The organism is Dyella sp. AtDHG13, assembly GCF_003201105.1.
Lineage (GTDB): Bacteria > Pseudomonadota > Gammaproteobacteria > Xanthomonadales > Rhodanobacteraceae > Dyella > Dyella jiangningensis_B.
Window position 1 is genome coordinate 401,917 of the sequence record NZ_QICJ01000001.1, and the last position, 56,153, is coordinate 458,069.

54 protein-coding genes and 1 tRNA gene (2 of these 55 only partly in view) are annotated in these 56,153 nt (G+C 66.1%); 26 read left to right on the forward strand and 29 right to left on the reverse strand.

From position 1 onward, the window contains the following. The 4 genes in view from BDW41_RS01750 to prmB are tightly spaced (at most 59 nt apart) and all read right to left on the reverse strand, a layout consistent with a single transcriptional unit that may run on beyond the window. Positions 1-565, reverse strand: the 5' portion of a protein-coding gene (locus BDW41_RS01750) for a D-glycerate dehydrogenase (RefSeq protein ID WP_074547184.1). Its footprint begins 455 nt before the window's first position; the window shows 565 of its 1,020 coding nt (coding positions 1-565); its start codon is at positions 563-565; its stop codon lies off the left edge, out of view. A gap of 59 nt (positions 566-624) precedes the next feature. Beyond that, on the reverse strand, positions 625-1,713 hold the full coding sequence (aroC, locus tag BDW41_RS01755) for a chorismate synthase (protein WP_074547183.1): 1,089 nt from the start codon (positions 1,711-1,713) through the stop codon (positions 625-627). Between the two features lie 35 nt (positions 1,714-1,748). Then, positions 1,749-2,315 (reverse strand): GNAT family protein, encoded by a 567-nt coding sequence (locus tag BDW41_RS01760; protein ID WP_074547182.1) that lies wholly within the window; start codon positions 2,313-2,315, stop codon positions 1,749-1,751. A gap of 13 nt (positions 2,316-2,328) precedes the next feature. After that, complete coding sequence (gene prmB, locus BDW41_RS01765) at positions 2,329-3,255, reverse strand: 50S ribosomal protein L3 N(5)-glutamine methyltransferase (protein WP_074547181.1); 927 nt, start codon at positions 3,253-3,255, stop codon at positions 2,329-2,331. Positions 3,256-3,473: 218 nt separating this feature from the next. Here prmB and BDW41_RS01770 point away from each other — a divergent pair, with 218 nt between their 5' ends. The 3 genes from BDW41_RS01770 (at position 3,474) to BDW41_RS01780 (ending at position 6,121) form a co-directional block, all read left to right on the forward strand. After that, positions 3,474-4,595, forward strand: coding sequence for a VCBS repeat-containing protein (locus BDW41_RS01770; protein ID WP_110301508.1), 1,122 nt, complete (start codon positions 3,474-3,476; stop codon positions 4,593-4,595). Positions 4,596-4,689: 94 nt separating this feature from the next. Then, positions 4,690-5,535, forward strand: a complete 846-nt coding sequence (gene asd, locus BDW41_RS01775; RefSeq protein WP_074547179.1) for an archaetidylserine decarboxylase — start codon at positions 4,690-4,692, stop codon at positions 5,533-5,535. A 151-nt stretch (positions 5,536-5,686) separates the two neighbouring features. Further along, entirely contained in the window at positions 5,687-6,121 is a 435-nt protein-coding gene (locus BDW41_RS01780) for a hypothetical protein (RefSeq protein ID WP_074547178.1), read from the forward strand. Positions 6,122-6,204: 83 nt separating this feature from the next. Here BDW41_RS01780 and BDW41_RS01785 read toward each other — a convergent pair whose 3' ends face one another. After that, a complete protein-coding gene (locus BDW41_RS01785; RefSeq protein WP_074547177.1) occupies positions 6,205-7,713 on the reverse strand; it encodes a transglycosylase SLT domain-containing protein in 1,509 nt (502 codons plus the stop codon). 165 nt (positions 7,714-7,878) lie between these two features. Between BDW41_RS01785 and BDW41_RS01790 the strand changes: the two genes are divergently transcribed. From BDW41_RS01790 to greB, 3 genes are all read left to right on the forward strand, one after another. Further along, complete coding sequence (locus BDW41_RS01790; RefSeq protein WP_074547176.1) at positions 7,879-9,384, forward strand: helicase HerA-like domain-containing protein; 1,506 nt, start codon at positions 7,879-7,881, stop codon at positions 9,382-9,384. A gap of 40 nt (positions 9,385-9,424) precedes the next feature. After that, positions 9,425-10,687: a hypothetical protein gene (locus BDW41_RS01795; protein ID WP_074547175.1), complete on the forward strand. Its 1,263-nt coding sequence runs from the start codon at positions 9,425-9,427 to the stop codon at positions 10,685-10,687. A gap of 61 nt (positions 10,688-10,748) precedes the next feature. Beyond that, positions 10,749-11,246: a transcription elongation factor GreB gene (gene greB / locus BDW41_RS01800; protein ID WP_074547174.1), complete on the forward strand. Its 498-nt coding sequence runs from the start codon at positions 10,749-10,751 to the stop codon at positions 11,244-11,246. On the opposite strand, the gene BDW41_RS01805 is transcribed toward greB, so the two are convergent. The 4 genes from BDW41_RS01805 to rimO all read right to left on the reverse strand — a co-directional run bounded on the left by BDW41_RS01805 (position 11,247) and on the right by rimO (position 15,090). Then, positions 11,247-11,765, reverse strand: a complete 519-nt coding sequence (locus BDW41_RS01805) for a hypothetical protein (RefSeq protein ID WP_146217284.1) — start codon at positions 11,763-11,765, stop codon at positions 11,247-11,249. Positions 11,766-11,821: 56 nt separating this feature from the next. Beyond that, positions 11,822-12,865, reverse strand: coding sequence for a phosphate/phosphite/phosphonate ABC transporter substrate-binding protein (gene phnD / locus BDW41_RS01810; protein WP_233496735.1), 1,044 nt, complete (start codon positions 12,863-12,865; stop codon positions 11,822-11,824). Between the two features lie 86 nt (positions 12,866-12,951). Then, a complete protein-coding gene (locus tag BDW41_RS01815) occupies positions 12,952-13,755 on the reverse strand; it encodes a DUF3025 domain-containing protein (protein WP_074547171.1) in 804 nt (267 codons plus the stop codon). A 15-nt stretch (positions 13,756-13,770) separates the two neighbouring features. Further along, complete coding sequence (rimO, locus tag BDW41_RS01820) at positions 13,771-15,090, reverse strand: 30S ribosomal protein S12 methylthiotransferase RimO (protein ID WP_074547336.1); 1,320 nt, start codon at positions 15,088-15,090, stop codon at positions 13,771-13,773. Positions 15,091-15,196: 106 nt separating this feature from the next. On the opposite strand from rimO, the gene BDW41_RS01825 reads away from it, so the two are divergent. Together BDW41_RS01825 and BDW41_RS01830 are read left to right on the forward strand one after the other, a co-directional pair. Then, positions 15,197-15,868 (forward strand): dienelactone hydrolase family protein, encoded by a 672-nt coding sequence (locus BDW41_RS01825; RefSeq protein ID WP_074547170.1) that lies wholly within the window; start codon positions 15,197-15,199, stop codon positions 15,866-15,868. After that, complete coding sequence (locus BDW41_RS01830; RefSeq protein ID WP_074547169.1) at positions 15,865-16,278, forward strand: HIT family protein; 414 nt, start codon at positions 15,865-15,867, stop codon at positions 16,276-16,278. The genes BDW41_RS01825 and BDW41_RS01830 overlap by 4 nt, the downstream gene beginning before the upstream one ends. Positions 16,279-16,339: 61 nt before the next feature. Here the strand turns inward: BDW41_RS01830 and BDW41_RS01835 are convergent, their stop codons facing one another. From BDW41_RS01835 to apbC, 3 genes are all read right to left on the reverse strand, one after another. Next, the gene (locus tag BDW41_RS01835; RefSeq protein WP_074547168.1) at positions 16,340-16,801 is read right to left on the reverse strand and encodes a hypothetical protein; all 462 of its coding nucleotides are present in this window, start codon (positions 16,799-16,801) and stop codon (positions 16,340-16,342) included. A 113-nt stretch (positions 16,802-16,914) separates the two neighbouring features. Next, complete coding sequence (gene dcd, locus BDW41_RS01840) at positions 16,915-17,481, reverse strand: dCTP deaminase (RefSeq protein WP_074547167.1); 567 nt, start codon at positions 17,479-17,481, stop codon at positions 16,915-16,917. A 203-nt stretch (positions 17,482-17,684) separates the two neighbouring features. Further along, a complete protein-coding gene (gene apbC, locus BDW41_RS01845; RefSeq protein ID WP_074547166.1) occupies positions 17,685-18,773 on the reverse strand; it encodes an iron-sulfur cluster carrier protein ApbC in 1,089 nt (362 codons plus the stop codon). Between the two features lie 147 nt (positions 18,774-18,920). Between apbC and BDW41_RS01850 the strand changes: the two genes are divergently transcribed. Further along, a complete protein-coding gene (locus BDW41_RS01850) occupies positions 18,921-19,370 on the forward strand; it encodes a DUF2147 domain-containing protein (RefSeq protein WP_074547165.1) in 450 nt (149 codons plus the stop codon). 233 nt (positions 19,371-19,603) lie between these two features. Here BDW41_RS01850 and BDW41_RS01855 read toward each other — a convergent pair whose 3' ends face one another. The 3 genes from BDW41_RS01855 to BDW41_RS01865 are packed head-to-tail and all read right to left on the reverse strand — an operon-like array spanning position 19,604 to position 22,207. Beyond that, positions 19,604-20,404, reverse strand: a complete 801-nt coding sequence (locus BDW41_RS01855; protein ID WP_074547164.1) for a DeoR/GlpR family DNA-binding transcription regulator — start codon at positions 20,402-20,404, stop codon at positions 19,604-19,606. Then, the gene (locus BDW41_RS01860; RefSeq protein ID WP_074547163.1) at positions 20,397-21,038 is read right to left on the reverse strand and encodes an HAD family phosphatase; all 642 of its coding nucleotides are present in this window, start codon (positions 21,036-21,038) and stop codon (positions 20,397-20,399) included. The genes BDW41_RS01855 and BDW41_RS01860 overlap by 8 nt, the downstream gene beginning before the upstream one ends. After that, entirely contained in the window at positions 21,035-22,207 is a 1,173-nt protein-coding gene (locus tag BDW41_RS01865) for an MFS transporter (protein ID WP_233496736.1), read from the reverse strand. Before BDW41_RS01865 ends, BDW41_RS01860 begins: the two co-directional genes overlap by 4 nt. 152 nt (positions 22,208-22,359) lie before the next feature. Between BDW41_RS01865 and BDW41_RS01870 the strand changes: the two genes are divergently transcribed. The 10 genes from BDW41_RS01870 to BDW41_RS01915 all read left to right on the forward strand — a co-directional run bounded on the left by BDW41_RS01870 (position 22,360) and on the right by BDW41_RS01915 (position 35,519). Next, positions 22,360-22,890: a metal-dependent hydrolase gene (locus BDW41_RS01870; RefSeq protein ID WP_074547162.1), complete on the forward strand. Its 531-nt coding sequence runs from the start codon at positions 22,360-22,362 to the stop codon at positions 22,888-22,890. 64 nt (positions 22,891-22,954) lie between these two features. Next, on the forward strand, positions 22,955-25,048 hold the full coding sequence (gene metG, locus BDW41_RS01875; protein WP_074547161.1) for a methionine--tRNA ligase: 2,094 nt from the start codon (positions 22,955-22,957) through the stop codon (positions 25,046-25,048). A gap of 13 nt (positions 25,049-25,061) precedes the next feature. Continuing rightward, positions 25,062-25,670, forward strand: coding sequence for an RnfABCDGE type electron transport complex subunit B (locus tag BDW41_RS01880; protein WP_074547160.1), 609 nt, complete (start codon positions 25,062-25,064; stop codon positions 25,668-25,670). Beyond that, positions 25,667-26,302 carry an endonuclease III gene (gene nth, locus BDW41_RS01885; protein WP_074547159.1) on the forward strand — a complete coding sequence of 212 codons (636 nt, stop codon included), beginning with the start codon at positions 25,667-25,669 and terminating at the stop codon, positions 26,300-26,302. Before BDW41_RS01880 ends, nth begins: the two co-directional genes overlap by 4 nt. 455 nt (positions 26,303-26,757) lie before the next feature. Beyond that, entirely contained in the window at positions 26,758-27,066 is a 309-nt protein-coding gene (locus BDW41_RS01890) for a hypothetical protein (protein WP_074547158.1), read from the forward strand. 236 nt (positions 27,067-27,302) lie between these two features. Then, positions 27,303-27,968, forward strand: a complete 666-nt coding sequence (locus BDW41_RS01895; protein ID WP_074547157.1) for a response regulator — start codon at positions 27,303-27,305, stop codon at positions 27,966-27,968. Next, the gene (locus BDW41_RS01900) at positions 27,968-29,368 is read left to right on the forward strand and encodes an ATP-binding protein (RefSeq protein ID WP_233496737.1); all 1,401 of its coding nucleotides are present in this window, start codon (positions 27,968-27,970) and stop codon (positions 29,366-29,368) included. Before BDW41_RS01895 ends, BDW41_RS01900 begins: the two co-directional genes overlap by 1 nt. Positions 29,369-29,619: 251 nt before the next feature. Then, the gene (locus tag BDW41_RS01905; protein WP_074547156.1) at positions 29,620-32,859 is read left to right on the forward strand and encodes an efflux RND transporter permease subunit; all 3,240 of its coding nucleotides are present in this window, start codon (positions 29,620-29,622) and stop codon (positions 32,857-32,859) included. Continuing rightward, positions 32,849-34,030, forward strand: coding sequence for an efflux RND transporter periplasmic adaptor subunit (locus tag BDW41_RS01910; RefSeq protein WP_074547155.1), 1,182 nt, complete (start codon positions 32,849-32,851; stop codon positions 34,028-34,030). Before BDW41_RS01905 ends, BDW41_RS01910 begins: the two co-directional genes overlap by 11 nt. Before the next feature lie 4 nt (positions 34,031-34,034). Beyond that, positions 34,035-35,519, forward strand: coding sequence for an efflux transporter outer membrane subunit (locus BDW41_RS01915; RefSeq protein WP_074547154.1), 1,485 nt, complete (start codon positions 34,035-34,037; stop codon positions 35,517-35,519). Positions 35,520-35,622: 103 nt separating this feature from the next. Here the strand turns inward: BDW41_RS01915 and BDW41_RS01920 are convergent, their stop codons facing one another. From BDW41_RS01920 to BDW41_RS23630, 4 genes are all read right to left on the reverse strand, one after another. After that, positions 35,623-37,134 carry a SulP family inorganic anion transporter gene (locus BDW41_RS01920; RefSeq protein ID WP_110301510.1) on the reverse strand — a complete coding sequence of 504 codons (1,512 nt, stop codon included), beginning with the start codon at positions 37,132-37,134 and terminating at the stop codon, positions 35,623-35,625. A gap of 14 nt (positions 37,135-37,148) precedes the next feature. Next, entirely contained in the window at positions 37,149-37,832 is a 684-nt protein-coding gene (locus BDW41_RS01925; protein ID WP_074547152.1) for a carbonic anhydrase, read from the reverse strand. A 218-nt stretch (positions 37,833-38,050) separates the two neighbouring features. Then, positions 38,051-38,401 carry a hypothetical protein gene (locus BDW41_RS01930; protein ID WP_074547151.1) on the reverse strand — a complete coding sequence of 117 codons (351 nt, stop codon included), beginning with the start codon at positions 38,399-38,401 and terminating at the stop codon, positions 38,051-38,053. A 210-nt stretch (positions 38,402-38,611) separates the two neighbouring features. Further along, a complete protein-coding gene (locus BDW41_RS23630) occupies positions 38,612-40,252 on the reverse strand; it encodes a hypothetical protein (RefSeq protein WP_083337535.1) in 1,641 nt (546 codons plus the stop codon). A gap of 224 nt (positions 40,253-40,476) precedes the next feature. Here BDW41_RS23630 and rnt point away from each other — a divergent pair, with 224 nt between their 5' ends. From rnt to phoU, 6 genes are all read left to right on the forward strand, one after another. Continuing rightward, positions 40,477-41,136 carry a ribonuclease T gene (gene rnt / locus BDW41_RS01940; protein WP_074547150.1) on the forward strand — a complete coding sequence of 220 codons (660 nt, stop codon included), beginning with the start codon at positions 40,477-40,479 and terminating at the stop codon, positions 41,134-41,136. 238 nt (positions 41,137-41,374) lie between these two features. Continuing rightward, positions 41,375-42,388, forward strand: a complete 1,014-nt coding sequence (gene pstS, locus BDW41_RS01945) for a phosphate ABC transporter substrate-binding protein PstS (RefSeq protein ID WP_074547149.1) — start codon at positions 41,375-41,377, stop codon at positions 42,386-42,388. A gap of 188 nt (positions 42,389-42,576) precedes the next feature. Then, a complete protein-coding gene (gene pstC / locus BDW41_RS01950; RefSeq protein WP_074547148.1) occupies positions 42,577-43,596 on the forward strand; it encodes a phosphate ABC transporter permease subunit PstC in 1,020 nt (339 codons plus the stop codon). Further along, positions 43,596-44,471 carry a phosphate ABC transporter permease PstA gene (gene pstA / locus BDW41_RS01955; RefSeq protein ID WP_074547147.1) on the forward strand — a complete coding sequence of 292 codons (876 nt, stop codon included), beginning with the start codon at positions 43,596-43,598 and terminating at the stop codon, positions 44,469-44,471. Before pstC ends, pstA begins: the two co-directional genes overlap by 1 nt. Then, positions 44,464-45,279, forward strand: a complete 816-nt coding sequence (gene pstB, locus BDW41_RS01960; protein ID WP_019464987.1) for a phosphate ABC transporter ATP-binding protein PstB — start codon at positions 44,464-44,466, stop codon at positions 45,277-45,279. Before pstA ends, pstB begins: the two co-directional genes overlap by 8 nt. A gap of 84 nt (positions 45,280-45,363) precedes the next feature. Continuing rightward, positions 45,364-46,095 carry a phosphate signaling complex protein PhoU gene (gene phoU, locus BDW41_RS01965; RefSeq protein ID WP_074547146.1) on the forward strand — a complete coding sequence of 244 codons (732 nt, stop codon included), beginning with the start codon at positions 45,364-45,366 and terminating at the stop codon, positions 46,093-46,095. Between the two features lie 69 nt (positions 46,096-46,164). On the opposite strand, the gene BDW41_RS01970 is transcribed toward phoU, so the two are convergent. The 5 genes from BDW41_RS01970 to rnr all read right to left on the reverse strand — a co-directional run bounded on the left by BDW41_RS01970 (position 46,165) and on the right by rnr (position 51,706). Continuing rightward, positions 46,165-47,316 carry a lipocalin-like domain-containing protein gene (locus tag BDW41_RS01970; protein WP_083337534.1) on the reverse strand — a complete coding sequence of 384 codons (1,152 nt, stop codon included), beginning with the start codon at positions 47,314-47,316 and terminating at the stop codon, positions 46,165-46,167. 408 nt (positions 47,317-47,724) lie between these two features. After that, positions 47,725-48,048, reverse strand: a complete 324-nt coding sequence (sugE, locus tag BDW41_RS01975; RefSeq protein WP_074547144.1) for a quaternary ammonium compound efflux SMR transporter SugE — start codon at positions 48,046-48,048, stop codon at positions 47,725-47,727. A gap of 129 nt (positions 48,049-48,177) precedes the next feature. Then, positions 48,178-48,465, reverse strand: a complete 288-nt coding sequence (locus BDW41_RS01980) for a hypothetical protein (protein ID WP_074547143.1) — start codon at positions 48,463-48,465, stop codon at positions 48,178-48,180. Beyond that, entirely contained in the window at positions 48,462-49,208 is a 747-nt protein-coding gene (gene rlmB / locus BDW41_RS01985) for a 23S rRNA (guanosine(2251)-2'-O)-methyltransferase RlmB (protein WP_074547142.1), read from the reverse strand. Before rlmB ends, BDW41_RS01980 begins: the two co-directional genes overlap by 4 nt. Beyond that, positions 49,205-51,706, reverse strand: coding sequence for a ribonuclease R (gene rnr, locus BDW41_RS01990; RefSeq protein WP_110301517.1), 2,502 nt, complete (start codon positions 51,704-51,706; stop codon positions 49,205-49,207). Before rnr ends, rlmB begins: the two co-directional genes overlap by 4 nt. Positions 51,707-51,983: 277 nt before the next feature. Between rnr and BDW41_RS01995 the strand changes: the two genes are divergently transcribed. Continuing rightward, positions 51,984-52,068 (forward strand) — tRNA-Leu (locus BDW41_RS01995). Positions 52,069-52,138: 70 nt separating this feature from the next. On the opposite strand, the gene BDW41_RS02000 is transcribed toward BDW41_RS01995, so the two are convergent. From BDW41_RS02000 to moaA, 5 genes are all read right to left on the reverse strand, one after another. Beyond that, on the reverse strand, positions 52,139-53,695 hold the full coding sequence (locus tag BDW41_RS02000) for a ThiF family adenylyltransferase (RefSeq protein WP_074547140.1): 1,557 nt from the start codon (positions 53,693-53,695) through the stop codon (positions 52,139-52,141). Next, positions 53,692-53,934: a MoaD/ThiS family protein gene (locus tag BDW41_RS02005; RefSeq protein ID WP_074547139.1), complete on the reverse strand. Its 243-nt coding sequence runs from the start codon at positions 53,932-53,934 to the stop codon at positions 53,692-53,694. Before BDW41_RS02005 ends, BDW41_RS02000 begins: the two co-directional genes overlap by 4 nt. Beyond that, the gene (locus tag BDW41_RS02010; RefSeq protein WP_074547138.1) at positions 53,931-54,530 is read right to left on the reverse strand and encodes an NTP transferase domain-containing protein; all 600 of its coding nucleotides are present in this window, start codon (positions 54,528-54,530) and stop codon (positions 53,931-53,933) included. The genes BDW41_RS02005 and BDW41_RS02010 overlap by 4 nt, the downstream gene beginning before the upstream one ends. Then, on the reverse strand, positions 54,527-55,012 hold the full coding sequence (moaC, locus tag BDW41_RS02015; RefSeq protein WP_110301518.1) for a cyclic pyranopterin monophosphate synthase MoaC: 486 nt from the start codon (positions 55,010-55,012) through the stop codon (positions 54,527-54,529). The genes BDW41_RS02010 and moaC overlap by 4 nt, the downstream gene beginning before the upstream one ends. A 111-nt stretch (positions 55,013-55,123) precedes the next feature. Beyond that, positions 55,124-56,153, reverse strand: the 3' portion of a protein-coding gene (gene moaA, locus BDW41_RS02020; RefSeq protein WP_074547137.1) for a GTP 3',8-cyclase MoaA. Its footprint extends 17 nt past the window's final position; the window shows 1,030 of its 1,047 coding nt (coding positions 18-1,047); its start codon lies beyond the right edge, outside the window — the gene reads right to left on this strand; its stop codon occupies positions 55,124-55,126.

Sequence of the window (56,153 nt, forward strand, 5' to 3'; positions counted from 1 at the left end):
CCACCATCTCCGGCAGGCGCGAGCGATTGTGGTACAGCACGTTCATGTCGAAGCCGGCCGCGCGACGGGCGATGCCCTGCCCGATGCGTCCCATGCCCAGGATGCCAAGAGTGCGGCCATGCACGTCCAGGCCCATCCAGTCGTCGAAGCGCATGTTGCTGCCGGGCCACTGCCCTGCCCGCAGCCAGCGCTCCGCCGCGCCAACACGGCGCGCCGCCGCCAGCATCAGCGCCCAGGCGAAATCGGCCACGCTCTCGGTCAGCACGTCGGGCGTGTTGCTGGCGAGAATGCCGTGGCGGGTCAGCGCGTCCAGATCGAGGTTGTTGTGGCCCACGCCGAGGTTGGCGACCACCTTCAGGCGCGTGTTGCCATCGAGCACGGCGGCGTCGATGCGGTCGGCCAGCCCCACCACGGCGGCATCCACGCCGGCCAGCTTGCGCTTGAGTTCGTCCGCCGAGTGGCGATGCTCCACGGCTTCCGCGTCAACCTCAAAATGTTCCGCTAGGCGGGCCAGTACATCTGGAAACAAGGGGCGGGAGACCCAGACTTTCGGTTTGGCTGTCATCAACCTGCTCTTCTTCAGCACGTGCTTGCTGCGCCAGCCCGCGAGCGGACCGGCGCGTTTCAGGGAATGCGGGGAGCAACCTCGCCGACATCGCCGCACTGGGCGCGGTGGCGCAGCGCGTGGTCCATCAGCACCAGCGCCATCATGGCCTCGGCGATCGGCGTGGCGCGGATGCCCACGCAAGGGTCGTGACGCCCCTTGGTGACCACGTCCACCGGCTCGCCGGCGAGATTCACGCTATGGCCCGGAATGAGGATGCTCGAGGTCGGCTTCAGCGCCATGGAGGCCAGCACCGCCTGCCCCGTGCTGATGCCGCCGAGAATGCCGCCGGCGTGATTGGACGCAAAGCCGTCCATCGCGATCTCGTCGCGATGCTGGCTGCCGTGCTGCGCGACGACGCCGAAACCATCGCCGATTTCCACGCCTTTCACGGCATTGATCGACATCAGCGCCGCGGCGAGGTCGCCATCGAGCTTGCCGTAGATTGGCTCGCCCCAGCCCGGCGGCACGCCATCGGCCACCACGTTGACGCGCGCACCCACCGAATCGCCCGATTTGCGCAAGGCGTCCATGTAGGACTCCAGCGTGGGCACCTCATGCGCGTCGGGCCAGAAGAACGGGTTCTGCTCCACTGCCGTCCAATCGAACGAGCCGGGCGTGATGTCGCCGATCTGCGCGAGGTATCCGCGCACGCGCACGCCGTGACGCTCGGCCAGCCACTTCTTGGCGACCACGCCGGCCGCCACGCGCATGGTCGTCTCGCGCGCCGAGGAACGGCCGCCACCGCGCGGATCGCGGATGCCGTACTTCTGCCAGTAGGTGTAGTCCGCGTGTCCGGGGCGGAAGGTCTGAGCGATGTCGCCATAGTCCTTGCTGCGCTGGTCCGTGTTGCGGATCAGCAGCGCGATCGGCGTGCCGGTGGTCTTGCCTTCGTAGACGCCGGAGAGGATCTCCACCTCATCGGCCTCGCGCCGCTGCGAGGTGTGGCGGCTCCTGCCGGTGGCGCGGCGCTCGAGGTCGGCGCGGAACTCTTCCACGGCGATGGACAGCCCCGGCGGGCAGCCGTCGATCACGCAGCCGATGGCAGGACCGTGGCTCTCGCCGAAGGTGGTGACGGTAAAGAGTTTGCCGAAGGAATTGCTGGACACGGGGCGCGGGTCGTCCGAGGGATAACCCTCACAGCTTACCGCGATGCAGCAAATCCTGCGCCCTTTGCGTGAGCCTCGCGCCATTCGCGCGCCAGCAGGGCAAAAATCACGTCGTCGACCCATTCGCCACGAAAGCGCAGGCTCTCGTGGAAATGCGCCTCCTGGCGCATGCCCACCGCCTTCAGCAAGGCCATGCTGGGCAGGTTGCGCGGGTCGACCGAGGCATGCACGCGATGGACGTCCAGCCTGCCGAACAAGGCCTGGAACAGGCCGCCGAGAGCCTCGCGGGCAAAGCCCTGGCCCTGCGCCGAGGGCGCCAGCGTGATGCCGAATTCGGCCTGCCTGTCGTCGGAGAGGCAAAGCCCGAGATCACCGATCAGGCTGCCATCATCGATACGGCGAATGGCGCGCTGGAACCACTGGCCCGGCGACGGCGCTGCAAGACCGGCCTGGTTGCGGATGAAACCCTTGGCTTCGGCCAGCGATTCCGGCCGCCACCCCTGGTAACGCGACACGTCCGGATCCGAGCGATAGGCGAACAGCGCCGCGGCGTCGCTCTCGCGCAAGCCGTCGAACCACAAACGATCCGTCGCCAGTTCCATAAAAAGCCGGTTCTCAGCGGCCCTTGCGGGCCTGGGCCGCGGCGCGGATCGCGGCGGCGTGCTCGACCAGGTCGCGGCGCTCCAGCGCGAACACGCCCATCGCACCGACCTTGAACTCGATCCACACGAACGGCACTTCCGGCAGCAGTTCCACCAGCTGGCGCTCGCTTTCGCCCACTTCCACGATGAGCAGGCCATCCTCGGTGAGATAGTCCGCCGCTTCGTCGAGCATGCGCACGCAGATGTCCAGACCGTCCTCGCCCGAGGTCAGGCCCAGCTTCGGCTCGTGGCTGTACTCGCCCGGCAACGCGGCGTACTCGTCCTCGGTGACGTACGGCGGGTTCGACACGATGAGGTCGTAGCGACGGCCCTTCAGGCCATTGAACAGATCCGACTTGATCGCCTCGACGCGGCCTTCCACGTGCTGGAAGGCGATGTTCTCGCGCGCCAGCGACAGCGCATCGTCGCTGATGTCGACAATGTCCACCTGCCACTCGGGGTTGTACTCGGCCATGGCGATGCCGATGCAGCCCGAGCCGGTGCACAGGTCCAGCGCGCGCTCGACATGGCGATGGTCCAGCCACGGCTGGAAGCCCGACTCGATCAGTTCGGCGATGGGCGAGCGCGGCACCAGGGCGCGGCGGTCGCTCTTGAACTTCATGCCCGCGAACCAGGTCTCACCCACCAGGTACGCCACCGGTAGCCGCTCGTTGACGCGGCGCTCGATCAGCGCCAGCACGCGCTCGCGCTCCTCCGTGGTCAGGCGGCCCGCGCCATAGGCCGGCGGAATGTCCGGCGGCAGATGCAGGCTGGCCAGCACCAGATGAGTGGCTTCATCGATGGGATTGTCGTGGCTGTGCCCGAAGGTGAGGCCCGCCGCCGAGAAACGGCTCGCGCCATAGCGGATGAAGTCGATGATGGAGGCGAGTTCGTGGGTCACGGCGATATCTGGGCCTAGAGGGATCAGACAGTATAGCCGCAGTGACGGTCACGGCCGTCCGATCCCTCCCCAAGCCCAAACAGCGACTGGCGTCGCAAGCCGGCGCCATTAGCGCTTCCGGCTGATTGTCGGCCACGGTGGCGCCACACAGAATCGTCGCGCGCCCGGTACGGAGGGGATAGTCCCGCCCGGCGCACTCACGTCACCAAGGGGAAAACATGAAGATAGGGAAGCTGGTCTGCGCAGCCGCGATGGCTGCGTGTTTTTCAGTGCCTGCCGTCGCGCAGGAAAGCGTTGACGACGCCGGCCTTACAGTCACCGAACACCCGTTCCTGCAGGAGGCCAACGAGGTCTTCCATGCGGACTACAGCTATACCGCGCCAAACGATGTGGACGGCGACGGACTGAGCGACCTCCTTTGGGCCAATGCCGACCGTGGCCTGGTGGGCTATTGGCTGTCCACCTGGGACTATTCGTCCACGCCCACTTACGTCCGTGGCCCGACCAAGGTCTTCCACGTAAAGCCCGGCTACCACGTCGGCGCTGTCGGTGACCTCAACGGTGACCGCAAGGCGGATCTGGTGTTCACCAACGCCCATCGCGATCTGGAGCTATGGACGTCCAACGGCACCACCTTCGATGTCTCGCATATCGGGCATTACCCCGAAGACTGGCGACTCCTGGGCGCGGGCGACGTGGATGGCGACAACAACGCCGACCTGCTCTGGTGGAATGAAAAGAAGTGCCTGTTCGGCTACTGGCGGATGCAAGGCGCCGCCGTGGTGGAGAAGCAGACCGTCAAGGCTCCCTGCGGCTATCACGTCGCCGCGATCGGCCATTTCATGCAGACATTCAACCTGGACCTCATCTGGACCAGCGACGCGCACGACGTGCTTCTGTGGGCTGGCTCGCCGACCGGTTTCACGTCCACCTTCCTCGGCAACTATGACCCACAGGGGCATATCGTGGGCGCGGCGATTGCAGGCGACTTCGGCGGTATCAATGTCTACGTGAAGAACGACACGCAGCCGCAGTTCACCCAGTATGAGTGGATCCGGTACTACGACAACCAGGGCAATGTGGGGCAAACCACGTTCAACGCCGTCCGCAGCTTGCCGCTGAATCCGGGCGACTACCTCGGAGCAACCGGAAACTTCGACGGCTACGACGAAGCCGTGCTGGTATGGGCGAACGACAAGGCGGCGACCGCTCCCCCGTCCACTCCGGGACAGCTGACCTGGTACGTCAATACCGTTACCTGGCCAAGCCAGGTCGGTTGGCAGTCAGCGACCATCGCCAATTACCGATCGGGCTGGAGGCTGCTCGGGTCACGCCACTGACCAAGGCAGCGACCGGCGGCCCCGCCGCCGGTCGCGACTTGCCCATATCATCGGCACCGGCGAAATCACGGCGGTCATCCTTCATACTTGGCGGATGACCTTCAACGTACTCCTGCAATACATCCTTCCCCACCGTGCCCTGTCGCGGGTGGTGTACTGGGCCACGCGCTGGACCTTCAAGCCGTGGAAGAACTTCCTGATCCGCACCATCGTGCAGAAATATCAGGTGAACATGGCCGAGGCGGCGCAGCCCGATCCGCTGGCCTACCAGCACTTCAACGCGTTCTTTACCCGCAAGCTGCGGCCGGATGCGCGCCATGCGGACGCCAACCCGCAGGCCGTGCTCTCGCCGGCGGACGGCAGGATCAGCCAGCTGGGCAGGATCGTCGATGGCCGCATCTTCCAGGCCAAGGGTCAGGAGTACACCGCTGCCGAGCTGCTCGGCGACGAGGCCAGCGCGGCGCCGTACCGCAACGGCCGTTTCGCCACCATCTACCTGTCGCCGCGCGACTATCACCGCGTGCACATGCCCCTCAAGGGCACGCTGAAGGAAACCGTGCACGTGCCCGGCCGCATCTTCAGCGTGGCGCCGTTCGCGGTGGAGGCGATTCCGCGGCTGTTCGCGCGCAACGAGCGGCTGGTCTGCCATTTCGAAGGCGAGCACGGCCCGTTCGTGGTGGTGATGGTCGGCGCCATCCTGGTGTCCAGCGTGGCCACCGTGTGGGACGGCCTGGTCATTCCGCCTTACGCGCCGTCGATCCGCCGCAAATCCTTCGCCGGACAGAACATCGCGCTGGAGCGCTTCGCCGAGATGGCGCGCTTCAACATGGGCTCCACCGTGATCCTGCTGTTCCCCGAAGGCATGGCGGAACTGGACGGCCTGGCGCCGCAGCAGGTCGTGAAAGTCGGCGAACGGCTGGGCGTGCAGCTCAAAGGCTGATCCAACCGCCGCGTCAATTTTTTGACGCGGCGAGTGACGCGTTTCGTCGTTTTGTGACCTTTTTGGCGCACCAACCTGAACGGCGCCAGTATGCTTCCGGCCCGGCGCCGCCTTGTGCGAGCGCCGCCCCAAGGCCAGATCGAGGAAGCCCATGCGCATCGTCACCCGACTCATCGCCATGAACCGTGGACGCCAGCTCGGCAAGCAATTCCGCGAGATCGAGCGCCAGATCCGCGCACTGCCCAAGCGCAGCCGCGCACGCCTGGGCACCATGGCCTTGCGTGAGATCGGCCAGGCCTCGCGCAGCGATTTCCCGCACCTCTACGGCACGCCGCCGGAAGAGCGCTACCTGCCCTGGGGCCAGGGCACCGACATCGGGCTGGCCCGCGCCCGCTCGGACAACGCCGAGGTCGCCATGCGCGGCATCGCCCTGTGGCTGGCCGTGGCCTATCACGAGACCAAGAACACCCCGCATCCGAGCATCAAGCCGCACCACCGCGACCTGATGCGCCTGCTGCGCGAACTCAAGGAAGACCATCGCGCGGACCCGATCCGCGAATGGACCCAGGCCGCCGCTGCCGCCTGAGTGCCCTGCCTTTCCACGAAAAAAAGCCGCCCCCGAAAGGGCGGCTTTTTCGTTGCGCGGTACTGGAGCGTGCCGCGATGGCGTCAGCGGCAAGTCGGCAGCTTGAGCACCTGTCCCGGCTTGATCTGGTGGTGTTTGAGGTCGTTCATCTCCGACACCTCCTGCACGGACGAGCAGTTCACCTTGCTGACGATGCTGGTCAGCGTGTCGCCGCGCTTCACCACGTAGCTGCGCGTACGCGAGGTGCTGCTGGAACTGCGCGAGGACGTGGCCGGCGGCGGAGCCGATGACGGCGGCACCACCGGCAGCACGGCCGTGTGCAGGTCGTTGGCCAGGATCGGCCAGGGGCCATCGGTGCAGCGGGCCTCGTATGGCTTCTCCAGCACCTTGGGCACCATGATGCGCACGCCGGCAGGCTGCGTCGCCTGCGGGTCCAGGCGCGGATTGAGGTTGCGCAGCGTGCGGAACCAGCCGTCCTGCATGCCCGCCGCCGAACCCAGGCACACGGTGAGCTCGGTGAGCGAGGCCGGCCGCTTCAGCACCACGCTGCCCTGCGCGCCATCCACGCGCGGGAAGCGCAGGTTGTAGCTTTCCGGATGCAGGAACAGCCAGGCCGCTGCCAGCACGGAGGGCACATAGTCGCGCGTCTCCTGCGAGAGCTGGTTGTAGATGGTGGGGTCGTACAGGCTCACCGAGGTGTTGTCGCCCACCAGGCGCCGCATGCGTCCCTCGCCACCGTTGTAGGCGGCCAAGGTGAGTTCGAGGTTGTTGTTGAACGCCTTGAGCTGTTCGTCCATGTACTCCGCATTGGCGCGGGCGGACTCGGCGGGATCGAAGCGCGAGTCGAAGCCGTCCTCCGTATTCAGGCCAAAACGCAGGCCGGTGGCATACATGAATTGCAGCGGGCCCGCGGCGCCCGAGCGCGACACCGCATGCACCTTGCCGCCCGACTCCTTGGCCATGATGCCGAACAGCAAGGCCTCCGGCAGATCCTGCTTCTGGTATTCCGGCCACATCTGATAACGCAGGAACTGATAGTTGACGTAGGCGTCCATCAGGTTGCCGCGCCACTGCGTCAGCCACATCTCCAGCGCGGCCTTCACCGGGCCATTCATGGCGATCAGCTGCGACAGCTGCTGGCCGCGCAGCAGGGTCACGCTGCGCTGCGCCTCGGGCAGGCTGGCGGCGCCGGTCTTGCCGGCGTCGCTGCCTTCCGGCAGATCGTTGCCCATGGCGCTCAGGTCATCGCCGAGATCGAAGTTGCCGTCCTTCAGGCGCAGCAGGCGATCGAACACGGAGAAAAAGCGCTGCGGATCGCAACCCGGCGTCGAAGGGCAATGCGCCGAGGCGTTCTTCAGCTGATCCAGCGCGGCGCTGAGGGTCTGCTGCGAAGCCTGCGTATTGCCGGCACGCGCCTGCGCAAGCGCCGTCTCGTAACCCTTGCTGGCCTGATCCAGCTGGGCATAAAGCTGATTGGCCTGAGGCGTGGCCGCGGGCTTCGTGCCTCCGCCACTCGAACAGCCCACCAGCAACAACAGCGCGCCGGCCAGCAGTGCCAGGCGCAACGAACGGGAAAAAGCAGGGAAAACCATGGACGACTTCACTGTCGGACCGAAAGGGCGACCTTACTGCGCGAAGCGGCATGGACTCAACCGAAAAAACCCTGAAGGTTCGCCAGCGTTCGCCTTCGCGTGGCGCGCAGGCGCAAGAACATGTCGGCTCGCTACAATCGCCGGGCATCCTACGGACGGAACGCCATGACTGACATTCTTATCGGCCGCAACGACAACACCAGCGTCAGCCTCGACCCGCGCTACGGCAACCGGCACGGCATGATCGCGGGCGCTACGGGCACGGGCAAATCCGTGTCGCTGATGGTGCTGGCCGAAGGCTTCTCCAAGCTGGGCGTGCCCTGCTTCCTCGCCGACGCCAAGGGCGACCTGGCGGGCCTGTCGATGCCCGCCGGCGAACCGGGCGACAAGCTCAAGGCACGCCTGGACAAGCTCCGTCTCAGCGACTGGAGGCCGCAGGCCAATCCGGTGATCTTCTGGGACATCTACGGCAAGCTCGGCCACCCGGTGCGCGCCACCATCAGCGAAATGGGCCCCACCCTACTCGGCCGCATCATGGAACTCAACGACACGCAGGAAGGCGTGCTCGAGGTGATCTTCAAGGTGGCCGACGACCAGGGCTGGCTGCTTCTCGACCTGCCCGACCTGCGCGCCATGCTCGGCTTCGCCAGCGAAAACGCCAAGGACATCTCGGCGCATTACGGCCTGATCAGCACGCAGAGCATCGCCGCGATCCAGCGCGCCCTGCTCAAGCTGGAGCAGGACGGCGCCGACCAGTTCTTCGGCGAGCCGGCGCTGGAGCTTTCCGACCTGATGCGCCAGGACATGAGCGGCCGCGGCGTGATCAACGTGCTGGCCGCCGACCAGTTGATCCTCAAGCCGCGCCTGTATTCCACCTTCCTACTGTGGCTGCTGTCGGAGCTGTTCGAGCAGTTGCCCGAAGTCGGCGACCTGGACCAGCCCAAGCTGGTGTTCTTCTTCGACGAGGCGCACCTCTTGTTCGACGATGCGCCGCCGGCGCTGCAGCAGCGCGTGGAACAGGTGGTGCGGCTGATCCGCTCCAAGGGCGTGGGCGTGTACTTCTGCTCGCAGAACCCGGACGACGTGCCCGGCAACATCCTCGGACAGCTCGGCAACCGCGTGCAGCACGCGCTGCGCGCGTTCACGCCGCGCGACCAGAAGGCGGTCAAGGCGGCGGCGGAAACCTTCGTGGCCAATCCGAAGATCGACGTGAGCGAGGCGATCACCCAGCTCGGCGTGGGCGAAGCGCTGGCATCCACGCTGCGCGACGGCGGCGTGCCCTCGCCGGTGGAACGCGTGATGGTGACCACGCCCACCGCGCGCATCGGCGCCATTACCGACGCCGAACGCTCCATGGTGCGGCAGCGTTCGCCGGTGGGTGGCAAGTACGACACGCCGGTGAACCGTGAATCGGCGGCGGAGATCCTCGCCCAGCGCGCCGCCACGAAAGCGGCGGACCCGCAGACCATCACCCGGCCCGCGCCCGGTGGCGCTCCGGCGAAGCAGGATCCCGGCTGGACCGATGCCGTGCGCGATGCACTGCTCGGCACCAGCCGTCGCCAGGGCATGATCGAGGCGATGGCCAAATCGGCCAGCCGCGCGGTGGGCTCCAAGCTGGGCCAACAGATCGTGCGCGGCGTGTTGGGCGGCATCTTCGGCGGCAAGCGCTGATCCTCACGCCATCCCTGCACGGGATGGCAAGACAACCCGCATGCCACGCATCCATACCGTATCGCCCGACACGCCACTGGCCGAGCGCTTCGTCGCCGGCCTGGGCTACCCGTTGCACGGCGGCGGGCTCGCCGCCTGCGTCGTGCTTGCGCTGGGCCAATGCCTGGTGATGATCCCGGCGTACATCGGCATCGTCGCCGCCTTCGCGCTGTGGACGGCCACATGGCGTTACGGCGCCGCCTGCCTGCTGCATACGGCGAACGGCTACGCCGATCCGCCCGATGTGGGCGTCGAGGAAAACCCTTCGGCAGGCCACTGGCTCACCGTCGTGCACATGGGCGTGGTGATCGCCTGCGCCGCGAGCACGGCGTTCTATCCCGCCATGTTCTGGCCGCTGGTGTTGTGCTTCGCGCTCACCTTGCCGGCCATCGACATGTCGCTGGCCTTCGACGGGCATCCGCTGGACGCGTTCCATCCGCGCCAATGGCAGGCGGTGATAGGGCGGCTGGGCGTGGGCTATTTCATTCCCGTGCTCGTCAACCTGCTGATCGGCGGCCTGATCGTGCTGCCGTCGCGCACGCTGTCGTGGATGCCGCTGTGGGCGTCGCTGCCGCTGTTCGCCTTTGCGTACACGTACCTGATCATCTTCAACCTGCACCTGATGGGCGCCATGATCCATCGGCACCACGCGCAGTTCGACCTGGAACCCGAAGCGGAAACGCTGCTGCGCGACAGCGGACAGGACGAAGACGAACGCCTGCTCGCCGACGTGCGCGAGATGGCCGTGATCGACCGCCGCGCCGCCATCGGCATGCTGGTGGAACGCATGCAGGGCCGCAGCGCGCCAGCCACGCTGCATCAGGCTTATCGCGAACTGCTGCGCAAGGAAGGCCCGCACGAAGGCCTGATCGAGCACGGGCATCTGTGGATCGCGGCGCTCATGTCGCAAGGCGAGACACGCCGCGCGCTGGCGTTGACGCAGGAATGCGTGGATATCGATGCCAGCTTTCTTCCGGATGATCCGGCAAGCGCGGCCACCCTGGCCGACCATGCCTGCAGTTCGGGCATGACGCAGCTGTCACTGAAGCTGTGCCGCGGCTATCTGAGCCGTTGGCCCCGCTCGCCCGAATGCCCTCGCATCGGCCTGCTTGCCGCCAACCAGCTCACCGACCGTCTGGGCCAACACGCCGAGGCCGCGGTATTGCTGGGCAAGCTCGCGGCCGCATGGCCGGAGCATCCGCTGTGCCCTGCCCTGACGGCGCTTGCTACACGCATGCAGCAGTCGACCGCCCACGCTCCATGAGCATCGGCGCGCAGGCCGGTTAAAATCGACTGCACGCTTCAAGCAATGGATCAGTCCGCACATGAGCCGCTGGCGCCCACCTTCGCCGTCTTCCACCGCCATCATCACGCGCGAGGGCTTCGAGAAGCTCAAGGCCGAGCTGGATCACCTCTGGCACACGCTGCGCCCCGAAGTGGTGAAAGCGCTGGCCGCGGCGGCGGCGGAAGGCGATCGCTCGGAGAACGCCGAATACACCTACCGCAAGAAACAGCTGGGCGAGATCGACCGGCGCGTGCGCTACCTGAGCAAGCGCATCCCGTCGCTCAAGGTGGCCGAGGGCACGCCGGCGGATCGTGACGCCGTGTTCTTCGGCGCGAGCATCGAGCTGGAAAACGTCGAATCGGGCGAGAGCGTGCTCTATCGCATCGTCGGCCCGGACGAAACCGATGCGCGGCAAGGCTGGATCAGCATCGATTCGCCGCTTGCCCGCGCCGTGCTGAAAAAGCGCGTGGACGACGAATTCGAGGCCGAGTTGCCCGGCGGCCGCACGCGCTTCGTGATCGTGGCGGTCAACTATTGATCACTGGCCGTGCAGCAATGCCTGCACCTCGGCCTGGTGGCCTTCGACGAAACGGATGTTGTCCGCGTTGACCCAGGTCTGGTTGAGGTTCTTGGACAGCGATGGATCACTGCGCGCCTGCACCGCCATGATCGCGTTCATCAGCGCGATGTTGGCGAGCATGAATTCCCGCGGCGTGAAGCCGTACTTCTTCACCAGCACGGGAATGCGCGGATCGGCCGCCATGGCCTGATTGGCGAGGTCGTCCAGGCTGCGCACCTTGCTGGCGTCGGGCGCCGCCTGCGGCGGAATGCCGGTGGCCTTCGCCTCGCGCGTGGCCGCGGCGAGGCGTCCGAAATTGTCATCGGTGAGCTTGTACTGCTTGATCTGCTGCTTGTCCGCCTGCGGCAGGCTGGGCGGCGAAGCCTGAGCCGGGGCCACCGGAGCCGGCGCCGACTGGGCCTGCGCCAGCGGCGCCGCGCCGAGCGCCAGCATCATCACGGCAACACGGGCGACAGAAACACGAACAAAGGCGGCCATCAGGCATCTCCGGTAAATAAAGGCATCACCCTAGCATCGGGTGCCTAAATGACAGTTCAGTCGCGCAGAAGTTGCTTCAGGTCCGCCTGATAGGACGCATCGATCTGCGTGAGCCGCGCCTTCCTGGCCTGATCGTTGACCCAGCGGCCGTGCTGGGCCTGCTCGCGCATCAGGCGATATTCCATGTCGACGAACGGACGCAGCACGCTGTTGTCGGCCGCAGCGAAGCCTGCGAGATCGGGAATGCGCGCTAGGTTCGCGCGTTCGCGCTCGCCCGCGGCCCCCGGTGCGTGCCCGTAACCGCGCATGAAGTCGATCAGCTGGTGGCGCAACGGCTCGGGCATGCCTTCGCGCACGACCAGCACGCCGGAAGGGATCAGCGTGGAACGCCAGATCACGCGCAGCTGCGTGGCTTCGGAGGGAAAGTTGCGCTGGAACAGGTCGAGGTCGGGGTTGTTGCAGGTCGCCACGTCCACTTCGCCGTTGCTCACCGCGAGCGCGTTGTTCTGGTGATTGCCCACGCGCACGCTGGCGAAGAACGTGTCGGAGTTGAGGCCGTTGGGTGCGAACACTTCGGCTTCCGGGGCCACATAACCGGTGACGGAAAGTGTTTCTCCCCGTGCATAGCGCCAGCGACCGGGCTTGGCGAGCAGGTCTTTGAGCGAACGGATGGGACCATCGGCGCGCACGATCAGCATGGCGACGTTGCCCTTGGCGCCGTCGCTGCGCACGAACTGCGCAACCACGCGCATGTGCTGATGCTCCACCGCCTCGATGGCCAGGCGGCCCGACAGGAAGGCCATGTCCACGCGTTGCTCGCCGATGGCGCCCGACAGCCCGGCGTAACTGCTCACCGATACGGTGGTGACGGGATGGCCCAGCCGGCGCTCCAGGTCTTCCAGCAGCGGACGCCATTGCTCGCGTGATTCCGCCGCGCTGCCGATGGGCAGAATGCCGAAGCGGATGGGGAAACCGCCCGGCGCCTGCACCACCTCATCGGCGCGGATGGAAACGAAAGGCAGCAGCAGGCACGCCAGCCAGATCGCCCGGATCCATGCGCCACACATGCGCCTACAAAGCACCCGCCAAGCCGTTTCCATGCCCGCTCCCAGCGCTCCGCCGTGCTCCTTGTAGCGCGATTGGCAGGCCTCCGCAATTTGTCACACGGGCAGAAGGCGGTAAAAGTTCAGCGCAAAATCGGCAAAGGATACGCGCGCCCTTCGCGGCGCGGCTGGTAACACGGGGCATGGCGATGGAAGGCTTCCGTGTGGCTGTCGGGGTGCCAGCCCGGCAGGCCGGAGAGCGGCAAGGGCCGCAAATCCAGGGGATCGCGCAGCAAGCGCCCCGCCTCGATACCTTGCGCGCAGATGGCGACGGCATCGACGTCGCCCTCGGTCGCCAAGCAGGCCAGCGCCTTCCCTACGAGCAGCTTGCCCGGCGTCAACGCGTGTTCCAGCAAGGCATGGCCGAACAGCTGGACGCTTGCGCGCCCGTCCTGCCAGGCGGCTCTTTCGCGCCAGAACAGGCCATGCCAGTCGTGTTCGTCCCACAAGTCGAGCAAGCGGCGATCGCGCAGGGTCACGATGACGCCGGCCTCGTCGAAGTGCGTCAGCGCGTACTGCGCGCGCGAACGTTCGCGCGTGCCCATTACCGCGATATCGGCCATCTGCCGCGCGTTCAACGCGCGCTTGAGCGCGGGATAGCGCAACCACACCATGGCGTTGAACAGGTCGTGCCAGTTCGCTTCGCGCGTGGCGATCTCGCCTTGCTCGGCGATGCGCTGCTCATAGTGCAAGCCATCGTCCAGCAGCGCCTTCGTCTGCGCGACGAAGCGCTCGCGCTGGCCAGCAGGCCACGCGGCGTTCAAGTCATCGATGGATGGCCAGTGCGCGCCCTCCATCCACGCGGCGTATTCGCGCCAGCCGCACAGCGGCCAGCGCGCGAATACCCGAGGATCAACGCTCTCGCGAGATGGCGCGATGTAGCGCATCACGCCACCGAGTGATCAACCCGCCAGGCGCGCGTGCAGGTCGTGGTCGTCGGCGTCTTCGATCACGACGTCCACGAACTGGCCCGGCTTGAGCAGCTGGCCGTTGGCGATGTGCACCACGCCGTCGATTTCCGGCGCGTCGGCGGCCGAGCGCGCGACGGCGCCGTTGGCGCCGGCCTCATCCACCAGTACCTGCATGGTGCGGCCGATCTTGCGCTGCAGCTTGGCGGCGGAGATTTCCGCCTGCACGGCCATGAACTGCTCCAGGCGATCTTCCTTCAGTTCTTCCGACACCGCGCCCGGCAGCTCGTTGGCCTTGGCGCCATCGACCGGCGAGTAGGCGAAGGCGCCCACGCGGTCGAGCTCGGCTTCACGCAGAAAATCCAGCAGTTCCTCGAACTCGGCATCCGTCTCGCCGGGGAAGCCGACGATGAAAGTGCTGCGGATGGTGAGGTCTGGCACCACTTTGCGCCAGTTGCGGATGCGCTCCAGCGTCTTGTCGATGTTGCCCGGCCGCTTCATCAGCTTGAGGATGCGCGGGCTGGCGTGCTGGAACGGAATGTCGAGGTAAGGAAGGAGCTTGCCCTCCGCCATCAGCGGCATCACTTCGTCCACGTGCGGGTACGGGTAGACGTAGTGCAGGCGCGTCCACACGCCGAGTTCGGACAGGCCTTCGCACAGTTCGGTCATGCGCGTGCGGTAGCTCTTGTCGCGCCACTGGCGTTCGGCGTACTTCACGTCCACGCCGTAGGCGCTGGTGTCCTGCGAGATCACCAGCAGCTCCTTCACGCCGCCCTTCACCAAGCGCTCGGCCTCCAGCAGCACTTCGTCGACCGGACGCGACACCAGGTCGCCGCGCATCGACGGGATGATGCAGAAGCTGCAGCGGTGGTTGCAGCCTTCGGAAATCTTCAGGTACGCGTAGTGCTTGGGCGTGAGCTTCACGCCCGTATCGGGAATGATGTCCAGCAGGGGATTGCGCTTGGGCGGCAACGCGGAATGCACGGCGTTCATCACGCTGGCGTAGTCCTGCGGGCCGGTGATGGCGAGCACGTCCGGATAGGCTTCGCGGATCAGCTCCGAGCGCTTGCCCAGGCAACCGGTGACGATCACCTTGCCGTTCTCGTGCAGCGCCTCGCCGATGGCGTCCAGCGACTCCTGCACGGCGGCATCGATGAAGCCGCAGGTGTTCACCACCACCGCGTCGGCCGCGCCGTAGCTGGGCACGATCTCGTAACCCTCGACCTTCAGCTGGGTAAGGATGCGCTCCGAATCGACGAGTGCCTTGGGGCAACCCAGGCTGACGAAACCGACTTTGGGCGAGACCTGCGACATGGCGTGGAGACCGTAAGCGTGCGGAAAACGGACCATTATATCCCAGCGCAGGGCCAATCCCTGAATGGCTAGAATTTGGCGTCATTACCGCCGCCGAGGACGAGCCATGGGCCAGACCATCAATCTCAACACCACGCGGATGCAGTGCATCAGCGCCTATCTGGCCCAGCCCAAGGGCACGCCCAAGGGTGGCATCGTGGTGATCCAGGAAATTTTCGGCGTGAACGAGCACATCCGCCATGTGGTCGACGGCTTTGCCGAAGCCGGCTATACCGCCATCGCTCCCAGCTTCTTCGATCACCTGGAGACGGGCGTGGAGCTAGGCTACAACGAAGAAGGCTACCAGCGGGGACGCGAGCTGATCACCGAACTGGGCCTGGACCGCGCGGTGGAGGACGTCGCCAGCGCGGCCGAATCGATCTCGTCCGCCGGCCGCATCGGCACCGTGGGCTACTGCTGGGGCGGCACCGTCGCCCTGCTCGCCGCGCTGCGCCTGGGCATGCCTTCGGTGAGCTACTACGGTGCGCGCAACCTGCCTTTTCTTGGCGAAAAACCAAGGGCGCCCGTGATGTTCCATTTCGGCGAGAAGGACAAATCCATTCCGCCGGAGATGGTGCAGAAGCACCGCGAGCTGCTGCCGCAGATGGAGGTATTCACCTATCCCGCCGATCACGCCTTCAATCGCGACGTCGGGCCGCAGTACGACGAAGCGAGCGCCAAGCTGGCCTACAAGCGCACGCTGGCGTTCTTCGACAAGCATCTGGCCGGCGGCGCATGAGCCACGCGGGCTTCGCACTCGACCCGCGCCTCGCGAACGACACGCGCCACGTCGTTTCGCTGGAGCTGTGCGACGTGCTGCTGATGAACGACGCACGCTTTCCCTGGCTGGTGCTCGTACCGCGGCGCGCCGGCATGGCCGAGATCTGCGACCTGTCGCCGGACGAACAGACCATGCTCTGGCGCGAAGTGACGCTGGCATCGCAGGCGCTGCGCGCACAGGGCGACTTCGACAAGCTCAACCTCGGCGCGCTGGGCAATATCGTGCGCCAGTTGCACGTGCACGTGGTCGGCCGGCGCGAAGGCGATGCGGCGTGGCCCGGCCCGGTATGGGGCAACGGCACCGCCCTGCCCTATGGCGAAGACGCGCTGGCGTCGCTGCTGCAAGGCCTGCGCGACGCGCTTGGCTAAGTGGCTTCCCCCAAAAAAAAAGCCCGCGGAATCCGCGGGCCTTTTCGTGTTGCCGGATGGCTTACATGTGCTGCTGCGGCGGCGGCGCATCGGCCTTCACCGGCGCCTTGTAGTCTTCCAGCTCACGCGCCTTGGTATCGACCACGCTGATCTTCTTCAGCGTGCCGCCATCGTCGTAGTACACGGTGAAGCCGTAGTCCAGCTGCAGGCGCGCCATGTACTGCAGATGCTGCTTGCGGATCTTGGAGTCGTCGCTGGGCTCCAGCAGCACCGTCTTGGGCAGCTTGCCCTGGTCCTTGAGGTAGGCGAAGTGGCTGCCGGTATCCAGCGCCGACAGCACGGCGCCATCCACGACGAACTGGCCGCTCTTGTAGGCCTGGATCACCGCGTCGAACTGGCTCTTCATGTCCGCGGTGCGCACTTCGTCCTTGGCGCTGCCGCGGTGGCAACCGGCCAGCACCAGCATGCTGCCCAGCAGGATGGCTGCGCCCGCGCGGGTCAGCAGCGTGGAAAAACGGGTCATGCGGTGTCTCCTGCAATGCATCGAAGTGAACATGGTGAGTTTAGCGCCAGCCCGGCTCCGCGCAGGGAGCCCGGAAGGCAACCGTTCAGGTGAGCCCGACGGACGTGAAGGGTTCAGGTGCGGGGCAGCGTCACGCCCTGCTGGCCCTGGTACTTGCCGCCGCGATCCTTGTAGCTGGTCTCGCATTCCTCGTCGGATTCGAGGAAGAGCATCTGCGCCACGCCCTCGTTGGCGTAGATTTTCGCGGGCAGCGGCGTGGTGTTGGAGAACTCCAGCGTCACGTGGCCTTCCCACTCCGGCTCCAGCGGCGTCACATTGACGATGATGCCGCAGCGCGCGTAGGTGCTCTTGCCCAGGCAGATGGTGAGCACCTTGCGCGGAATGCGGAAGTACTCGACCGTGCGCGCCAGCGCGAAGGAATTGGGCGGAATGATGCACACATCCGCCTCCACGTCGACGAAGCTGGTCGGATCGAACGCCTTCGGGTCGACGATGGTGGAGTTGATGTTGGTGAAGATCTTGAACTCGCGCGCGCAACGCACGTCGTAGCCGTAGCTGGAGGTGCCGTACGACACCAGCTTGGTGTTGTCGCGCGTCTTGATCTGGCCCGGCTCGAACGGCTCGATCATGCCGTGCTGCTCGGCCATGCGGCGGATCCACTTGTCGGATTTGATGCTCACTCGGGCTCCCGAAGGGCTGGTCTGTCGCGCCGGACGGCGTAAAGACCGGGAAAATAGCGGAAAGGGAGGGTGGGCCGCCAGTCGGGGGCGCGCCGGGAACAGGAGGTGGGCGGTTTTCGGGCGGACCTTGAAACCTGGGGCGAGCGCCCGCCCCTTACCCCGGCCCGCTCCCCCGAAGGAGAGAGGCAGAAGCCGTCGCCCCCTCAGGGCGCGCCCTGCACCATGATCTTGCCCAGCCCCAGCGACTTGTTGCGGGGCATCCGCGACAACCGTCCCGCGGCGTTGCGGGCGATCTCCCGATAGCGCGCCGCCAGGTCCGAATCCGGCATGGCCGCCACGGTCGGCGTGCCGCCGTCGGCCTGCTCGCGGATGCAGATATCCAGCGGCAGCGAACCCAGGTAGGCCACGTTGTACTGCTCGGCCATGCGCGCGCCGCCGCCCTCGCCGAAGATGTGTTCCTCGTGGCCGCACTGGGAACACACGTGCGTGGCCATGTTCTCCACCACGCCGAGCACCGGCACCTCGACCTTCTCGAACATCTTGAGCGCCTTGCGGGCATCGAGCAGGGCGATGTCCTGCGGCGTGGTGACGATCACCGCGCCAGATACCGGCACTTTCTGCGAGAGCGTGAGCTGGATGTCGCCCGTGCCCGGCGGCAGGTCGACGATCAGGTAATCAAGCTGCTCCCAGCGGCTGTCGTTCAACAGCTGCATCATGGCCTGCGTGACCATGGGGCCGCGCCAGATCATCGGCGTCTCCTCCTCGATGAGGAAACCGATGGACATGGCCTGCAGGCCGTGCGCTTCCAGCGGAATGATGGTCTTGCCGTCCGGCGACTGCGGCCTGCCGCTGATGCCGAGCATGCGCGGCTGGCTGGGGCCGTAGATGTCGGCGTCCAGCACGCCGACCTTGGCGCCTTCGGCGGCCAGCGCCAGCGCCAGGTTGGCGGACACCGTGGACTTGCCCACGCCGCCCTTGCCCGAAGCCACCACGATGACGTTCTTCACGCCCGGCTGCGGCGCCAGCGTGCCCTGCACCTTGTGCGCGTGGACGCGCGTGCCGACGGACACCGAGGCCGTGGCGATGGCCGGGTCGGCTTCCAGGGCGCGCTTGATGGTGGCGGCCACCGCATCGGCCACGCTCCGTGCCGGATAGCCGAGCTGGATGTCCACCGAGACGCGGTCGCCATCCACGCCCACGGCGCGCACGGCATCGGCGAAAGGAGCACCGGTATGGGAATCAACGAGTTCGCCGAGAATGCGGCGGACCAGGGCTTCGCTCGCCTGCGTCATATCGGAATCTGGGGCCTGTCAGGGGAAGGGCCTATTATGCCAGCCCTGCCCCGCAGGCCGCCTGCGCTGCTTTCGCATTGCAGCTTGACGGGCTCGCGCGAGGTCGGTCAGGCTCCGAACATACGCTTTCGTACGGGAGGATCATCCATGAAGTCACTGCTCCGCGCCGCCGTCGTCGCCGGTCTCCTGCTGGGCGCCAGCGCCGCCTTTGCGGCCGAGGTCACTCCGGTCGGCACCTGGAAAACCATCGACGATGAGACGGGCAAGCCCAAGTCCATCGTGAAGATCACCGACGAAGGCGGCGAGCTGAAGGCCACCGTGCTGGAAGTGCTGCAATCCGACGAGGGCCCGCACCCGATCTGCAAGAACTGCGACGGCGAGCGCAAGGACAAGCCGATCGAGGGCATGAACATCATGTGGGGCGTGCACAAGGACGGCGACGCCGTCTGGGACGGCGGCAAGATCCTCGACCCCAAGACCGGCAAGATCTACAAGGTGAAGCTGCAGCCCAGCGAAGACGGCAGCAAGCTCACCGTGCGCGGCTACATCGGCTTCTCGCTGCTGGGCCGCAGCCAGGAGTGGCAGCGTCAGCCGTAAGCGCTCGCTCCATATCGACCACACGTACCATTTTCCCTCACCGTCATTCCGGCGAAAGCCGGAATCCAGTGCCTTTAGGCCTACTCGCGACACATAACGTCAAAGTCGCTGGATTCCGGCTTTCGCCGGAATGACGGTGAGGGGAATATGCCCTTGCGGCAAACATGGAGATTGCTGCAAGCAACACTGTGCAGAAGCGCGCTTGGGCGCCCCTGCAAACAAGCGCAAGGCTTTCAGCCCGCCGTCGCCTCGGCGCGATGCACCGCCACGCCCCTTGCCGTGAAGGCCGCACGCGTGGCCTTGTCCGCCGAATGCTCCACCACCAGGTGCTGCACGCGCGCCAGTTCGGCCACCTGATGCGCCGCGACGGCGCCCAGCTTGTCGTCGGTGGCCACAACCACGGTTTCGTCGCTGGCCTCGATCATCGCGCGCTTGAACAGCGACTCCTCGCTGTCGAATCCCCACAGGCCATGCGCGGCATCGACCGCGCAGGCACCCGGAAAACACAGGTCGGCGCGCACCCGGCGCACCTGATCCACCGCCTGCGCGCCCGTCGCGCCGCCGATGGCCACATCGATGCGGCCGCCAATCAGCAACACGTCGAAGCCTTCGCGGTCCAGTAGTACCTGGGCGATGTGCGGCGCGTTGGTGATCACGGTAAGCCGCGCATCGCGCGGCAAGGCCGCGGCAATCGCTGCGTTGGTGCTGCCGGCGTCGATCAACAGCGTCTGCCCGGCCTGCACCAGGCTCGCGGCCTTGCGCGCCAGCGCCTCCTTGCGTGCGGAGTGCTCGTGGCGGCGCTGTTTCAGCGGCGTGAGCGTGACCGCCGGCAGCAGCGCGCCGCCATAGACGCGCTTGCACAGTCCCAGCGCGGCCAGCTCGCGCAGGTCGCGGCGGATGGAGTCCTCCGACACCTCGAACGCCACCGCCAGTTCCGCCGCCACCACGCGCCCTTCCGCGCGCAGGCGTTCGAGGATGCGCTGCTGTCGTTCTTCCGGCAACGCATTGCTGTCCACTGCGGACGACTTAACCATGGGAAGCCTCGTTGACGGATGCGTCCAGCAGTTGCAGTTCGATCAGCCGCCGGCGCAGGCCCTCGGCGTCGCGGAACCACCAGCCTTGCATGCCCAGCGCTTCGGCGGCGGCCACGTTGCGCGCCGAATCGTCGATGTACAACGCCCTGGCGGGATCCACCGCATAGCGCTCCAGCAAGCGCTGGTAGATGCGCGGATCGGGCTTGATCAGCTTTTCCTCGCCAGATACGACGATGCCTTCGAACCATTGCAGGAACGCAAACCGCTGCCGGGCAATGGGAAAGGTTTCCTGCGACCAGTTGGTCAGCGCCAGCAGGCGCACGCCGCGGTCACGCAGGGCCGCGAGCAGCGCGACGCTTTCTTCCAGCGCGCCGACCAGGGTTTCTTCCCAGCGCAGGTGATAGGCGTCGATCAGGTCGGCGTGCTCGGGGAAACGCTCGCGCAGCAGCGCCGTCGCTTCCGCCCAGGGGCGGCCCGCGTCCTGCTGCTCGTTCCATTCGCTGCTGCAGACCTCGCGCAGGAACCACTCCATCTGCGCTTCGTCCGCGATCAGTTGCCGGTAGAGCCTGCGCGGATCCCAGCCGATCAGGACATTGCCCAGGTCGAAGATCACGGTGTCGACTTGCTTGCTCATCGCTTCACGATCCTTGCCGAAAGTCCCACCAGCACCAGCAGGCCCGCCACGCCGGCGAAGGCGACCGGCAAACTGCTCGCATGCGCCACAAAACCGATCAATGCCGGGCCGCTCAACAGACCCGCGTAGCCGAGCGTGGTGGCCGTGGCAATGGCGATGGCCGGCGGCGTGCCCGGCAGGCGCCCTGCCGCACTGAACATCACCGGCACGATGTTGGACGCGCCCAGACCAATGAGTACGAAACCCGCCAGCGATGCCGGCGCACCGGAAACGCAGGCCACCAGCAGAAAGCCCGCGGCGGCCAGCGCCGCGCCGATGCGCACGGCCCACTCCGGACCGTAGCGGCCCACGATGCGATCGCCCGTCAGTCGGCCCGTGGCCATCGCCACGGAGAAGCACGCATAGCCGAAGCCGGCGGATGCCGGCGACACGCCGCGGAAATCGCGCAGGAACACGGCGCTCCAGTCGAGCATCGCGCCCTCCGCGAGAAAACTGACGAAACACAGCAGCCCAAGCAACCACGCCAGCGCATGCGGCATGCCCAGAGGTTCCTTGGGCACGTCGTGCGCGGCTGGCGCGTCATCGAGCAGATCGCCGCGCAGCCACAGCACGATCATCACCAGCAGCGCGGCGATGGCGCTGGCGGCAAACCCGAGCGGCATGCCCAGCGCGAGCAATCCGCTCATCACCGCCGCGCCAGTCAGGCCACCCACGCTGAACAGGCCGTGGAAGCCGGACATCAACCGTCCGCCATCGTGACGCTCCACGTCCACCGCGTGTGCGTTCATCGCCACGTCGACCGCGCCGAGCATCACGCCGAAATACAGCAAGGCGGCGATCAGGCCCGCGATGCTCGGCACCACGGCCAGCACCGGCAGCGCGGCGCACATGAGCAGGCCCGAGGCGACGATCACCATGCGATTGCCCAGCTTGTGCGCCAGCCAGCCCACGAACGGCATGGAAAGCATCGAGCCGCCCCCGAACGCGAGCAGCGCCAGGCCAAGCTGGGCATCGTCCAGTCCCAGGCGCGCCTTGGCGTACGGCACCATCGGCGCCCAGGCGGACATGCCGATGCCCGACACCAGAAAGATCAGCCGCGTCGCCCGCTTGGCGCCCGAAATCACCGGGCCGGCGGCGGGTGCGCGTAAAGTGTCGCTGGACGCTTCCACGGGGCTTCCTTCAAAAGAACGGACACAAATGTATTAAATCGTGCACAAACGTGCAACACCCGCTGCGCATCCCGACGTCGGCCGCGGATCGACAGCGCACGCCGGCCACCATGGCATGCATGCGGGCAACGACACGACAAGGACTGTTTCGCATGACCACGGTTTTCACCCACGCCGTTGTGCCCCTCATGCTTGGCGCGGCAATGGGGCGTCGACGCATCAGCAGTCGCCTGCGGGTCGCCGGCGCGGTAGCGGCGATGCTGCCCGATGCGGATGTGCTCGCCTTCCACCTGCATATTCCCTACGCCGATGCGTTCGGCCATCGCGGCGCCACGCACTCCCTCGCCTTCGCCGCCATGCTCGGCCTGCTGGCGGCGTGGGCGTACCGCTGGCTGGACAGCACGCCACGGCGCGCGGGATGGTTCGTCGGCCTCGCCACGCTTTCCCATCCGCTGCTCGACGCCTGCACGGACGGCGGCCTTGGCGTCGCGCTTTGGTGGCCTTTCAGCGATGCACGCTGGTTTGCGCCGTTTCACCCCATCGCGGTGTCGCCCATCGGCGCGCGCTTCTTCAGCGAGCGCGGCGCGCAGGTGATCGCCTCAGAGCTGTGCTGGGTGTGGCTGCCGGTGGGCGTGCTCGCCGTCTGCATCCTGCTGGCGCGACGGGCGTCCAAACGGGCGTGATGCGGCCCGCGCGGCAACGCATGCCATAATGGACAACCCCGTCCATCAAGACCGTTGCCGCCCCATGAGCCGACGCCTTCTCGTCACCAATGCGCTGCCCTATGCCAATGGCCCGCTACACCTGGGCCATCTGCTGGGCTACATCCAGGCCGATATCTGGGTGCGCGCGCAGCGGATGCAGGGCAACGAGGCCGTCTACGTCTGCGCGGACGACGCCCACGGCACGCCGATCATGCTGGCCGCGGAAAAGGCCGGCCTGTCGCCGGAGACATACATCGAGGAGATCCGCATCGGCCACGAGGCGGATTTCGCGGCCTTCGGCGTGGCGTTCGACCATTACCACTCCACGCATTCGGAAGAGAACCGCGAGCTGGCCTCGCTGATCTACACGCGCCTGCGCGACGGCGGCTTCATCGCGCGCCGCGACATCCAGCAGTTGTTCGACCCGGAAAAGGACATGTTCCTGCCGGACCGCTACATCAAGGGCACCTGCCCCAACTGCAAGACGCCCGACCAGTACGGCGACAACTGCGAGAACTGTGGCGCGACCTACGCGCCCACCGACCTGATCAACCCCTACTCGGTGATGTCCGGCGCCACTCCCGTGCTGCGCGATTCGGAGCATTACTTCTTCGAGCTGGGCAAGTTCGAGCCGCTGCTGCGCGACTGGTTCGCCGGCAAGTTCACCGATGGCCAGCCGGTGGCGAACAGCGGCGTGGTGGCCAAGCTGCGCGAATGGCTGGATGGCGGTTTGAAGGACTGGGACATCTCCCGCGATGCGCCCTACTTCGGCTTTCCCATCCCCGATGCGCCGGGCAAGTATTTCTATGTGTGGCTGGATGCGCCGGTCGGCTACCTCGCCAGCTTCAAGGCGCTGTGCGACCGCACCGACCTGAAGTTCGAGGATTTCCTCAGCGTCGACAGCCGCGCCGAGATGCACCACTTCATCGGCAAGGACATCATCAACTTCCACGGCCTGTTCTGGCCGGCCATGCTGCATGGCGCGAATTTCCGCACGCCGACGGCGCTGCACGTCAACGGCTACCTGACCGTCAACGGCGCGAAGATGTCCAAGTCGCGCGGCACCTTCATCAAGGCGCGCACCTACCTGGACGCCGGCCTGCATCCGGAATTCCTGCGCTACTACTTCAGCACCATGCTGAGCGACACGCCGGTGGACGTGGACCTGGACCTCAAGACCTTCGAGGAACGCGTCAACTCGCACCTGGTCGGCAAATGGGTGAACATCGCCAGCCGCACGGCGGGCTTCGTGCACAAGTTCTTCGACGGCCGCCTGGCGCCCGCGTTCAGCGCGCAGGAGCAGGAGCTGTGGCGCGAACTGCTTTCGCTCTATGGCGACGTGCCCGCGCTCTACAACGCCAAGGACTTCGCCGAAGTGGCGCGCCGCTTCGTGACCATGGCCGACATGGTCAACGGCTACATCGCCGCCCAGGCGCCGTGGGCCATGGCCAAGGACGAATCGCGCCGCGAGGAACTGCACCAGGTGTGCTCGTTCGCACTGGCCGCGTTCCGCCTGCTGGCCGGCCTGCTCAAGCCCGTGGTGCCCGCCACGGTGGAAGCCGCCGAGCGCTTCCTCGCCGCGCCGATCAACGGCTTCGACGATGCGCGCGCCGAACTGCACAACCACACCATCAACACGTTCGAGCCCCTGCTCGGCCGCATCGATCCCAAGCACGTCGAGGCCATGGTGGAGGCGTCCAAGGATTCCCTTGCCCCTGCCGAAGCCAAGCCCGCGCCGAAGAAAGCCAGAGAAGAAAAAGCCAAGCCCATGACCGAAGCCACCGCCACGCCCACCGCTGAAACCGCCGTCATCGGCATCGACGATTTCGCCAAGCTCGACCTGCGCATCGGCAAGGTCACCACCTGCGAATTCGTGGACGGTTCGGACAAGCTGCTGCGCTTCGAACTGGATGCCGGCCCGCTGGGCACGCGCCAGATCTTCTCCGGTATCCGCGCCGCCTATGGCGAGCCGGAAAAACTGGTCGGCCGCAACGTGGTGTTCATCGCCAACCTCGCGCCGCGCAAGATGCGCTTCGGCCTGTCCGAGGGCATGATCCTGTCCGCCGGCGACGGCGGCAGCGACCTGTTCCTGCTCGACGCGGACCAGGGCGCGAAGCCGGGCGCCACCGTCCGCTGAGTCTCGCGCCGCCATGTCGCTGGCCGACCGCATCGACGCCCTGCTGCCGCAGACGCAATGCGAACAATGCGGCTACCACGGCTGCCGCCCCTACGCGGAGGCGATCGCGCGTGGCGAGGCGAAGATCAACCAGTGCCCGCCGGGCGGCGCGGCGGGCATTGCGAAGCTGGCGCAGTTGCTCGACGTGCCGGTGTTGCCGCTCGATCCCGAACACGGCATCGAAAAGCCGCGCACGCTCGCACGCATCATCGAGGCCGATTGCATCGGCTGCACCAAGTGCATCCAGGCCTGCCCGGTGGACGCCATCGTCGGCGCATCCAAGCTGATGCATACGGTGATGCGCGAGGACTGCACCGGTTGCGAGCTGTGCGTGCCCGCCTGCCCGGTGGATTGCATCGTGGTCGAACCCATGCCGCAGTCGCAGGTGCACGACCTTGCCCATGCCGATGCCGCGCGCCTGCATTTCCAGCGCCGCGAGGCGCGGCTGGCGCGCGAGCAGGCACAACGGGAGGCCGAACTCGCGGCGCGCAAGGCGCAGGTCTCGGCAACGCAGACACCGGCCAATCCCGTGCTTGCCGCGCTGGCGCGGGCCAAGGCGAAACAACAAGGAAAACCGTCGTGAAGAAAGCCGACGTCGTCGAGCTGTTCACCCGCCTGCGCGAACTCGATCCCCACCCCACCACGGAACTGCACTACAGCACGCCGTTCGAGCTGCTGGTGGCGGTGGCGCTGTCGGCGCAGGCCACCGACGTGGGCGTGAACAAGGCGACGAAGAAACTGTTTCCCGTGGCCAACACGCCTCAGGCGATGCTCAAGCTGGGCGAGGAAAAGCTCAAGCAGTACATCTCCACCATCGGCCTGTTCAATGGCAAGGCCAAGAATGTCATCGCCATGAGCCGCATCCTGGTGGAGCAGTACGGCGGCGAGGTGCCCGCCACGCGCGAGGCCCTGGAGGCCCTGCCCGGCGTGGGCCGCAAGACGGCCAACGTGGTGCTCAACACGGCCTTCGGCCATCCCACCATCGCCGTGGACACGCATATCTTCCGCGTCGCCAACCGCACCGGGTTGGCCCCCGGCAAGGACGTGCGCGCGGTGGAAGACAAGCTGGAGAAAGTGGTACCGCTGGAATTCAAGCAGGACGCGCACCACTGGCTGATCCTGCACGGCCGCTACGTGTGCAAGGCGCGCAAGCCCGATTGTCCGCAGTGCGTGATCCGCGACCTGTGTCGCTACAAGGACAAGACGCCAGCCTGAGGCGCACTCGCAAATTTCTGCGATCCGCTATCGGGGCAGTCTTCACCGAGTGGCCCGCCATATACGAGGCAACGGCAGGCATGGAGAGGCAAACGCGGTCACCGAGGGACGCGACGCGGCACCACGTCACGGCATCGACATACTCCGCACTCAAGAGTGACCGTTTCGCATGCAACTACACGCGCGTGGCGGAACTGTCCTCGCGCAAGTGCGCTTCATCGAACACCGACACAACGCGCCGCGTGCCGGTCCGCATGCTGTCATGCGCGCAACGCCTTGGTTGCGGCCAGACGACATCGCGCTGCAAAAAAGCATGACGAGTGGCATAGAACAGGCCATGTAATGCGGAAAACCTCATGAATCCCTCAGTGTTTCGCGCAAGTTCATCAAGCTTGACGCGACCTGACAGCCTAAGGTCAAACCTCCCCCGGAACTCCCCGTCAGGAGGCCTCACCATGAAGCGCACCATCCTCACCGCTGTCGTGGCTGCCGTTGGACTCGCCTGCGTTGGCCAGGCACAAGCCACTGTCGAAACCTATACCGTCGACCTCAACGGCTATGCCGTGGTCGGTTTCGTAGGCAACACCCCGGAAGACTATGCACGCGCCCAGCAGCAGGCGAACAGTTGGGAAACGCAGCGTCACCTGATGCTGAAGCCGCAGTCCATGAAGGCCGTGGCCATCGACGAATCGCAAGGTGTCGCGCTCAACCAGACCCAGTTGCGTGATGCCATCGTGCAGGCCGCGCTCGCCAAGACGCCTTGAGCTCACCGCGCATTCACCTTTCGGCAGCGCCGCGCATGGGCGCTGAAACAGGAAGGAAGACGGCGAACCGGCAGGCTCGCCGTTTTTCTTTGCATCACGCGGATTGACGGCGCGCGTCTCACTTGCCAACGTGACGCCCGGGCAGGCAAAAGATCCACAAAAGGTAGCTTGCGGATCATGTATGCGGGCAAGGCGCGGGCCATGCCTTCGCCGGGTCAGACACGGGTGTCATTGGCATGCACATTCTGTTGGTGGAAGACGATGCCGAGCTGGGCGGCGCGATCAAGCACGCACTGGAGCACCAGTCCTACGCGGTGACCTGGCTTCGCGACGGCCGCGAGGCCATGGAGGCCCTGCGCGGCGACCCCATGGACCTGGTCCTGCTCGACCTGGGCCTGCCCGGCAAGGATGGCCTGGAAGTGCTGGCCGAAGCCCGGCGCGCCGGCGTGAAGACTCCGGTGCTGGTGATGACCGCGCGCGACGCGCTGGAGATGCGCATCCGCGGTTTGGATCTGGGCGCCGACGATTATCTGGTCAAGCCGTTCCATCTCGGCGAGCTGGCCGCGCGCATCCGCTCCCTGACCCGGCGCACGCAAGGCCTGGCCGACAACCTTGTCGAAGTGGGCGGGTTGCGCCTGAACCTGGCCACGGCGGAAGTCGAATTCCGCGGCGAACGGGTCACGCTGACGCGGCGCGAATTCGCCCTGCTCCGCGTGCTGATGGAGCGCGCCGGCCGCATCGTGCGCCGCGAGACGCTGGAGAACTCCGTCTACGGCCTGGATACCATCGTCGAGCGCAACGCCATCGAGGTGCAGGTGCACTGGCTGCGTCGCAAGCTCAGCCCGGAAGTGATCCACACCGTGCGCGGCATCGGCTACATGATTCCGCGCGAGCCGCAATAGTGACTCCGCACCCCGCCAGCCTTCGCACCCGTCTCACCTGGCTCATCATCGCGGTGATGGTCGCCGTGCTGATTCCGCTGGGCTGGATCAGCTATCGCCGCGAACTGCGCGAAATGAACGAACTGCTCGATGGCCGCCTGGCCCAGGCCGGCCGCACGCTGGGCACGCTGATAGCCCACGGCCAGCTGCCGCTGCGCGATGCCGACCTACAGGCCATCCAGCAGAACGGCGACAAGCATGGCCACGGCGTGGTGGTGTCCGTGCATCCGCGCAACTACGAGCCGGAAGTGGGCTTCCAGGCCTACGACCCGCAAGGCGAGCTGATCGCCGCCACCTCCAATTTCGCCGACCTCTCCCCGCCCACCACCGAAGAGCGCGGTTTTCGCGACATCCAGCACGAAGGCCGGCAGTGGCGCACGTTTACGTTGCAGAATCGCGCGAACCTGGTGATACGCATCGGCGAGCGCTCGGACAACCGCAGCGATATCGTGCGCGGCCTGGTCATCGAACACGCGCTGCCGCTGCTGATCGGCCTGCCGCTGCTCGCCCTGCTGGTGAGCCTGGCGGTGAAGCGCGGCCTGCGCCCGGTCGCCGTGCTCACCGACATGCTGGACCGGCGCACGCCCGGCAGCCGCAAGCCCATGCCCGCCGAAGTCGCACCGAGCGAAATCAAGCCACTGATCGTCGCGCTCAACCAGCAACTGGAACGGCTGGAAGACGCGCTGGATCGCGAACACCGTTTCGCCACCGACGTCGCGCACGAACTGCGCACGCCCCTGGCCGCGACGATGATCCATCTCGAAAGCGCGATGATCAGCAACGACCCGACCGAGGTCGAGTTCACCGTGCGCCATGCCCAGCAGAGCATGGCGCGACTGGCGCGCCGCATCGAACAGATCCTGGCCATGGCGCGGCTGGAAGCCGGCGCGGCATCGCAGCAGCGCACGCCGATGGACCTGATCCGCATCGCCACTGAGGTGATCGAGGAGCTGGCCCCGCTGATCGTCGACAAGGACATCGAAGTCGGCCTGACGCACGGCAACGACATGATCATCGTGCCCGGCCACGAGGTGGCGCTGGCCGCCATGTTCCGCAACCTGATCGAGAATGCCCTGCGCTATACCGAAGCGGCGGGCCAGGTCGACATCTCACTCCGACGCGAGGGCGGCGAGGCGATCATCGACATCTACGACAACGGCCCGGGCATTCCCGAGGACAAACGACAAGCGGTATTCCAGCGCTTTCACCGCGAAGTGGAAAGCGCGACGCGCGGATACGGCCTGGGCCTGAGCATCGTGCAACGTGCAATCGAGCTGCACGATGCCTCGATCGAGCTGCTGGAGTCGCCGCTGGGGCGCGGGTTGCTGGTGCGGATACGGATGGCGGCGCTGGTGGGCTGAGGCTGGGTTTTCCGCCAGGGCAAAGTCACTGCATCCCCGCCTTCGCGGGGATGACGGTGAGGGGGTGTTGAGGAGTGCGGAAGATTGGGGGTCGCCGCGGCTCTTGATCGTCATCCCCGCGAAGGCGGGGATCCAGCGACTTTCCTTCCATTCCCGCATAGCCCCAAACAGCCAGCCTTCATCCCCCCAAAAGGTTTCCACAAGCATGCACTGCGATCATCCCGGCCGCTGATGCAACGCTGGAATCCCCCATGCTTGGCCTCGTCCGAATTGCCCTGTCGCGCCCGCTGACCTTTATCGTGCTGGCCGTGCTCATCCTTATCGCCGGCCCGCTGGCGGCATGGCGCACGCCCACCGATATCTTCCCGAACATCGGCATTCCGGTGATCAGCGTGGTGTGGAGCTACAACGGCCTGCCGCCCGATCAGATGTCAGGCCGCGTCGTGTACTACTACGAACGCCAGCTCAGCACGTCGGTCAACAACATCGAGCACATCGAGTCGCAGTCGCTGCCGGGCATGGGCATCGTGAAGATCTTCTTCCAGCCCGGCGTGGACATCCGCACCGCCACCGCGCAGGTCACGTCGATCTCGCAGACCGTGCTCAAGCAGATGCCGCCGGGCATCACGCCGCCGCTGATCCTCAACTACAACGCCTCGACCGTGCCCATCCTGCAGATGGCGCTGTCGAGCCAGAGCATGTCGGAGGCGAAGATCCTCGACCAGGGCCTCAACGTGATGCGACCGATGCTGACTTCGGTGCCCGGCGTGGCCGTGCCCACGCCTTATGGCGGCGCCGCGCGACAGGTCACGCTCGATCTCGATCCGCGCGCGCTCGCCGCGGATGGCCTTTCCGCGCAGGATGTCAGCAATGCGCTGGCGGCGCAGAACCAGATCATCCCGGTCGGCACCGCCAAGATCGGCACGTACGAATACCACGTGCAGCTCAACAACAGCCCCGAGGCCGTCAACGAGTTGAACCAGCTGCCGGTGAAGACCGTGCACGGTGCGACCATCACCATCGGCGACGTGGCCCACGTGCGCGACGGCGCCGCGCCGCAGACCAACGTGGTGCGCGTGGACGGCAAGCGCGCGGTGCTGATGCCAGCGCTGAAGGTGGGCGAAGCCTCCACGCTGGCCGTGGTGTCCGGCATCAAGGCGCTGATGCCGCTGGTGCGCGAAACGCTGCCGGACAACCTCAAGGTGACCTTGCTGAGCGACCAGTCGGCCTTCGTGAAGTCGGCCATTTCCTCGGTGGCGCGCGAGGGCATCATCGCGGCGCTGCTCACCTCGGTGATGATCCTGATCTTCCTGGGCAGCTGGCGCTCCACCGTGATCATCGCGGTGTCGATTCCGCTGGCGATTCTTTCCGCCATCGCGCTGCTGTCGGCCACCGGCCAGACGCTCAACGTGATGACGCTGGGCGGCCTGGCGCTGGCCGTGGGCATCCTGGTGGACGATGCCACTGTCACCATCGAGAACATCAACTGGCACCTGGAACAGGGCAAGAGCGTCCACGATGCGATCATGGACGGTGCGAAACAGATCGTGACGCCCGCCTTCGTTTCGCTGCTGTGCATCTGCATCGTGTTCGTGCCGATGTTCCTGCTCAACGGCATCGCGGGCTTCCTGTTCCGCCCGATGGCGCTGGCGGTGATCTTCGCCATGGTGTCCTCGTTCGTGCTGTCGCGCACCCTGGTGCCGACGCTGGCGATGTACCTGCTCAAGCCGCATCACACCGAGAACGGCCCCGGCGATCATCCGGAAGACGAGTACATCAACCATCACGAGGGCGACCAGCCGGCCAAGCGCAGGCGCGGCGCCTTGCTCAGCGCACTGGTCGCGTTCCAGCAGGGCTTCGAACACCGCTTCGCCAAAGTGCGCGATGTCTATCACGCGACGCTCAGCGTGGCGCTCAACCACCGCAAGCAATTCGTGATCGGGTTCCTGGCCTTCGTGCTCGCTTCCTTCGCGCTGGTGCCCTTGCTGGGCCGCGACTTCTTCCCGGACGTGGACGCCGGCGCCATCGCCCTGCATGTGCGCGCACCGATGGGCACGCGCGTGGAGGAAACCGCCGCCGAGTTCGACCGCATCGAAACGGCGATTCGCAAGGTCATTCCGCCCGATCAGCTCGATACGGTGATCGACAACATCGGCCTGCCGCTGTCCGGCGTGAACATGGTCTACAACTCCAGCGGCACCATCGGCCCGCAGGATGGCGACATCCAGGTCGAGCTGAAGGAGAACCACGCGCCCACCGCCGATTTCGTGCGCGAACTGCGGGCGAAGTTGCCGCGTGAATTCCCCGGCACCGAGTTCGCCTTCCTGCCGGCGGACATGAGTTCGCAGATCCTCAACTTCGGTGCGCCGGCGCCGCTGGACGTCACCATCTCCGGTCGCGACCTGAAAGCTAACGAGTCCTATGCCACGGCGATCATGAAGCGCCTGCGCCAGGTGCCCGGCATCGCGGACGTGCGCCTGCAGCAGAGCACCAGCTACCCGCAGCTCAATGTCACGGTGAACCGCACGCGCGCCGGCCTGCTCGGCGTCACCGAACGCGATGTCACCAACACCATGGTAGCTTCGCTGGCCGGCAGTTCGCAGGTGGCACCGACGTTCTGGCTCAACCCGAAGAACGGCGTGTCCTATCCCATCGTCGCGGCCACGCCGCAGTACAAGATGGACACCATGGCCGACCTTGCCGGCCTGCCGGTGACGCCGGCGGGCACGGGCGCGAGCCAGGTGCTCGGCGGCCTTGCCACGTTCAGGCGCGTGCCCAGCGCGGCTGTGGTGTCGCACTACAACATCATGCCGTCGTTCGACATATACGCCTCCGTGCAGGATCGCGACCTCGGCGCCGTCGCCAGCGACGTGCAGAAGGTGCTCGATCAGTTCGCCGCCACGCGCCCCAAGGGCACGCTCGTCAGCCTGCACGGCCAGGTCGGCACCATGAACGAGGCCTTCGGCGGCCTGGTCTTCGGTCTGGTCGGCGCCATCGTGCTGATCTATCTGCTCATCGTGGTGAACTTCCAGTCGTGGCTGGACCCGTTCGTGATCATCACCGCCCTGCCCGCCGCGCTGGCCGGCATCGTGTGGATGCTGTTCCTCTCGCACACCACGTTGTCCGTGCCGGCGCTCACTGGCGCCATCATGTGCATGGGCGTGGCGACCGCCAACTCCATTCTGGTGGTCAGCTTCTGCCGCGAACGGCTGGCCGAGCACGGCGATGCGGTAAAGGCCGCGCTCGAAGCCGGCTTCACACGCTTCCGCCCGGTCTGCATGACCGCGCTGGCGATGATCATCGGCATGCTGCCGATGGCGCTGACGCAGGAACAGAACTCGCCGCTGGGCCGCGCCGTCATCGGCGGCCTGCTGTTCGCCACCTTCGCCACCCTGCTCTTCGTGCCGGTGATCTTCAGCATCGTGCATGGCCGCGAGCAGGCGCAGACCCGATTCGATTCCGCTCTGGGAGAACCCGTCCATGTCGCATGACGCCACCATCGCAACGCCTGCGCGAACGCCGAAGCTGGGCCGCGCGGTACGCATCGGTCTGGCCGTTGCCGTCATTGCCACCATCGCCGGCATCTCGGTGCGCGCCTATGACTACCATCGCGTGGTCAAGTGGACCGACGCGCAGATCACGCCCACCGTGCAGCTGGTGACGCCGGAGAACAGCGGCGATCATCAGGCCATGACCCTGCCCGGCCATCTGGACGCCTGGATCAGCGCGCCCATCCACGCGCGCGTGAGCGGCTACCTGAAGAGCTGGAGCCGCGACATCGGCAGCCAGGTCGCGGCCGGCCAGTCGCTGGCGGAAATCGACACGCCGGAACTGGACCAGCAGTTCGAGCAGGCCAAGGCGAACCTGGCGCGTGCGCAGGCCAATGCGCGTCTTGCCGTGCTCACCGACAAACGCTGGAAGAACCTGCTCGCCTCCAACTCGGTGTCCAAGCAGGAAGCCGATGAAAAAGCCGGCGAAGCCGAAGCCGCGCAAGCCAACGTGCTGGGCGCGCAGGCCGACGTCGATCGCATCGCCGCACTGGAAGCGTTCAAGCACATCACGGCGCCGTTCGCCGGCACCGTGACCGCGCGCAACACCGACATCGGCGACCTGATCAGCGCGAACAGCGAAAGCACGCTCCCGCTGTTCACCGTGTCCGACACCACTCGCATGCGCCTGTACGTGCAGGTGCCGCAGAGCTACGCCGAGGCCATCAAGCCCGACATGAGCGTGCAGCTCGACGTGCCCGATCATCCGGGCGAGCAGTTCACCGGCCATCTGATCGGCAATTCCGGCGCAGTGAACCAGGTATCCGGCTCACTGCTGGCGCAGTTCGAGGTGGACAACCCCAAGGGCGAGTTGCTGCCTGGCGCCTATGCCGAAGTGCATCTGCCGATGACGGGCAACAGCCACACGCTGACCGTGCCGGCGACCACGCTGATTTTCCGCGCGCAGGGTCCGCAGGTCGCCGTGGTGGGCGCCGACAACAAGGTGGCGCTGCGCGACGTGCATATCGCGATGGATCTGGGCGATCGCCTGCGCATCGACAAGGGCCTGCAGGCCGGCGACCGCGTGATCAACCACCCATCCGATTCGCTCGCGCAGGGCGACGTGGTGCAGATCGCACGCGCAGGCAACGAAGCCGCCGCCAAGCCGGAGTGAGGCCATGACGTTCAACCTGCCCTTCCTGCGCCGACTGCTGCCGCTGGCGCTGCTGGCCGTGCTGCCGGCGTGCTCGCTGGCGCCCACGTACAAGAAGCCCGACGTGGGCCCGCTGCCGGACAGTTACGCCGGCCAGACGGCCGATGGCCTGTGGTCGCCGGCACATCCTGCGGACACTGCCTCGCGCGGCCCCTGGTGGTCGGTGTACGCGAATCCGCAGCTGGACAAGCTGGAAAACCAGCTCGATGCATCCAATCCCAGCCTCGCGGTGGCGCTGGCTCGCTACGACGCGGCACGCGCACTGCTGGGCGAAGCGCGGTCGGACCTGTACCCGACGCTGGGCGTCGATGCGGCCAGTTCGCGCAACCGCCAATCGAACAACCGCCCGTTGCGCGGCACCAACCAGCCGAACGAATACAGTGCCGATACGTTCGGCTTCGGCCTGGGTTACGAGATCGACCTGTGGGGCCGCGTGCGCAACGAAGTCGCCGCCGGCAAGGCGAATGCTGCCGCCGCGCAGGCCGATCTCGCGTCGGTGAAGCTGAGCCTGGAAGCGCAGCTGGCCGATCTCTACATCGCGCTGCGCGGTTATGACGTGCAGGAACGCATCCTCAAGGACACGCTGGACGCGTATCAGCAAGGCCTTGACCTGACCGAGCGGCGCTTCCAGGGCGGCGTGGCCTCGGGCCTGGATGTCAGCCGAGCGAAGACGCAGCTTGCCGACGCGCAGGCGCAGGTGTCCGAAGTGGTGGCGCAGCGTGCGCTGACCGAACATGCCATCGCCACGCTGGTAGGCGAATCCGCTTCGCGCTTCTCCCTGCCACCCGACAACACGCCAATGAACGTGCCGGCGATTCCTCTGGGCGTGCCTTCGCAATTGCTGGAACGGCGGCCGGATATCGCATCCGCCGAGCGGCGCGTCTTCGCGGCGAATGTGGAGATCGGCGTGGCGCGCGCGGCGTTCTTTCCGCGCCTGAGCCTGTCGGCCATGTTCGGATTCCAGGACACCGGCATGGGCAACCTGCTAAGCGCCGGAAATCGTTATTGGGCCTTGGGGCCGGATCTGGCGATGACCTTGTTCGACGGCGGCCTGCGTCGCGCCAAGGTGCAGGCGGCGCAAGCGAATCTGGATGCATCGGCCGGCCTGTATCGCGGCATCGTGCTGAACGCCTTCCAGCAGGTGGAAGACAACCTCACCCTGCTGCAACAACTTGGCAAGGAAGCGCATCAACAGGACGACGCGGCCAGCGCGGCACGCGACTCGCAGACCATCGCCACCAACCGCTATCGCGAAGGCGCGGTGAACTATCTCGACGTGGTGAGTTCGCAGACGGCGGCCTTGCAGGCCGAGCGCAGCGCGGAACAGGTGCGCACCAGGCGCTTGCAGGCAAGCGTGGATCTGATACGTGCGTTGGGCGGCGGCTGGGATTCAGCCCAGCTGCCGGCCACCGCGAGTGCGATGGCCGACAGCGCAACCCAGGCCCGCTGAAGCGACGGTACCTACGCCGTCGCGACCGCCCGGGGACCCAAGGAGCCCCTCATGAGGAGAGGGAGGGGAGGCACGAGAGGCTCCTGTCGATGGCGAACCGGCCCTATGCCGCTCGCCGCACGCCTTCCACGCGCTGGTTGAGCTGTTGCCAGTCCACCACCAGCTCACAGCCGCGTGCCGAGGCGTTCCTGCCCCATTCGCGCAGCAGTTCCAGGCACGCCTGATCGACGTGATGCAGGCGATCCACCTCGAGCTGCACGCGCGTGTTCGGCGGCACGCGCTCCAGCGTGCGCGCCACGGAGGGCACGCGCAGGAAGGTGGCAGAGCCTTCCAGCCGCAGCGACGCGGTGCCCGGTTCCTCGTGATGATCCAGGCCCACCTTCAGGCGCGACGAATGCAGCGCAAGGCGGAACAGCGACAGTGCGAAGCCGATCAGCACGCCGGCCAGCAGGTCGGTCGCCACGATGGCCACGGTGGTCGCCACATAGATCCACGCGGTGCCCTTGCCGTACTGCGCCAGCGCCTTCACCTGCTTGAAGTTCACCATCTTGATGCCGGTGAACACCAGGATGCCCGCCAGGCACGCCACCGGCGTCATGCGCATCAGCCACGGCAACAACGACGCGAACACCAGCAACCAGCCGCCGTGCATGATGGTCGCCATGCGCGTGGCCGAACCGGCCTGCACGTTGGCGGCGCTGCGCACGATTACACCAGTCATCGGCAACGCGCCGAACAAGCCGCAGATCGTGTTGCCGATACCTTGCGCGGTGAGCTCGCGGTCGAAGTTGGTGCGCACGCCGTCGTGCATGCGATCCACCGCGGCGGCAGAGAGCAGCGTCTCGGCGCTGGCGATGAAGGCGAACGTCAGCGCCGCGATCATCAGCGAGGGCTCGAGCAAACCCGCCAGACTGCCGAAGCTCGGCAGCGTCACCGCGGACAGCAGATTGGAAGGCACATCCACCGTCTTCACCGACAGGCCGGCGAACTGCACCACGGCCGTTACCGCGATCACGGCGAGCAACGCACCCGGCACGAAACGCAGCTTTGCCGGACGCAGCTTTTCCCAGCCGAGCATGATGGCAATGGTGGCCACGCCCACGGCCAACGCCGTCAGGCTGCCCGCCTCGCCCTGCACCGCGTCGATCAAGGCACCGGGCAGCGCGGCGAAGTTTTCCAGGCCGCGAGCCTTCGGCAGCGCATCCATCAGCACATGCAACTGCGAGGCGACGATCAACACGCCAATGCCCGACAGCATGCCCGCCACCACGGCCGGCGAGCACATGCGGAACCACACGCCCACGCGGCACAGGCCGGCGGCGATCTGGATCAGGCCGGCCAACAGCACCACCGGGCCCAGCGCGATCACGCCGTGCTCGCGCACCAGCTCGAACACCAGCACCGCCAGGCCCGCCGCGGGGCCGCTCACCTGCAACGGCGAACCCGCGAACATGCCCACCACCAGGCCGCCCACGATGCCCGTGATCAGGCCTGCCGCCGGCGGCATGCCCGAGGCAATGGCGATGCCCATGCACAAGGGCAAGGCCACCAGGAACACCACGATGGAACCGAGCAGGTCGCGTCCGAACAAGCCCTGCTTGAAGTATTGGCTCATCACGGCGGCGGTCCTCAGGCAGCCGATGCCGACGGCATGGAGAAGCGCGCATGCGGCGTGGCCTCAGGCACCTCGCCGCTGCCTGGCTGGATGGGCACGAAGCACCCTTGCTGCGCGTCGAACGCCTTGAGTTCGGCCAGCGCGATGTCGTACACCCAGCCATGGATGCGCAGTTGCCCGCTCGCCATGGCCGCTGCCACCGCAGGCAGCGTGCGCAGATGTTCAAGCTGGCCCACGACGTTTTCCTCCGTCAGCCGCCGCAGGCCTTCATGGCCCTGCAAGCTGGGCGCGTTCTGCTGGACGACGTAACGCGCCACGTCTGCGTGCTTCATCCATGCGGCGACCGATGGCATGTCCTGCACCCGTTCCGGATGCTGCAGCGCCTTCATCGCGCCGCAATCGGAGTGGCCGCAGATCACGATGTGGCGGACCTGGAGCACCTTCACCGCGTACTCGATGGCGGCCACGACGCCGCTCACGTGCTGCGCGTACGGCGGCACGATGTTGCCGATGTTGCGATACACGAACAGCTCGCCGGGCTGCGCCGAGAACATCAGCTCCGGCATCACGCGCGAGTCGGCGCAGGTGATGAACATGGTGCTGGGGCTCTGCCCCGAGGCCAGCTTGCGGAACACCTCGCGCTGGGCCGGAAAGACATCATTGCGGAACTGTTCGAAACCTTCGATCAAACGCTTCATGCGAATACTCCAGGCAAAAATAGGGTATGACGCCCGCGGCGCAACACGCGCCATGCGAAGGCATCTTGGGGAAAAGGAACGGATGGCCTGCAAGCCACGCACGGACGCACACAACGCGCCGCATGCATGGAATCAGTTCACTGACAGAGCCATCGAAAGCGGCAGGCCAACAAGGCGTGCGCGCAGGAGAACGCGTGCCGCGTCAGCGGCAGCGCGGATCAGGCCATCTCTGGCGGGCGCAGTTGCGGCGCGGGCTCGTGCAGGCTCAGCTCGTAGCTGGCCGACACAGGCGCCTGGGTGGGCATGGGCGCCCACAGATAAGCCACGTCGAACGGATGGAGAATGTCGTCCATGCCGCCGTTGCTGCTGTCCTGAAGCGAGGACGTATCAGCGTCGTCGTCCGCCGTATCGGCAAGATCGTCGACCATGACCTGCGTCGCCACCGCCTTGCCATCCGACGCCGCAGCAGCCTGCTGCACCGGACGCACCGGCGTGCCGACCAGCAGAAGCAGGCCGAACAGACACGCCAGGAACACGGCGAAGCGGGAGCGGAGAAGACGCGAAGTCATGACACCGACGTTATCGGAAGCCCATGACAGTCGCAAGACTTTGCGCAAGATCAATAAGGCATCTTCAGAAATGCGCCAGCGAATATTCATGTTCGCGACGTCTGCGCGAATGCGAAAACGCGTGCTCGGAAAAAACAAAACGGCGGGCCAAAGCCCGCCGTTTTTCCATCCCTGGGTCGAACTCCCTTCCGATAGTCGTACCGCTGTGGATTAAAACGGGTAGTAGCGGAAAGAGGTGAAGAACATGTTCTCGGTGGCCTTCGGCGAAGCCAGGCCGTTGGCGACCGGGCCGCTGACGCCGTTGATGAAGCCCTGGCCCGGGAACGCTTCCTTCTGCGTGTAGGAGTACTGGGCGCCGAACTGCATCTTGCCGAACTTGCCCTGGTAGAACTTCCACCAGAAGCCGGCGGTGCCCTGCCAGATCTCGCGGGCGTTGCCCACGCAGTTGGAGTTGCCGGCGATGTCGCAGCCGCTGTTGTTGTAGGCCGGGTTGCCGTAGCCGAGCTGCACCACGCCGCCGTTGTAGGCCTGGAAGTCCTTCTTGCTGGCCTGTTCGCGGCCGCCGAACAGATAGACGTCCACGTCGGAGTTGGCGTGCCAGGTCAGGCCCGTCAGGATCATGTTTTCCTTGATCGGGGCGATGTTGCCGTTCGGGCTGAAGGTCACGTCGGAGAGCTGGGCGCTGCCGTAGCGGCCAATGCCCTTGCCGTCCATGCCGGAGATCTGCCAGTCGAGGGTCTTCTCGATGAGCGGCAGCACCGCGGCGGCACCCCAGCCACCACCCCAGGTGTCGTGGTTCTGGTACGAACCATTGACGGCGTAGCGGTTGTAGAAGGCGCGGGCCAGGCCGAACACTTCGTAGTGACCGTAGCCCGGGTCAGCCGCGAACTTCACGATGACGTCGGGGATGTGGTTGAGCGACAGCGTGTTGGCCGAGTCGTAACCCGAGCCCGCGGTGATGTTGTAGGCCGTCTGCTGCACCGGCGCCTTGGACTGGTTCGGGCTGCTGTAGAAGGTGGTCTGCGGGTTCTCCAGCGAGATACCCAGCCAGTACTTCTTGTCCCAATCCTTGACCAGGCGGATCTGCGCCTGACGCGCCCAGGTGAAGCCCGGGATGTACTGCGCGTCGATCTGCGGCGGGGTCAGCTCGGTGCGCGGGGTGATGCCCTTGCTGTTGAGCGTGAGCAGCGACCAGTTCTGGCCGGCCAGCAGGTGCAGGCCCGAGGTATCCCAGTCGGCCGTCATGTAGACGTTGCGCATGCGCGGGTTGAACGAGTTGGACTCGTTCTGGTTCGCGGTCTGGGCGCCGCCCAGGAAGTCCATTTCGACGTAGCCGGCCAGGTGCGTGGTCGGGTTCACGTCACCCTGCACGAGGGCCGACAGGCGGCTCTGGCGGGCGCTGAAGCGGAACTCGTTCATGTGCGCGGTCTGCACGTTCTTGTACGGGATCGCGCTGTAGTTGGAGGCGATGTCCGCACCTTCCTGGGCCGAGCGGTAGATCGATTCGGCCGCGAGGAAGCCGCCCAGGGTGATGTTCACACCCTTGTACGCCAGCTTGTCGCTCGACTTCTTGACCTGCGCGTCGGTGGCGGCGACCTGCTTCTGCACGTTCTCCACGGCCTGGCCGGTGGACACGTTGATATCGGACTGCGCATCCGTGCGCTGCTCCAGCTCGACCACCTTGGCCTGCAGGGCCTGCAACTGGGCCTTCAGCGCTTCGATCTCGGCCGCCTGCGACGACTGCGTGGTGGTCTTGGAGGTCGACTTCGCCGGGGCCGGGTCGGCCATGACGTGGAAGCTGGTAACGCCCAAACCGGCAGCAATCGCCACCGCGAGCAACTTGGAACGCATGGATGTTCTCCGCATGTAGGTAAGAATCACCTGGACGGCCCCCTTTGATCCCCTTCGATCTCCGGCTGTCCAAGCACGATCGGTGCGCAGAATGGGCCCCGGGTTTTACCGTTAGATGGACGTTATGTGACAAAACGAAGACATGCGTTCGCGCACGTACGGAATGACTTTCTTACAAGTCCCGGAAAGCGGGCCCACAGGGCCCCGGCTGGTATGCTTGCGGGATGGACAAGCTCAACAACAGCATGGCCGGCCGCATGGCCGAGCGTTTCCGTGGCTTTCTGCCGGTCATCGTGGACGTTGAAACAGGCGGTTTCGATGCGGAGCGCGATGCCCTGCTGGAGATTGCCGCCGTCGTCCTTCGCATGACGCCCGAGGGCTACCTGCAGCCCGTGCCGGCCGTTTCCGCCCACGTGCACCCGTTTCCGGGCGCGAACATCGACCCGCGCGCCCTGGAAGTCACCGGCATCGACCCGGACAACCCGCTGCGCGGCGCCCTGGACGAACGCCTGGCGCTGGACCACGTGTTCAAGCCAATCCGCGACGCCATGCGCGACATGGATTGCCAGCGCGCCATCCTGGTTGGCCACAACGCGGCGTTCGACCTGGGTTTTCTCAACGCGGCGGTGCGCCGCACCGGCCACAAGCGCAACCCGTTCCATCCTTTCAGCTGTTTCGATACGGCCACGCTGAGCGGCCTCGCCTTCGGGCAGACGGTGCTGAGCAAGGCCGTGCAGGCCGCCGGCATGGCGTTCGACACGCGCGAGGCGCACTCCGCTATCTATGACGCCGAGCGCACGGCGGAGCTGTTCTGCACCATCGTCAACCGCTGGCGCCGCCTGGAAGAGTTCGAGCGCGACCAGATCGGCGTCGAGTCGATGTGAAGCGACGGGAGATCGACGTTGAGTCGATGTAAAGCGGCGGGACGGTCCCGCGTCAGTTTCGGCGTTCGCCTTTAATCCCTTTTTTATCAGGCTCATATGACAGCCGATGGCGCGTTGTCATATCGCTGAAACATTGAACTCATTTCATTGCAACACGACGCGCATGAAATAACGGCGGGCGGGAATCCCCCGAGACCCTTACGCTTAAGGAGCTACCGTGTTGATCTCAACCAAATCTTTGACCCGCATCGGCACGGCTGCCGTGTTCGCGACGGCCTCGCTGTTCGCCATGGCCGCGCAGGCCACGGACATCACCGGCGCCGGCTCGAGCTTCGTGTACCCGGTTCTCTCCAAGTGGTCTGCCGGCTATGCCGAAAAGACCGGCAACAAGCTCAACTACCAGTCCGTCGGCTCGGGCGCCGGCGTGGCGCAGATCAAGGAAGGCACCATCGACTTCGGCGCCACCGACGCACCGGTGAAGGCTGAAGACCTCGCGCAGTTCGGCCTGGGCCAGTTCCCGGTCGTGGTGGGCGGCATCGTGCCGGTGGTGAACATCCCGGGCGTGGAAGCGGGCCAGGTCAAGCTGGACGGCGCCACCCTCGCCGACATCTTCCTCGGCAAGATCACCATGTGGAACGATCCCAAGATCGCTTCGCAGAACGCCGGCGTGAACCTGCCGGCCAGGAAGATCACCGTGGTGCATCGCTCGGACGGCTCGGGCACCTCGTTCAACTTCACCAACTACCTGTCCAAGGTCAGCCCGGAGTGGGCGTCCAAGGTCAAGTTCGGCACGGCCGTCGAGTGGCCGACCGGCGTGGGCGGCAAGGGCAACGAAGGCGTGTCGCAGTACGTCAAGCAGATCACCGGCTCCATCGGCTACGTCGAGTACGCCTTTGCCGTGAAGAACAAGATCAGCTGGGTGGACCTGAAGAACGCCGCCGGCCAGGTCGTGGCCCCGAGCGCCGAAGCGTTCGCCGCCGCCGCCGCCACCGCCGACTGGGGCAGCGCCAAGGATTTCAACGTGATCATGACCAACGCCTCCGGTGCGCAGGCCTGGCCGATCACCGCGACCACCTGGGTGGTGATGTACAAGAAGCCGAAGAACGCCGAGCACACCAAGGTGGCCTTCGAGTTCTTCAAGTGGGCGCTCGAGAACGGCCAGAAGGACGCCGCCTCGCTGGACTACGTCGCCCTGCCGGACACGCTGGTCAAGAAGATCGAGGCCTACTGGGCTTCCGAATACAAGCACTGAGAGGCACCCGTCTCGCCGGTCACGCAACAGCAACCGGCGAGGTTTAACCTCAAGGCTTGACCGCACGACAACGGCCGCCCGACTAACCTCGGGCGGCCTGTTGTTGAAAGGCGCCCGGAACCGGCGCATCTTCCATGAGCCGCGCGACTTGCAACCGCACGGCCTGAATGCCGAGGAATCCTCCGCACATGCAAGCGAATGTAGGCGCCGTCGCCGCCACCGTGCCCCAGCAGGAAGAGCGCGCACGCCGCGACGCGCGGCACGACCGCCTTTTCAGTGGGATCCTGATGGCCTGTGCCCTGCTGGTGCTGGCCTGCCTGCTCGGCGCCGCAGGCGCCACGCTCTGGGGCGGACGGCACGCGTTCGGCACGTTCGGCTGGCACTTCCTCTTCAGCTCCGCGTGGGACCCGGGTTCGGACACCTACGGCGCCCTGGTGCCGGTGTACGGCACCCTGATGACCTCGCTGATCGCCCTCGTCATCGCCGTGCCGATCAGCTTCGGCGTGGCGCTCTATCTTTCCGAAGTGGCACCGCCGTGGCTGCGCACGCCGGTGGCCTCGGCCATCGAACTGCTGGCCGGCATCCCTTCGATCATCTACGGCATGTGGGGCCTTTTCATCTTTGCGCCCTTCTTCGCCGATCACATCAAGCCGTGGCTGACCAATTACCTGGGCAACAAGCCTGACGACGGCAAGCTGTCGTGGGTGGCCCAGCACACCTTCCTGGGCAAGCTGTTCGGCAGCGACTATCCGTTCGGCGCCAGCATTCTCACCGCCGGCATCGTGCTGGCCGTGATGATCATTCCGTTCATCTCCTCGGTGATGCGCGAAGTGTTCCAGACCGTGCCCTCGCGCCTGAAGGAGTCCGCATACGCGCTGGGCTCCAGCACCTGGGAAGTGTCGTGGGACATCGTGCTGCCCTACACTCGCTCGGCGGTGATCGGCGGCATCTTCCTCGGCCTTGGCCGTGCGCTGGGCGAAACGATGGCGGTGACCTTCGTGCTCGGCAACGCCATGCAGCTGTCGCCGTCGATCCTCGATCCGGGCGCGTCCATCGCCTCCACCATCGCCAACCAGTTCAGCGAGGCGGCCGGCCTGCAGAAGTCCACGCTGATGGCGCTGGCCTTCCTGCTGTTCGTGGTGACCTTCATCGTGCTGCTGATCGCCCGCTGGATGTTGCGCCAGCTCGCCCACAAGGAGGGCCGCTGATGGCTTCCAGCTCGTTCCTCTATACCAAGCGCCGCATCAAGAACATCGTGGCGCTGACGCTCAGCGTGATCGCCACCCTGATCGGCCTGATCTTCCTGGCGTGGATCCTGTGGGAAACGCTGCGCCAGGGCGTCGGCACGCTCAAGCCGCAACTGTTCACCAAGATCACGGCCTACGGCGAACAGGGTGGCCTGGCCAATGCGATGGTAGGCAGCCTGATCGTGAACCTGATCGGCATCCTCATCGCCACGCCCATCGGCGTGCTGGCCGGCACGTGGCTGGCGGAATACGCCAACGGCACCAAGCTGGGCGAGTCGATCCGCTTCCTCAACGATATCCTGCTGTCGGCGCCGTCCATCGTGCTGGGCCTGTTCGTCTACACCATCGTGGTGCTGCCCACGACGTCGCTCACCAGCGGTTCCACCACGTTCTCCGGCTGGGCCGGCGGCGTGGCGCTGGCCTTGATCGCCCTGCCCGTGATCGTGCGCACTTCGGACGAAATGCTGCGCCTGGTGCCCTCCACGCTGCGCGAGGCCTCGCTGTCGCTGGGCATCCCGCAGTGGAAGCTGACCACGCAGATCCTGATCCGCGCCGCGCGCTCGGGCATCATCACCGGCGTGCTGCTGGCACTGGCGCGCATCAGCGGCGAAACCGCGCCGCTGCTGTTCACGGCGTTCGGCAACAACTACATGACCTTCAACCCGTCGGACAAGATGTCCAGCCTGCCGCAGATGATCTACCAGTACGCCAACGATCCAGGCGAAGGGCTGCATGCCATCGCATGGGCCGGCGCTTTCGTGCTGACCATGTTCGTGCTGTTGCTGAGCCTTGCTTCCCGTCTGGTCCTTTCCCGCTCCAAGGTGTCCCATGACTGAGTCCGCCGCCGCCGGCATCCACCCGCAGTCCGCGGCCACGCCTGCCCCCATCGCGCCCACCAAGCTGAAGGTGCGCGACCTGCACTTCTACTACAACGGGTTCCATGCGCTGAAAGGCATCAATATGGATATCCCGGAGAAGAAGGTGACGGCCATCATCGGCCCGTCCGGCTGCGGCAAGTCCACCCTGCTGCGCATCTTCAACCGCATCTACGCCATCTACCCCAAGCTGGAAGCCAAGGGCGAGATCGTGCTCGACGGCGAGAACATCCTCGACTCGAGCTACTCCATGAACCGCCTGCGCAGCAAGGTCGGCATGGTGTTCCAGAAGCCGGTGCCGTTCCCGATGACCATTTTCGAGAACGTGGCCTACGGCATCCGCCACCACGAGAAGCTCTCGCGCGCCGACATGGAGATCCGCGTCGAACAGGCGCTGCGCAGCGCCGCGCTGTGGGACGAGGTGAAGGACAAGCTCAAGCAGAGCGCGCTGGGCCTTTCCGGCGGCCAGCAGCAGCGCCTGTGCATTGCCCGCGGCATCGCGCTCAAGCCCGAAGTGCTGCTGCTCGACGAACCGACCTCGGCGCTGGACCCGATCGCCACCGGGCGCATCGAGCAGCTGGTGGAAGAACTCAAGAGCGAGTACACCATCGTCATCGTCACCCACAACATGCAGCAGGCGGCCCGTTGCTCGGACCTCACCGCCTTCATGTACCTGGGCGAGCTGATCGAATTCGACCGCACCGAGCAGATCTTCACCAAGCCCGGCAAGAAGCAGACCGAGGACTACATCACCGGCCGCTTCGGCTAACCATGCGATTCCCTCTCCCCTCTGGGGAGAGGGCTAGGGTGAGGGGCCACGCCGCCTCATTCTCCACTGATAGGGAATACCCCAATGAGCGGCAGCAGCAAAGAACACATCATCAAGAGCTATGACGACGAGCTGGCCCGCCTCACCGGCGAAATCGTCCGCATGGGCGAGCTCGCGGTGAGCCAGCTGGAAGCGGCCATCGACGTGATCGATCGCCGCGACGAGCGCGCCGCGCAGCACGTGGTCAGCAACGACGACGCCATCGACCTGCTCGAGCAGGAGATCAGCCACGACGTGGTGCGCCTGCTCGCGCTGCGCGCGCCGATTGCCGGCGACCTGCGCAACGTGTTCGCCGCGCTGCGCATCGCCGCCGACATCGAACGCATCGGCGACTACGCCGCCAATGTGGCCAAGCGCTCCATTCCGCTGTCGATGGTGGCGCCCATCGCACCGACCAACGGCCTGGGCTACCTGGCCGAACTGGCCGCAAAGGAAGTGCGCGACGTGCTGATGGCCTATCGCGACCGCGATGCCGAGCGCGCCTACCAGGTGTGGAAGGACGATGCGGACCTGGACGAAGCCTACACCGGCTACTTCCGCCAGCTGCTCACCTACATGATGGAAGACCCGCGCAACATCACGCCCTGCACGCACCTGCTGTTCATGGCGAAGAACATCGAGCGCATCGGCGACCACGCCACCAACATCGCCGAGAGCATCTGGTATCAGGTGAACGGCGAACCGCTCACGGCGCAGCGCGCCAAGCGCGACTTCACCTCCAATCCCGAGCCGACCAAGCTGGGCCACAAGGACTGAACTCGAAAGGCCGCGCTCATCGAGCGGGGCCTTTCCAAAATCCAGGCCATCGTCAGGGATGAACCGACATCACGGCAGGATCTGCGGCGGATTGAGTTCCAGGTACGCCTTGCCGGTCACCGGCACGCCGTTAATCGCACCGCTCACCGTGGAATCGCCTTCCCAATAGTAGGTATTGGGAACGCCTGCCGTGCTCGCCAATCGCTGCACGACGCCACCGGTCAGGCCGGCAAAGGTGGCCATTTCCTGGTCTTGAATCAGTGCCGTCACGGTCACCTGGCCGCCCGGCAGTTTGAGGATCTGCTGGGTGTGGTAGACGAGCCCGCTCCTGGGGCTGGTCCAGCTCACGCCGGTCGACTGATCGTCGATGTCGCTGGGGCTGATCGCGCTGTAGCTGCCGTCGGCCGCGATAGCGGTCCCGTAGGTCTGCGTGGTATTGCCGCTGGCGTCCTTGAGTACCGAGACGTCGAATTTGCGGCCATCGGACAACTCGATGGCATACCAGTCCCATCCGGTTGGCGTCGTGGCGGAGAAGGCGGCGCCCCATTCGTGATCGAACCAGGCCGTGCCCGTGACGGGTATGACCAGGCCGTGATCGATTACGGTGCCCGACGCACTCAGGCTGGGAAACGAGTAGTAGTTGAGCGCGCCCGTCGTCGTGGGCGGCATGATGCCGCCATTGCCGTGCCAGACCACGCCATAGCTGCTCGGCTGCACGTTCAATTGCGCCTGGTAGTGCAGCGTGTACATCCCGGCAGCCATCGAACCGGAGCCATTGCGGGCGTTGGCGTTCCAGTCGTCTATCTGGATGTTGTAACCGCCACCGGGTGGGAGAATATCCGGCTGGATGGAAACCCGCGCATCGTTCTCGTGCACGCCGCGATTCAGATCGGTGATCGCGAAGTTGCCGATATACCCCGAACTCAGCGGATAGGCGCCCAGGCCCAAGCGGAAATCGGTGACCTGAAATCCGTAATTATGCGTAACACCGAAAATATCCTTGCCGGTCAGATGCCCCGTGTAATACCACCACTCGATGGTTGCGTTGTGCGGAGATTCGTCGGCTGGGATGGAGAAATACGGCGACGTCGATTGCGCATACACCGAACCACTGAAACCCAGGCCGAGGCCAAGGCACAAGCTTGCGGCACGATGCAGCCGGCGCCGAATATGGATGGCCGTAACCGGCCCGAAGCACCTGCATGGCAGTGAGGAAATCATTAGCGCACCTCCACGGATGGGAAGGAATTCCCCCTTAAAGAACCATTCCGCTGCTGGCTCAGCGCATCAGGTCGCGGCCCCTTACAGGAAGGCCTGCGAGCACATCCAACATGGCACGAGCGACACTACGCCAGGCGACGGGCGAAGTCGGCAGTCAACGACCCACATGATTAGCCCCAACGAGTACGCGTGACGTGCGCACGGCGAACCCGGGCGGCAACTTATGCGCCCGCGCTCGTGAGTCGACTGTGAAAGCGATGCGCCAGCGTTAAAGGCACCACACCTTGTGCATGCCGCATCGTGCGCGCCACGCGCATCACCGCAAACATCGAGTGCGTCGACAGGCGACAAATGGATCAGAGAAGATCACGCAGGAGCGCACATGGCGCTCCTGCGGAAAGCCTTGGGCTAGTGAGCACCGCCAGTCAACTTCAGTCCCACCATGCCAAGCACCACCAGCCCCACACAGGCCAGCCGCAATGGCGAGGCCGAATCCCCGAACAACACGATGCCGAGAATCACGGCACCCACCGCGCCGATACCAGTCCAGATCGCATAGGCGGTGCCGATGGGCAGCGTCTTCACCGCCATCGCCAGCAGCACGACGCTCGCCGTCATCGCGGTGCCCGTGACCACGCTGGGCCAAAGGCGGGTGAAACCTTCGGTGTATTTCAGGCCCACCGCCCACACGATTTCGAGCAGGCCGGCGAGTACGAGATAGATCCAGGGCATGTTGCGCTCCTCTGGAGGAAGAGCAGGGTCGTCCCCGCTGGAAGAAACAGGCTTGCGGGGTCGTCCCCGCAGACCGGCTCCATTGCGGAGCCGGATTTACCATTCTACGGATCCTGCCTGAATACCGCGTCAGGACGAGATCTTGCTGCCCAGTTCGCGTGCCTCACGGCGCGCGCGAGTCGAGTGCACGATGCCGTACACGCCGATGACGATCCACGCCACCTGCATCAGGAAGGCGGGCCAGTTCATCGCGGTGCCGAACACCAGCGACAGGATCACGCCCAGCGCACCCAGCACGTTCATCAGCTGGTACACCAGCCCGTTGCCGTGCAGCTTGTGCGCCTGCAACAGCAGGAACGCCAGCAACACCAGGGCCACGCCGATATAGCCGGCCCAGTCATGCCAGAGGAAGGTCATCGCTTGTCACTCCTTTGTCGCAACGCTTCGAACAACACGATGCCCGTGGCCACGGACACGTTGAGGCTTTCCATCGCGCCGGGCATGGGGATCTTCGCCACGAAGTCGCAGGTTTCGCGCGTAAGGCGACGCATGCCCTCGCCTTCACTGCCCAACACCAGGGCCACAGGACCACGCATGTCGATGCCGTAGACGGAGTCGTCCGTATCGCCGGCCAGGCCGGTGATCCACACGCCGGCGTCCTTGAGCGTGCGCAGCGCGCGGGCAAGATTGGTCGCGGCGATGAGCGGCACGCGATCCGCCCCGCCGGCCGACGCACGCCGCACCACCGGCGTGAGCCCCACGGCGCGGTCCTTGGGCACGATCACCATGGTCGCGCCCGCGGCTGCGGCGCTGCGCAGGCAGGCGCCCAGGTTGTGCGGATCGGTGACGCCGTCGAGCACCAGCACCAGCGCGCTCTGGCCGGCTGCTTCGAGCAGGCGTTCGATATCGTTCTCCGAACCCATCGGCGGCGCTTCGTAACGCGCCACCACGCCCTGGTGGCGCGCTTCGCCCGACACGCGATCCAGTTGCTCGCGCGGACGGTGATGCACGGGAATGTTCAACGCCTTGGCACGCGTGGCCAGCTCCTGCACGCGCGCATTGCGCTGGCCCTGTTCGACCAGCACCTCGCGCACGCGCGCCGCGTCATTGCTCAGCGCGCCTTCGACCGGGTTGATCCCGACGATCCAACTGTCACTCATCGTTTGCCTTTCTTCTTTCCAGCTTTCGGTGCTTTCGTGGTTGCCTTGGGCGGAGCAGCCTTCGCCTTCCGCCCCTGGCCGGCCGCCTTGACCTTGGCGAACGCGCCCTTGGCCGCGGCCTTCGCCTTGGCAAAGGGGCCCTTGCCGACGGGCGCCTTGTCACCGCCGCGGGAAGCGGACTTGCGCTCGATCGGCGGCAACGGCGGCAGGGACGTCGCGGGGGCGGCATTATCGCGCGAGCCAGGGCGCGGCGTCGTCTTGGGCAGCGAGTAGCGCTCGCCCGCCGCCGCGTAGTCGTAGCGGCGCTCGGTGCGCGGCGGCACGAAGCCGCCCTCCTTGCGCGGGGCAACGAGCCGGAAATCGATCTTGCGGTCCTCCAGGCTGGCGCGCAGCACCTGGATACGCACGTGGTCGCCCAGGCGGAACTGCATGCCGCTGCGCTCGCCCTTCAGCAGATGGCGCACCGGATCGAAGTGGTAGTAGTCGTTGGACAGCTGGCTGATGTGCACCAGGCCCGACACCTTGGAATCGTCCAGCTCCACGAACAGGCCGAACGAGGTGACGCCGGTGACGGTGCCGTCGAACTCGCTGCCGACGTGCTTGGACATCCACGCGCACTTGAAGCGCTCGTCCACGTCGCGCTCGGCTTCCTCCGCGCGGCGCTCGCGCTGCGAGCAGTGCACGGCCATCGCCGCCATTTCGCTGGCGCTGTAGTTGTACGCGCTGGGTTTGCCGCCCGCGAGCGCATAGCGGATCGCACGATGCACCAGCAGGTCCGGGTAGCGGCGGATCGGCGAGGTGAAGTGCGCGTACGCCTCCAGCGCCAGGCCGAAGTGGCCGCGATTGTCGGGCTGGTAGGCCGCCATGCTCTGCGCGCGCAACAGCACCGACTGGATCAGTTCCCGCTCCGGACGATCCTGCACCAGCCGCAGGATGTCGGCGAAGTCGGCCGGCGTCACTTCTTCCACTGGCGGCATGCGCAGCTTGAACTCGCGCAGGAACTGCTGCAGGTCTTCGTACTTCTCGGCCGGCGGCGGCTCATGCGCGCGGAACAGCGCGGGGATCTTCTTTTTCTCGAGGAACAGCGCCGCCTGTACGTTGGCGGCGATCATGCATTCCTCGATCAGCTTGTGCGCATCGTTGCGCTCGGTGGCGCCCATGGCCTCCACTTCGCCGCGCTGGTCGAGGCGGAACTTCACCTCGGGCGTTTCGAAATCGATGGCGCCGCGGCGCTTGCGCTGTTCCGCCATCAGCTTGTAGAGCCCATGCAGGTGTTCCACCTGCGGCAGCACGTCGGCCAGTTCGTGCCGCGCGTCGGCATCGTTGAGGCCAATGGCCTGCCACACGCGGTCGTAGGTGAGGCGCGCATGCGAGCGCATCACGGCGTTGTAGAACTTCGATTTCGTCACCTCGCCCTGCGCATCCACCACCATGTCGCACACCATGCACAGGCGCTCGACCTTGGGGTTCAGGGAGCAGATGCCGTTGGAGAGCGTCTCCGGCAGCATCGGCACCACGAAGCCGGGGAAGTAGGTGGAGGTGCTGCGTTCGTAGGCTTCCTTGTCCAGCGCGGAGCCCACCTTGACGTAATGCGACACGTCGACGATGGCGACCACCAGGCGATAACCGCCACCGCGCCTGGGCTCGGCGTACACGGCGTCGTCGAAGTCGCGCGCATCCGCGCCGTCGATGGTCACCAGCGGCAGCGAACGCAGGTCCACCCTGCCCTCGCGCTCGGCGGCGGTCACCTGCGGCTCGACCTGCGCGGCCTCGCGCGTCACCGCATCGGGCCACTCGTGCGGCAGGTCGTGGCTGGCAATGGCCATCTCCACCAGCAGCGAGGGCTGCAGGCGTTCGCCCAGCACGGCGCGAATGGCGCCCAGCGGGCCGCGGTGCGGCGTCGGCGGGTCGGTGATCTCGGCCACCACGATCTGGCCGGAGCGAGCACCCATGTCCTGGCCCGGCACGATCATCACGTCCTGATGGACGCGGCGGTCGTCGGGTGCCACCAGGGTCACGCCGTTCTCGATAACCACGCGGCCCACCAACCGCGGCGAGCGGCGCTGCAATACCTCGACGATGGCACCCTGCTTGCGACCGCGGCGGTCGATGCCGACCACGCTGGCCAGCACGCGGTCGCCGTGCAACACGGAACGCATCTGCTGGGGCGAAAGGTAGAGGTCGTCGCCGCCGCCATCGGGGCGCAGGAAGCCGTAGCCCTCGGCGTTGGCCAGCACCACGCCCTGGATCAGGTCCAGCTTGTTGGCCGGCGCGTAACCGCCGCGACGCCCCAGCAGCAGCTGGCCGTCGCGCACCATGGCGCCCAGACGCTTGCGCAGCGCGTTGAGTTCGTATTCATCGTAGAGCGACAAGGCTTCGGCGATGCGTGCCTCGGTCAGCAGTTCGCCGCGCTGTTCGAGCAATGCGAGGATCGCCTCGCGGCTGGGGATGGGCCGCTCGTAGCGCTGCGCCTCCCGCTCGGCGTGGGGATCGTCCACCTGCCCCACCTCCACGCGCTGCCGCGACGGGTCAAGCGCCGAACGCTTCGGGCGGGCGCCGCCGGATTTCGGCGGCTTCGGGCCACGTCGGGCTTCCTGCTTGCTGCTGCGCGGTTCTTTCTTTTTGGTCACATCCTTGCCTTTGCTTGGTTTTATCGGGACTCCGGGCCGCGCGAGGCGCGCTCCGGAAAAATTTTTGTGAAGAATAGTTGACAACCCACCCACACATGCCTAATCTACGCGGCTCACGCAGACCACTTTGCGAAGCGTGACACCTGCCCAGGTGGCGGAATTGGTAGACGCACTAGTTTCAGGTACTAGCGGGTAAAACCGTGGAGGTTCGAGTCCTCTCCTGGGCACCAATTATAGAAGAAGCCCGCAGCGATGCGGGCTTTTTCGTTTCCGGCATTTACGCATCGAGGTTGCGCATCGTCATCCCGCGATGCGCAATGCGTTGAGTCCGCCCACCAGCGAATAAGCGCCACGCACACCTTCACCGCGCAGCAATCGCGCGGCATGTGCGCTGCGGCGTCCGCTGGCGCAGACCAGCAGATAGCGACCCTCGGCGAACTCGCCTGCCCGCTCGCCCACCCTCGCCGACGGCACGTGCACTGCCGCTACCGGCATCGGGTCGCTGGCCAGTTCTTCCATCTCGCGCACGTCCACCAACTGAAACCCGGCGGCCACGGCGTCTTCCAGGCGATCGAACGCGAGATCGACTTCGTCTTCTTCGACGGCTCTCGCCATAGCCCGGCGCGCCACCTCCACGCAACCGCCCTGTTCGGCGCAACCGTGCGCCGCATCGATGGGCAGGTGCTGGATGCTCAGGTCGATCAGGTTGACCAGCGACAGCGCGCCTGCATTCGGCTGCGGCATACCGAGCAGAAACTTCAACGCCTCCGTCGCCTGCATGGCGCCCAGCACGCCGGGCACCGGGCCGAGCACGCCGGCAAGCGTGCAGCTGCCGACGGTTTCCGGTGCCGGCTCCTGCGGCCACAGGCAGCGCAGGCACGGCGAACCCGGCCTGGCCGCCACAAACTGCAGCTGACCTTCGTACTGGTAGATGCTGGCAAGGATCAGCGGCGTGCCGGTGAGCACCGCCGCGTCGCTGCTCAGGTAGCGGCTGCGCATGTCGTCCGTGCATTCCACCACCAGGTCGAACTGGCGGAACACGTCGAGCACGTTGCCCGCGTCCAGCGGCTCCTTCCACAGTTGCACCTGCACCGCGGGATTGAGCGCGGCCACGCGCCGGGACGCCAGCTCCGCCTTGTATTCGCCCACGTCGCGCGCGTCGTACATGGTCTGCCGATGCAGGTTGCTCGCGTCCAGCCGGTCGCCATCGACGATGCCCAGCGTGCCCACGCCGGCGCCCGCGAGATAGCTGATGACAGGACAGCCCAGACCGCCCGCGCCGATCACCAGCACGCGCGACGCAGCGAGTTTCGCCTGCCCCGCCTCACCGACCTCGCGCAGCCTGACCTGGCGCGAATAGTCGGGGACGAAGGGCTCCGCATGCGCATGATGATGGTGGTGGTGGTGGTGATGGCCCTCGTGCTCATGCTCGCGATACACGTGCGTGCAAGCCACCCAGTCGGATTCGCCAGTGACGTAGTGTTCTTTCTTCCAGATCGGCAGCCGGTGCTTGATCTCATCGATGATGTAGCGGCAGGCGCGGAAAGCCTCGTCGCGATGCGGTGCGGATGCACCAACCCATACCGCCATGTCGCCGATGGCCAGGTCGCCGGTGCGATGCACGCAGCGCGCATCCGTGACGCCATAGCGCGCGATAGCCTCGGCCACGATGCGCTCGCCCTCGGCCAGCGCCAGCTCCGCATAGGCTTCGTACGAAAGGCCATCCACTTCGCGCCCTTCGTTGCTGTTGCGTACCCAGCCTTCGAAGGCGCAAAAGCCGCCGCTGGATGCATGGCGAAGCCGCTCGCGCTGCTCCGCCAGGTCGACCGCCGCGCTGGAAAGTTCGAAACGGCTCATCCGCCCGCCACCGGTGGAATGAAGACGACCGTATCGCCATCGCGCAACGGCCGATCCCAGGTGCTGAATTCGGTATTCACCGCCACCTTGAGCACGTCCGCCGCCAGCGAGAAACCGCGCGAGGCGCGCAGCTCGTCGTAGAGATCGCGCAGCGACGCCGCCGACGTGACGACCTGCTCGCCGCTCTTGCCGGCCTGCTCGCGCAGCTGCGCGTAGTACTGAAGATGGACGACCGTCATGCCGGTGACTCCAAACGCTGCTGCATGGCTGCCCGCTCCTCGGGGGTGTTGACGTTGTCCAGCGCATCGCCGGGCGCGGGCAACAACTTGGTGTTGGACTGGATCAGCGCCTTGCGCGGGCAGTAGCTGCCGTCGCGGTAGCGCTGCAACAGCAAGGCGTGGCTGGAGGGCTCCCAGATGGCGCAGAGCGGCTCGGGCAGCCCGTCGAAGTTGCTGTTGAAGGCGGTCGCGTCGGCGGTCGCGTCGCGCGCATCGATCAGGCGTTGCAGCGTGCCGCTGTCCAGCAACGGCAGATCGCACGCCAGCACCAGCCACGCCGCGTCTGGATGAAGATCCTGCGCGGAGAGTATGCCCGCGGCGGGGCCGATGGCGTCGTAGCTGTCCACGATCTGCGGCAGGCCGGCACGCAGTGGATCGTCGCGCTGGCTGTCGCGCACGGACACGAAGGCGCGTTCGGTCACCGCTTCGAGCAGGCGCCATGCACGCAGCAGCTGCGGTTCGCCGCGATAGGCCAGCGCCGCCTTGTCCTGGCGCATGCGCTGGCTCGCGCCGCCGCTCAGCAGCAGGCCGTAGAGGGGAGCGCGCTGGCCGCTCATGCGATCTCCTCGCCGCCGATATCGTGTTTGCCGCCCGTCTTGGCGACGAGGCGAATCTCACCGATCACGATGTCGTGCGACATCGCCTTGCACATGTCGTAGATGGTCAGCGCGGCAATGCTCGCGCCGGTCAGCGCTTCCATTTCCACGCCCGTGCGCCCGGCGCAGGCCACGGTGCAATCGATCCAGGCATCCACGCCCTCCATGCGGATGTCGATATCGCACTTGTCGATGCCGAGCGGATGGCACAGCGGAATCAGCTGCGGCGTGGCCTTGGCGCCCATCACGCCGGCGATCTGCGCCACGGTGAGCACGGCGCCCTTGGGCGTCACGTAGCCGGCCTCGTGCAGGCGCTGCGCGACATCGGCGGGAAAAGTGACCCGGGCGCGGGCGCGGGCCGTCCGGCGGGTCACCGCCTTGGCGCCGACGTCCACCATGCGTGGCTGCTGCTGTTCGTCGACGTGGGAAAGCGTGGTGGGCAGTGCGGTCACGGGGCACTCCGGAAAGGCATGGGGAGGATTATCGGCCGGATGCGGGCGGGCGAAATTAAAAAACCGTCTAGAAAACGCGGCATCCCGTTTCCAGAGCCTCCGTCAGCCACCGATGTAGTGCATTTCGATCTTGCGGGGCGCCTTGCCGTGGTGCCCGGCCCGCTCCTCGCTGTAACGATCGCGGCGGCGGAGCCAGGTGTCCCGCAGCAGCTCGGTCAGCTCCGCGTCGGTGGCGCCGCCGCGCAAGGGACCACGCAGGTCGGTGCCGCGGGTGGCGAACAGGCAGGTGTACAGCATGCCTTCGGAAGACAGCCTCGCCCGCGTGCAGCCGCCGCAGAACGGCTGGCTGATGGACGAGATCATGCCGATTTCACCCGCGCCGTCCTCGAAGCGGTAGCGCGTGGCGACCTCGCCGGGGTAGGTCGGCGGCACGGCGCGCAGCGGCCAGCGGCCGCCGATGCGCTGTATCAGCTCGGCCGAGGGCACCACCGCCTCCGGACTCCAGTCGTTGCGGTTGCCCACGTCCATGTATTCGATGAAGCGCACGACGATGCCGCTGCCACGGAAGCGCTCGACCAGGTCCAGCACCGTGTGCTCGTTCACGCCACGCTGCACCACGGTGTTGAGCTTCACGCCGTGTGGGAACCCGGCAGCGCGGGCGGCCTCGATACCGGCCAGCACGTCGTCCAGTGCGCCGCGTCCGCCGCTCATGCGGTGGAACAGCGCAGGGTCGAGCGTGTCGAGGCTGATGGTGACGCGGTCGAGGCCGGCATCGCGCAGCTCGTTCGCATGCCGCGACAGCAGCACGCCATTGGAGGTCAGGGCCAGATCGGTGATGCCGTCGATGCGGCGCAAGCGCGCGACCAGTTCGACCAGGTTTGGCCGCAACAGCGGTTCGCCGCCGGTAAGGCGCAGCTTGCTCACGCCCTGCGTCGCGGCCAAGCGGCACAGGCGTTCGATCTCGTCGAAACTCAGGCGTTCGTCGTTGCGAAGGAAGGTGAAGTGCTCGCCGTAGGTCGACTCCGGCATGCAGTACGGACAACGGAAATTGCAGCGGTCCATCACCGAAATGCGCAGGTCGTGCAACGGGCGGCCCCATTGATCGACCGGCAGCACGGCCGAGGATTCGCGG

Coding starts and splice junctions, on each gene's coding strand:
- greB (WP_074547174.1), top strand. CDS start 10,749: ATGAGCCGCTGGCGCCCACCTTCGCCGTCTTCCACCGCCATCATCACG.
- rimO (WP_074547336.1), bottom strand. CDS start 15,090: ATGTCGCAGGTCTCGCCCAAAGTCGGTTTCGTCAGCCTGGGTTGCCCC.
- BDW41_RS23630 (WP_083337535.1), bottom strand. CDS start 40,252: ATGCGTTCCAAGTTGCTCGCGGTGGCGATTGCTGCCGGTTTGGGCGTT.
- BDW41_RS01795 (WP_074547175.1), top strand. CDS start 9,425: ATGCCACGCATCCATACCGTATCGCCCGACACGCCACTGGCCGAGCGC.
- rlmB (WP_074547142.1), bottom strand. CDS start 49,208: ATGAGTGACAGTTGGATCGTCGGGATCAACCCGGTCGAAGGCGCGCTG.
- asd (WP_074547179.1), top strand. CDS start 4,690: ATGACCTTCAACGTACTCCTGCAATACATCCTTCCCCACCGTGCCCTG.
- BDW41_RS01850 (WP_074547165.1), top strand. CDS start 18,921: ATGAAGTCACTGCTCCGCGCCGCCGTCGTCGCCGGTCTCCTGCTGGGC.
- rnt (WP_074547150.1), top strand. CDS start 40,477: ATGGACAAGCTCAACAACAGCATGGCCGGCCGCATGGCCGAGCGTTTC.
- BDW41_RS01925 (WP_074547152.1), bottom strand. CDS start 37,832: ATGAAGCGTTTGATCGAAGGTTTCGAACAGTTCCGCAATGATGTCTTT.
- phnD (WP_233496735.1), bottom strand. CDS start 12,865: ATGGAAACGGCTTGGCGGGTGCTTTGTAGGCGCATGTGTGGCGCATGG.
- BDW41_RS01785 (WP_074547177.1), bottom strand. CDS start 7,713: ATGGTTTTCCCTGCTTTTTCCCGTTCGTTGCGCCTGGCACTGCTGGCC.
- BDW41_RS01970 (WP_083337534.1), bottom strand. CDS start 47,316: ATGATTTCCTCACTGCCATGCAGGTGCTTCGGGCCGGTTACGGCCATC.
- BDW41_RS01905 (WP_074547156.1), top strand. CDS start 29,620: ATGCTTGGCCTCGTCCGAATTGCCCTGTCGCGCCCGCTGACCTTTATC.
- BDW41_RS01915 (WP_074547154.1), top strand. CDS start 34,035: ATGACGTTCAACCTGCCCTTCCTGCGCCGACTGCTGCCGCTGGCGCTG.
- BDW41_RS02000 (WP_074547140.1), bottom strand. CDS start 53,695: ATGAGCCGTTTCGAACTTTCCAGCGCGGCGGTCGACCTGGCGGAGCAG.
- pstA (WP_074547147.1), top strand. CDS start 43,596: ATGGCTTCCAGCTCGTTCCTCTATACCAAGCGCCGCATCAAGAACATC.
- BDW41_RS01790 (WP_074547176.1), top strand. CDS start 7,879: ATGACTGACATTCTTATCGGCCGCAACGACAACACCAGCGTCAGCCTC.
- BDW41_RS01890 (WP_074547158.1), top strand. CDS start 26,758: ATGAAGCGCACCATCCTCACCGCTGTCGTGGCTGCCGTTGGACTCGCC.
- BDW41_RS01805 (WP_146217284.1), bottom strand. CDS start 11,765: ATGGCCGCCTTTGTTCGTGTTTCTGTCGCCCGTGTTGCCGTGATGATG.
- pstB (WP_019464987.1), top strand. CDS start 44,464: ATGACTGAGTCCGCCGCCGCCGGCATCCACCCGCAGTCCGCGGCCACG.
- BDW41_RS01910 (WP_074547155.1), top strand. CDS start 32,849: ATGTCGCATGACGCCACCATCGCAACGCCTGCGCGAACGCCGAAGCTG.
- BDW41_RS01825 (WP_074547170.1), top strand. CDS start 15,197: ATGGGCCAGACCATCAATCTCAACACCACGCGGATGCAGTGCATCAGC.
- BDW41_RS01930 (WP_074547151.1), bottom strand. CDS start 38,401: ATGACTTCGCGTCTTCTCCGCTCCCGCTTCGCCGTGTTCCTGGCGTGT.
- BDW41_RS01830 (WP_074547169.1), top strand. CDS start 15,865: ATGAGCCACGCGGGCTTCGCACTCGACCCGCGCCTCGCGAACGACACG.
- BDW41_RS01855 (WP_074547164.1), bottom strand. CDS start 20,404: ATGGTTAAGTCGTCCGCAGTGGACAGCAATGCGTTGCCGGAAGAACGA.
- BDW41_RS01835 (WP_074547168.1), bottom strand. CDS start 16,801: ATGACCCGTTTTTCCACGCTGCTGACCCGCGCGGGCGCAGCCATCCTG.
- BDW41_RS01870 (WP_074547162.1), top strand. CDS start 22,360: ATGACCACGGTTTTCACCCACGCCGTTGTGCCCCTCATGCTTGGCGCG.
- BDW41_RS01760 (WP_074547182.1), bottom strand. CDS start 2,315: ATGGAACTGGCGACGGATCGTTTGTGGTTCGACGGCTTGCGCGAGAGC.
- phoU (WP_074547146.1), top strand. CDS start 45,364: ATGAGCGGCAGCAGCAAAGAACACATCATCAAGAGCTATGACGACGAG.
- BDW41_RS01895 (WP_074547157.1), top strand. CDS start 27,303: ATGCACATTCTGTTGGTGGAAGACGATGCCGAGCTGGGCGGCGCGATC.
- BDW41_RS01860 (WP_074547163.1), bottom strand. CDS start 21,038: ATGAGCAAGCAAGTCGACACCGTGATCTTCGACCTGGGCAATGTCCTG.
- BDW41_RS01770 (WP_110301508.1), top strand. CDS start 3,474: ATGAAGATAGGGAAGCTGGTCTGCGCAGCCGCGATGGCTGCGTGTTTT.
- BDW41_RS02005 (WP_074547139.1), bottom strand. CDS start 53,934: ATGACGGTCGTCCATCTTCAGTACTACGCGCAGCTGCGCGAGCAGGCC.
- BDW41_RS01880 (WP_074547160.1), top strand. CDS start 25,062: ATGTCGCTGGCCGACCGCATCGACGCCCTGCTGCCGCAGACGCAATGC.
- BDW41_RS01815 (WP_074547171.1), bottom strand. CDS start 13,755: ATGCGCTACATCGCGCCATCTCGCGAGAGCGTTGATCCTCGGGTATTC.
- pstC (WP_074547148.1), top strand. CDS start 42,577: ATGCAAGCGAATGTAGGCGCCGTCGCCGCCACCGTGCCCCAGCAGGAA.
- apbC (WP_074547166.1), bottom strand. CDS start 18,773: ATGACGCAGGCGAGCGAAGCCCTGGTCCGCCGCATTCTCGGCGAACTC.
- BDW41_RS01980 (WP_074547143.1), bottom strand. CDS start 48,465: ATGACCTTCCTCTGGCATGACTGGGCCGGCTATATCGGCGTGGCCCTG.
- sugE (WP_074547144.1), bottom strand. CDS start 48,048: ATGCCCTGGATCTATCTCGTACTCGCCGGCCTGCTCGAAATCGTGTGG.
- BDW41_RS01920 (WP_110301510.1), bottom strand. CDS start 37,134: ATGAGCCAATACTTCAAGCAGGGCTTGTTCGGACGCGACCTGCTCGGT.
- metG (WP_074547161.1), top strand. CDS start 22,955: ATGAGCCGACGCCTTCTCGTCACCAATGCGCTGCCCTATGCCAATGGC.
- BDW41_RS01780 (WP_074547178.1), top strand. CDS start 5,687: ATGCGCATCGTCACCCGACTCATCGCCATGAACCGTGGACGCCAGCTC.
- BDW41_RS02010 (WP_074547138.1), bottom strand. CDS start 54,530: ATGAGCGGCCAGCGCGCTCCCCTCTACGGCCTGCTGCTGAGCGGCGGC.